At 63.2% G+C, this 56,010-nt stretch carries 57 protein-coding genes and 1 tRNA gene (1 of these 58 only partly in view); 35 read left to right on the top strand and 23 right to left on the bottom strand.

Translation table 11 applies throughout. From position 1 onward, the window contains the following. The 8 genes from lhgO to PQ627_RS16950 all read right to left on the bottom strand — a co-directional run. A protein-coding gene (gene lhgO / locus PQ627_RS16985) for an L-2-hydroxyglutarate oxidase (protein WP_274262638.1) crosses the window boundary here: on the bottom strand, positions 1-142 show its 5' end (the start). The gene continues 1,058 nt to the left of window position 1, outside the view; the window shows 142 of its 1,200 coding nt (coding positions 1-142); it begins with the start codon at positions 140-142; the stop codon falls past the left edge of the window. 124 nt (positions 143-266) lie between these two features. After that, positions 267-758 carry a DUF805 domain-containing protein gene (locus PQ627_RS16980; RefSeq protein WP_274262637.1) on the bottom strand — a complete coding sequence of 164 codons (492 nt, stop codon included), beginning with the start codon at positions 756-758 and terminating at the stop codon, positions 267-269. Positions 759-1,002: 244 nt separating this feature from the next. After that, on the bottom strand, positions 1,003-2,553 hold the full coding sequence (menE, locus tag PQ627_RS16975; RefSeq protein WP_274262636.1) for an o-succinylbenzoate--CoA ligase: 1,551 nt from the start codon (positions 2,551-2,553) through the stop codon (positions 1,003-1,005). A 10-nt stretch (positions 2,554-2,563) separates the two neighbouring features. Further along, entirely contained in the window at positions 2,564-3,889 is a 1,326-nt protein-coding gene (locus PQ627_RS16970; RefSeq protein ID WP_274262635.1) for an MFS transporter, read from the bottom strand. A gap of 73 nt (positions 3,890-3,962) precedes the next feature. Next, positions 3,963-4,418 (bottom strand): MaoC family dehydratase, encoded by a 456-nt coding sequence (locus tag PQ627_RS16965; protein ID WP_039239911.1) that lies wholly within the window; start codon positions 4,416-4,418, stop codon positions 3,963-3,965. 36 nt (positions 4,419-4,454) lie between these two features. Then, positions 4,455-5,684, bottom strand: coding sequence for an acyl-CoA dehydrogenase family protein (locus PQ627_RS16960; RefSeq protein WP_274262634.1), 1,230 nt, complete (start codon positions 5,682-5,684; stop codon positions 4,455-4,457). A 1-nt stretch (position 5,685) separates the two neighbouring features. Beyond that, on the bottom strand, positions 5,686-6,576 hold the full coding sequence (locus PQ627_RS16955) for an amidohydrolase family protein (protein ID WP_274262633.1): 891 nt from the start codon (positions 6,574-6,576) through the stop codon (positions 5,686-5,688). 2 nt (positions 6,577-6,578) lie between these two features. Then, positions 6,579-7,517 (bottom strand): SDR family NAD(P)-dependent oxidoreductase, encoded by a 939-nt coding sequence (locus PQ627_RS16950; protein ID WP_274262632.1) that lies wholly within the window; start codon positions 7,515-7,517, stop codon positions 6,579-6,581. Between the two features lie 139 nt (positions 7,518-7,656). Here PQ627_RS16950 and PQ627_RS16945 point away from each other — a divergent pair, with 139 nt between their 5' ends. From PQ627_RS16945 to PQ627_RS16925, 5 genes are all read left to right on the top strand, one after another. Beyond that, a complete protein-coding gene (locus PQ627_RS16945) occupies positions 7,657-8,115 on the top strand; it encodes a MarR family winged helix-turn-helix transcriptional regulator (protein ID WP_274262631.1) in 459 nt (152 codons plus the stop codon). A 94-nt stretch (positions 8,116-8,209) separates the two neighbouring features. Then, a complete protein-coding gene (locus PQ627_RS16940) occupies positions 8,210-8,512 on the top strand; it encodes a helix-turn-helix domain-containing protein (RefSeq protein WP_144662787.1) in 303 nt (100 codons plus the stop codon). A gap of 466 nt (positions 8,513-8,978) precedes the next feature. Beyond that, entirely contained in the window at positions 8,979-9,485 is a 507-nt protein-coding gene (locus tag PQ627_RS16935; RefSeq protein ID WP_274262630.1) for a type II toxin-antitoxin system HipA family toxin, read from the top strand. Positions 9,486-9,587: 102 nt separating this feature from the next. Then, a complete protein-coding gene (locus tag PQ627_RS16930) occupies positions 9,588-9,818 on the top strand; it encodes a hypothetical protein (protein ID WP_274262629.1) in 231 nt (76 codons plus the stop codon). A 30-nt stretch (positions 9,819-9,848) separates the two neighbouring features. After that, positions 9,849-10,580 (top strand): DUF72 domain-containing protein, encoded by a 732-nt coding sequence (locus PQ627_RS16925; protein ID WP_274262628.1) that lies wholly within the window; start codon positions 9,849-9,851, stop codon positions 10,578-10,580. Positions 10,581-10,591: 11 nt separating this feature from the next. Here PQ627_RS16925 and PQ627_RS16920 read toward each other — a convergent pair whose 3' ends face one another. Beyond that, complete coding sequence (locus PQ627_RS16920) at positions 10,592-11,053, bottom strand: GatB/YqeY domain-containing protein (RefSeq protein ID WP_274262627.1); 462 nt, start codon at positions 11,051-11,053, stop codon at positions 10,592-10,594. A gap of 141 nt (positions 11,054-11,194) precedes the next feature. On the opposite strand from PQ627_RS16920, the gene PQ627_RS16915 reads away from it, so the two are divergent. Next, positions 11,195-11,479 (top strand): DUF3040 domain-containing protein, encoded by a 285-nt coding sequence (locus PQ627_RS16915; RefSeq protein WP_144662801.1) that lies wholly within the window; start codon positions 11,195-11,197, stop codon positions 11,477-11,479. Here PQ627_RS16915 and PQ627_RS16910 read toward each other — a convergent pair. Beyond that, the gene (locus PQ627_RS16910) at positions 11,465-12,760 is read right to left on the bottom strand and encodes an NAD(P)/FAD-dependent oxidoreductase (RefSeq protein ID WP_274262626.1); all 1,296 of its coding nucleotides are present in this window, start codon (positions 12,758-12,760) and stop codon (positions 11,465-11,467) included. The two genes, PQ627_RS16915 and PQ627_RS16910, sit on opposite strands and share 15 nt — an antisense overlap. A gap of 135 nt (positions 12,761-12,895) precedes the next feature. On the opposite strand from PQ627_RS16910, the gene PQ627_RS16905 reads away from it, so the two are divergent. The 3 genes from PQ627_RS16905 to PQ627_RS16895 are packed head-to-tail and all read left to right on the top strand — an operon-like array spanning position 12,896 to position 15,083. After that, complete coding sequence (locus tag PQ627_RS16905) at positions 12,896-13,672, top strand: histidine phosphatase family protein (RefSeq protein ID WP_274262625.1); 777 nt, start codon at positions 12,896-12,898, stop codon at positions 13,670-13,672. Further along, a complete protein-coding gene (locus PQ627_RS16900; protein WP_274262624.1) occupies positions 13,650-14,561 on the top strand; it encodes an NAD(P)H-hydrate dehydratase in 912 nt (303 codons plus the stop codon). The genes PQ627_RS16905 and PQ627_RS16900 overlap by 23 nt, the downstream gene beginning before the upstream one ends. A 21-nt stretch (positions 14,562-14,582) precedes the next feature. Further along, positions 14,583-15,083, top strand: coding sequence for a hypothetical protein (locus PQ627_RS16895; protein WP_274262623.1), 501 nt, complete (start codon positions 14,583-14,585; stop codon positions 15,081-15,083). Here PQ627_RS16895 and PQ627_RS16890 read toward each other — a convergent pair. Next, a complete protein-coding gene (locus tag PQ627_RS16890) occupies positions 15,080-16,759 on the bottom strand; it encodes a RecQ family ATP-dependent DNA helicase (RefSeq protein WP_274262622.1) in 1,680 nt (559 codons plus the stop codon). The genes PQ627_RS16895 and PQ627_RS16890 overlap by 4 nt on opposite strands. Before the next feature lie 270 nt (positions 16,760-17,029). Between PQ627_RS16890 and PQ627_RS16885 the strand changes: the two genes are divergently transcribed. After that, entirely contained in the window at positions 17,030-17,638 is a 609-nt protein-coding gene (locus PQ627_RS16885) for a TasA family protein (RefSeq protein WP_274262621.1), read from the top strand. Positions 17,639-17,843: 205 nt separating this feature from the next. Continuing rightward, positions 17,844-18,311, top strand: a complete 468-nt coding sequence (locus PQ627_RS16880; protein ID WP_274262620.1) for a hypothetical protein — start codon at positions 17,844-17,846, stop codon at positions 18,309-18,311. A 17-nt stretch (positions 18,312-18,328) separates the two neighbouring features. Here the strand turns inward: PQ627_RS16880 and PQ627_RS16875 are convergent, their stop codons facing one another. After that, positions 18,329-19,888 (bottom strand): glycoside hydrolase family 32 protein, encoded by a 1,560-nt coding sequence (locus tag PQ627_RS16875; protein WP_274262619.1) that lies wholly within the window; start codon positions 19,886-19,888, stop codon positions 18,329-18,331. Between the two features lie 328 nt (positions 19,889-20,216). Here PQ627_RS16875 and PQ627_RS16870 point away from each other — a divergent pair, with 328 nt between their 5' ends. The 7 genes from PQ627_RS16870 (at position 20,217) to PQ627_RS16840 (ending at position 27,689) form a co-directional block, all read left to right on the top strand. Further along, on the top strand, positions 20,217-21,653 hold the full coding sequence (locus PQ627_RS16870) for a GH32 C-terminal domain-containing protein (RefSeq protein ID WP_274262618.1): 1,437 nt from the start codon (positions 20,217-20,219) through the stop codon (positions 21,651-21,653). A 45-nt stretch (positions 21,654-21,698) separates the two neighbouring features. Continuing rightward, the gene (locus tag PQ627_RS16865) at positions 21,699-23,036 is read left to right on the top strand and encodes an ABC transporter substrate-binding protein (protein WP_144662819.1); all 1,338 of its coding nucleotides are present in this window, start codon (positions 21,699-21,701) and stop codon (positions 23,034-23,036) included. A gap of 48 nt (positions 23,037-23,084) precedes the next feature. Then, positions 23,085-23,966 carry a carbohydrate ABC transporter permease gene (locus PQ627_RS16860; RefSeq protein ID WP_144662821.1) on the top strand — a complete coding sequence of 294 codons (882 nt, stop codon included), beginning with the start codon at positions 23,085-23,087 and terminating at the stop codon, positions 23,964-23,966. Then, entirely contained in the window at positions 23,963-24,871 is a 909-nt protein-coding gene (locus PQ627_RS16855) for a carbohydrate ABC transporter permease (RefSeq protein ID WP_274262617.1), read from the top strand. The genes PQ627_RS16860 and PQ627_RS16855 overlap by 4 nt, the downstream gene beginning before the upstream one ends. Positions 24,872-24,909: 38 nt before the next feature. Continuing rightward, on the top strand, positions 24,910-25,983 hold the full coding sequence (locus PQ627_RS16850) for a LacI family DNA-binding transcriptional regulator (protein ID WP_274262616.1): 1,074 nt from the start codon (positions 24,910-24,912) through the stop codon (positions 25,981-25,983). Positions 25,984-26,087: 104 nt separating this feature from the next. Next, complete coding sequence (locus tag PQ627_RS16845; RefSeq protein ID WP_274262615.1) at positions 26,088-26,981, top strand: glucose 1-dehydrogenase; 894 nt, start codon at positions 26,088-26,090, stop codon at positions 26,979-26,981. Between the two features lie 303 nt (positions 26,982-27,284). Beyond that, the gene (locus PQ627_RS16840; RefSeq protein ID WP_274262614.1) at positions 27,285-27,689 is read left to right on the top strand and encodes a response regulator transcription factor; all 405 of its coding nucleotides are present in this window, start codon (positions 27,285-27,287) and stop codon (positions 27,687-27,689) included. A gap of 5 nt (positions 27,690-27,694) precedes the next feature. Here PQ627_RS16840 and PQ627_RS16835 read toward each other — a convergent pair whose 3' ends face one another. Further along, the gene (locus tag PQ627_RS16835; RefSeq protein ID WP_274262613.1) at positions 27,695-28,153 is read right to left on the bottom strand and encodes a Clp protease N-terminal domain-containing protein; all 459 of its coding nucleotides are present in this window, start codon (positions 28,151-28,153) and stop codon (positions 27,695-27,697) included. Between the two features lie 25 nt (positions 28,154-28,178). Beyond that, entirely contained in the window at positions 28,179-28,382 is a 204-nt protein-coding gene (locus tag PQ627_RS16830) for a helix-turn-helix domain-containing protein (RefSeq protein ID WP_274262612.1), read from the bottom strand. A gap of 106 nt (positions 28,383-28,488) precedes the next feature. Between PQ627_RS16830 and PQ627_RS16825 the strand changes: the two genes are divergently transcribed. The 4 genes from PQ627_RS16825 (at position 28,489) to PQ627_RS16810 (ending at position 30,676) form a co-directional block, all read left to right on the top strand. Continuing rightward, positions 28,489-29,205, top strand: coding sequence for a hypothetical protein (locus PQ627_RS16825; RefSeq protein ID WP_274262611.1), 717 nt, complete (start codon positions 28,489-28,491; stop codon positions 29,203-29,205). A 4-nt stretch (positions 29,206-29,209) separates the two neighbouring features. Next, complete coding sequence (locus tag PQ627_RS16820; protein WP_274262610.1) at positions 29,210-29,704, top strand: DUF2306 domain-containing protein; 495 nt, start codon at positions 29,210-29,212, stop codon at positions 29,702-29,704. 80 nt (positions 29,705-29,784) lie between these two features. Further along, entirely contained in the window at positions 29,785-30,246 is a 462-nt protein-coding gene (locus PQ627_RS16815) for a helix-turn-helix domain-containing protein (protein WP_144662832.1), read from the top strand. A gap of 7 nt (positions 30,247-30,253) precedes the next feature. Beyond that, on the top strand, positions 30,254-30,676 hold the full coding sequence (locus tag PQ627_RS16810; RefSeq protein WP_274262609.1) for a PIN domain-containing protein: 423 nt from the start codon (positions 30,254-30,256) through the stop codon (positions 30,674-30,676). A 96-nt stretch (positions 30,677-30,772) separates the two neighbouring features. On the opposite strand, the gene PQ627_RS16805 is transcribed toward PQ627_RS16810, so the two are convergent. Next, positions 30,773-30,849 (bottom strand) — tRNA-Thr (locus tag PQ627_RS16805). A 162-nt stretch (positions 30,850-31,011) separates the two neighbouring features. Beyond that, positions 31,012-31,890 carry a DsbA family protein gene (locus PQ627_RS16800; protein WP_274262608.1) on the bottom strand — a complete coding sequence of 293 codons (879 nt, stop codon included), beginning with the start codon at positions 31,888-31,890 and terminating at the stop codon, positions 31,012-31,014. A gap of 176 nt (positions 31,891-32,066) precedes the next feature. Between PQ627_RS16800 and PQ627_RS16795 the strand changes: the two genes are divergently transcribed. The 5 genes from PQ627_RS16795 (at position 32,067) to PQ627_RS16775 (ending at position 38,738) form a co-directional block, all read left to right on the top strand. Then, positions 32,067-33,566 (top strand): alpha,alpha-trehalose-phosphate synthase (UDP-forming), encoded by a 1,500-nt coding sequence (locus PQ627_RS16795; protein ID WP_144662835.1) that lies wholly within the window; start codon positions 32,067-32,069, stop codon positions 33,564-33,566. Next, positions 33,556-34,353 carry a trehalose-phosphatase gene (gene otsB / locus PQ627_RS16790; protein WP_274262607.1) on the top strand — a complete coding sequence of 266 codons (798 nt, stop codon included), beginning with the start codon at positions 33,556-33,558 and terminating at the stop codon, positions 34,351-34,353. The genes PQ627_RS16795 and otsB overlap by 11 nt, the downstream gene beginning before the upstream one ends. 206 nt (positions 34,354-34,559) lie before the next feature. Next, positions 34,560-35,642 (top strand): ABC transporter ATP-binding protein, encoded by a 1,083-nt coding sequence (locus tag PQ627_RS16785; protein ID WP_274262606.1) that lies wholly within the window; start codon positions 34,560-34,562, stop codon positions 35,640-35,642. A gap of 88 nt (positions 35,643-35,730) precedes the next feature. Then, on the top strand, positions 35,731-37,320 hold the full coding sequence (locus PQ627_RS16780) for a beta-N-acetylhexosaminidase (protein WP_274262605.1): 1,590 nt from the start codon (positions 35,731-35,733) through the stop codon (positions 37,318-37,320). Then, a complete protein-coding gene (locus tag PQ627_RS16775) occupies positions 37,317-38,738 on the top strand; it encodes a DUF4032 domain-containing protein (RefSeq protein ID WP_274262604.1) in 1,422 nt (473 codons plus the stop codon). The genes PQ627_RS16780 and PQ627_RS16775 overlap by 4 nt, the downstream gene beginning before the upstream one ends. Here PQ627_RS16775 and PQ627_RS16770 read toward each other — a convergent pair whose 3' ends face one another. Both PQ627_RS16770 and PQ627_RS16765 read right to left on the bottom strand, forming a co-directional pair. Continuing rightward, positions 38,739-39,422, bottom strand: a complete 684-nt coding sequence (locus tag PQ627_RS16770) for a GntR family transcriptional regulator (RefSeq protein WP_260842513.1) — start codon at positions 39,420-39,422, stop codon at positions 38,739-38,741. 52 nt (positions 39,423-39,474) lie between these two features. Further along, the gene (locus PQ627_RS16765) at positions 39,475-40,941 is read right to left on the bottom strand and encodes a chlorohydrolase family protein (RefSeq protein ID WP_274262603.1); all 1,467 of its coding nucleotides are present in this window, start codon (positions 40,939-40,941) and stop codon (positions 39,475-39,477) included. A gap of 161 nt (positions 40,942-41,102) precedes the next feature. Here PQ627_RS16765 and PQ627_RS16760 point away from each other — a divergent pair, with 161 nt between their 5' ends. The 6 genes from PQ627_RS16760 to PQ627_RS16735 all read left to right on the top strand — a co-directional run bounded on the left by PQ627_RS16760 (position 41,103) and on the right by PQ627_RS16735 (position 48,339). Then, complete coding sequence (locus tag PQ627_RS16760; protein ID WP_274262602.1) at positions 41,103-42,149, top strand: ABC transporter permease; 1,047 nt, start codon at positions 41,103-41,105, stop codon at positions 42,147-42,149. A 35-nt stretch (positions 42,150-42,184) separates the two neighbouring features. Then, entirely contained in the window at positions 42,185-43,909 is a 1,725-nt protein-coding gene (locus PQ627_RS16755) for an ABC transporter substrate-binding protein (protein ID WP_274262601.1), read from the top strand. 76 nt (positions 43,910-43,985) lie between these two features. After that, positions 43,986-44,984 carry an ABC transporter permease gene (locus PQ627_RS16750; RefSeq protein ID WP_274262600.1) on the top strand — a complete coding sequence of 333 codons (999 nt, stop codon included), beginning with the start codon at positions 43,986-43,988 and terminating at the stop codon, positions 44,982-44,984. Continuing rightward, on the top strand, positions 44,981-46,027 hold the full coding sequence (locus tag PQ627_RS16745) for an ABC transporter ATP-binding protein (RefSeq protein WP_274262599.1): 1,047 nt from the start codon (positions 44,981-44,983) through the stop codon (positions 46,025-46,027). The genes PQ627_RS16750 and PQ627_RS16745 overlap by 4 nt, the downstream gene beginning before the upstream one ends. Positions 46,028-46,034: 7 nt before the next feature. Further along, positions 46,035-47,057: an ABC transporter ATP-binding protein gene (locus tag PQ627_RS16740; RefSeq protein ID WP_274262598.1), complete on the top strand. Its 1,023-nt coding sequence runs from the start codon at positions 46,035-46,037 to the stop codon at positions 47,055-47,057. Between the two features lie 37 nt (positions 47,058-47,094). Continuing rightward, positions 47,095-48,339 carry an amidohydrolase family protein gene (locus PQ627_RS16735; RefSeq protein WP_274262597.1) on the top strand — a complete coding sequence of 415 codons (1,245 nt, stop codon included), beginning with the start codon at positions 47,095-47,097 and terminating at the stop codon, positions 48,337-48,339. 84 nt (positions 48,340-48,423) lie between these two features. On the opposite strand, the gene PQ627_RS16730 is transcribed toward PQ627_RS16735, so the two are convergent. The 3 genes from PQ627_RS16730 to PQ627_RS16720 all read right to left on the bottom strand — a co-directional run bounded on the left by PQ627_RS16730 (position 48,424) and on the right by PQ627_RS16720 (position 51,856). Continuing rightward, on the bottom strand, positions 48,424-48,909 hold the full coding sequence (locus PQ627_RS16730) for a pyridoxamine 5'-phosphate oxidase family protein (RefSeq protein ID WP_274262596.1): 486 nt from the start codon (positions 48,907-48,909) through the stop codon (positions 48,424-48,426). Next, positions 48,875-50,221, bottom strand: coding sequence for an MFS transporter (locus tag PQ627_RS16725; protein WP_274262595.1), 1,347 nt, complete (start codon positions 50,219-50,221; stop codon positions 48,875-48,877). The genes PQ627_RS16730 and PQ627_RS16725 overlap by 35 nt, the downstream gene beginning before the upstream one ends. Positions 50,222-50,395: 174 nt before the next feature. Then, the gene (locus tag PQ627_RS16720; RefSeq protein ID WP_274262594.1) at positions 50,396-51,856 is read right to left on the bottom strand and encodes an FAD-binding oxidoreductase; all 1,461 of its coding nucleotides are present in this window, start codon (positions 51,854-51,856) and stop codon (positions 50,396-50,398) included. Between the two features lie 234 nt (positions 51,857-52,090). On the opposite strand from PQ627_RS16720, the gene PQ627_RS16715 reads away from it, so the two are divergent. Both PQ627_RS16715 and PQ627_RS16710 read left to right on the top strand, forming a co-directional pair. Beyond that, on the top strand, positions 52,091-53,818 hold the full coding sequence (locus PQ627_RS16715) for a glycoside hydrolase family 13 protein (protein ID WP_274262593.1): 1,728 nt from the start codon (positions 52,091-52,093) through the stop codon (positions 53,816-53,818). Between the two features lie 19 nt (positions 53,819-53,837). Further along, positions 53,838-54,860: a LacI family DNA-binding transcriptional regulator gene (locus tag PQ627_RS16710; protein WP_274262592.1), complete on the top strand. Its 1,023-nt coding sequence runs from the start codon at positions 53,838-53,840 to the stop codon at positions 54,858-54,860. A gap of 27 nt (positions 54,861-54,887) precedes the next feature. Here PQ627_RS16710 and PQ627_RS16705 read toward each other — a convergent pair whose 3' ends face one another. Both PQ627_RS16705 and PQ627_RS16700 read right to left on the bottom strand, forming a co-directional pair. Continuing rightward, on the bottom strand, positions 54,888-55,409 hold the full coding sequence (locus PQ627_RS16705; RefSeq protein WP_274262591.1) for a GNAT family N-acetyltransferase: 522 nt from the start codon (positions 55,407-55,409) through the stop codon (positions 54,888-54,890). After that, on the bottom strand, positions 55,402-55,893 hold the full coding sequence (locus PQ627_RS16700) for an SRPBCC domain-containing protein (RefSeq protein ID WP_274262590.1): 492 nt from the start codon (positions 55,891-55,893) through the stop codon (positions 55,402-55,404). Before PQ627_RS16700 ends, PQ627_RS16705 begins: the two co-directional genes overlap by 8 nt. Positions 55,894-56,010 lie beyond the last annotated feature (117 nt).

The following is a 56,010-nucleotide window of genomic DNA, read 5'->3' as shown; positions in this document are numbered from 1 at the left end:
GGCCGGTTTGGTGTGCGGCCAGACGGTCCTCTTTTTCGAAGATGGTGACCTGCGCGCCGTCGAGCTTGTTGGCAAGTTCCCGCGCAACCGCGACACCGATGATTCCGCCACCCACCACGGCGCATCGTTTGATCGTTCCCATGACTGGCGCTCCTCATCGTTGGGGTCGGTCCGCGTCAGTGACAGCATTTCACGACCAGGGCTGGCCGGGCACGCAAAAGGGGCGGCACAGTGTGTGCCGCCCCTTTTATTTACAGTTTGACGCGCTAGGCCGTCGGCTGGTCAAAGCGCTGGCCGGCCGGGTTGGACGGCAGGAGTGCGAAGACCAGTATGGCGAGGCCGCCCACGAACGGGATGAGTCCCAGCAGGGCAAGCCAGCCGCTGAAGTTGCCGTCGTGCAGACGACGTACCAGCAGCGCGATGGACGGAATCAGGACAGCCAGGTAGAAAACACCCAGCAGGATGAAGCCGACCGTGGCGCCCGGGCCGGGAACTGCAGTTCCATTGGCGGAAACGGTCGCACCTGCACTGCCCAAAATGCCGGTCAGGATCTGCAGGACGAGGCCGACGATACCCAGTGCCAGGGCGACCCACCAGTATTCACTGCGGCTGGCGCGCCCTGTGAAAGTGGCGTATTTCTTGAAGAAACGCTGGACAGCCGCGCCAATCGGGGCGCCATAGTAGGGAGCCCACAGCGGCGGTTCGCCCGCCTGGGTGCCGTAAGGCTGGGTCTGTTGCGGTTGTTGCGGGTAGCTCATTGGTATATCCCCCGGTTTCGTTGTGACAATACGTACTCAGAGACGAGTCGTGCCCAATCGTAATGCCCCGGAAGCTGTTTAGGCAGTTCGATGGACAAAGTTAACCCGGATTTAGCCCATTGACGGATTGTTTCGCACGTGACGCCGCCCACAAACCAACCAAATGTGAGCGAGGGTTGGCGCCAAACGGGTGGGATGTGAGCGAGCGTTCGGCCCAAGCAGGTGGGATGTGAGCGAGGGTGGGTTACCGGGCGTATTGCTTGCGGAGGTCGGTCTTACGGATCTTCCCGCTGGCGGTCCGGGGCATCTCCTCGACGAACACAACGGACTTGGGAATCTTGTACCGGGCAAGTTTCCCTTCCAGATGCGAGCGCAGCTGCTCCTCCGTCAAGGAAGTCCCTTCACGCAGCGTGACGACGGCACGGGGCACTTCTCCCCATTTCTCGTCGCTCACCCCGATGACGGCCACACTCCCCACGGCCTGCAGCTCTGCAATGGCAGCTTCGACCTCTGCGGGATAAATGTTCTCACCCCCGGAGATGATCATGTCCTTGAGCCGGTCGGAGACGAACAGAAAGCCTTGCTCATCCAGCGAGCCCATGTCACCTGACCGGAACCAGGTCGAGTCGGCATAGCTTTCCGCTGTGGCCTCAGGCCGGTTCCAGTATTCCTTGATGACGTTGGGGCCGGAGATCTGGATTTCGCCTACTTGGCCGGCCCCCACGACCCCGCCGAAGGGGTCGACGATCCGCACATCCGTGAAGAAGTGGGCCAATCCCGCCGAGCCGGCCTTCTCCTTGGAGGCGGAGACTGGCAGCATGGTGGCGCCGGGAGCCGTTTCGGTCATGCCATAACACGCCGTAAATCCAATCCCGCGTTCTTCATAGGCGTCCAGTACCCGCTGCGGAACCGCGGACCCGCCGCAGGTGAGCTTGTCCAGGGAGCTGAGGTCCGCCGTCGACCATTCCGGATGATCGCAGAGCATCTGGAAGGTGGTGGGGACGCCGCTGAGGGTGGTGACTTTGTTCCGGCCCACGAGCTCCAGGACGCGTGCGGGGTCGAACTTGGACTCGAGGATCACCGTGGCACCTTTGAGCAGCATCGGCAGGAGCCCCATGTCCAGGGATGCCACGTGGAAGAGCGGCGAAATCATGAGCGCTACGTCATTGCGGCCCAGGTCCATGTCCACCACGGTGTTGATGCAGTTCCATGTGATGTTGCCGTGGGTCAGCAGCGCACCCTTCGGCTTGCCTGTGGTCCCAGAGGTGTAGAGGATCATGGCGCCGTCGTCCAGGGTCACCGCTTCATCCAGCGATGCAGCGTCGGCGCCTTCAATCACCTCCCCGTACTGTTCGACGCCGGATGGCAGCGTGGCATCGCCACTTTCAGGGCCGTCGTCGGACGCCACCACAAGACGGTGGGTTACCACTGTGTCCGCCACTGATGCCGAAGCCACCACATTCAGGGCTTCAGCGTTGACCAGGACACGTGCGCCGCAATCCTGGAGCTGAAACTGCAGCTCCGGGGCAGCCAGGCGGGTATTGAGCGGAACGAAAATCGCCCCAAGCAGCCCGCAGGCAAAGAAGGTTTCCACGAAAGACGGGTGGTTTTCGCCGAGGTAGGCCACGCGGTCGCCCTTGGCCACTCCCCTGTCCCGGAGAGCGTTGGCCAGGCGATCGGTCCGGTTGGCGAGTTCGAGGTAACTCAGTTTCCGCTCGCCATGGATGAGCGCTGTCTGGTTTCCGGACTTGTTGCGGCGGCGGTGCAACCAGGATCCAACTCCGTTGTTGTCCATGTGGATACTCCTAACTGACCGTGGAAAGGTCGTTGTTCTTAGACTCCCGCGTCAGCAGGATGAAGACAATTGACACCAGCGACATACCGGCCAGGAAGATCACCACGGGGACGATGCTCTGGCCTGCATCCTTGTACAGGCCCGCAACGATGCCCGGGGTGAAGCCTGCGCCGATCAACGTCGCCAGCTGGTAGCCCACAGCCGCACCGGTGTAACGGTTGGTAGTGCCGAACTGCTCGGAGACAAACGCCGCAAGTGGACCATAGAGCGAGGAATGCAGGATGAGTGCAACGGTGAAGGCCAGGAAGATCAAGGCGATACTGCCTGAGCTGAGCATTCCGAACATGGGGAACAGGTACAGGATGAACAGGGCCAGACCAGTGACCATGACCGGGCGGCGGCCGAAACGATCGGACAAGCGCCCGCCCAACAGGACAAAGAGGATGGAGATGGCCGAAGCACCGGCGAAGGCATAGAGCACGCCCTGCTGGGGAGCGCCTTTGGACACTGCATAGGTGACCGAGAACGTGGGAAGCACCACTTGGAGGCCAAATCCGGCGGCTCCGGCAAACATGATCATGATCAGTGCTTTGGGCCGCTTCAGCACTTCCACGAGCGGGACCTTGCGCTTGGTTCCCAACGCGCTTTCCTTGGCCACAGCCTCGGCAAAGATCGGGCTTTCGGAAACCCGCAGCCTCACGAACATGCCAACGATCAGCAGGACAAAGGAAAGCAGGAACGGCACCCGCCACCCCCAGGCCAGGAAGGCGTCCTGCGGAAGGGCCGAGAAGATACCCATCACCACGGTGCCCAGGACAGCGCCCGTCGGCGCACCCGCGTTCACAAACGACGCCGCGAAGCCGCGCCGCTTCGGATCGGAGTGTTCCAGGGCCATCAGCGCAGCGCCGCCCCATTCACCGCCGACGGCGATGCCCTGGAAAACCCGCAGGATCACCAGAAGCACCGCTCCCCACGGACCGATCACGCTGGATCCCGGGATCAGGCCGATCAAGGTGGAGGCGATGCCCATCATGGCCATGGAGACGATCAACATGCCCTTGCGGCCAATCCGGTCACCGAAATGGCCGAAGATAATGCCACCCAGTGGCCGTGCGACGTAGCCCGCGGCGAACGTTGCATAAGCCGCTACTACCCCCACCCACTCGTCCGTTCCGGCGAAGAACACCTTGGGGAAGGCAACTGCTGCCGCCGTCGCGTACAACAGGAAGTCGTAGAACTCGATGGTGCTGCCCAGATAGCTGGACATGATGACCGTACGCGCTTCTTTACGCTTGGCGGCCGTGCTCGACGGTGCGAGTGCAGTGTGTCCTGACATGGCTGTTCCTTGGAAGAGGAGGGACTGTGTTGTGGAGGGTTACTTACAGAAGCCGCTTACTCACAGATCCGGCTTACTTGTAGAAGCGGGCCAGGAATTCGGCGACGACGGCGGGACGCTCCTGCCCTTCGATTTCGATGGTGGCGTTGACCTTGATCTGGGCACCGCCCTTGACCTCGGTGACCTCGGCGATGCTTCCCTGCATGCGGACCTTTGAACCCACCTTGACCGGGGAAGTGAAGCGGACTTTATCGAGTCCGTAGTTGACCTTGGTGGTGACGCCGTCGACGTCGAACAATTCACCCCAGAACGGGATGATCAAGGACAGCGTGAGAAAACCGTGCGCGATCGGGGCGCCGAAGGGGCCGTCCTTGGCACGTTCGGGATCAACGTGGATCCACTGCTGATCGTCCGTGGCATCGGCGAACAGGTTGATTTGCTGTTGGGTGATTTCCCGGTAGTCGGTGGTGCCCAGGTCCTTGCCGGACATGGTGAGCAGGGTGTCGAAATCGACGACGAGATTGGGCATCTTTGCCTCCTGGTTGTTGTGTTGTATGAGCGTGGTTCAGTGGGTGAAAGCACTTTCGCCCGTGAGGGCGCGTCCGACGATCAGCGCATTGATTTCGTGGGTGCCTTCGTAGGAATAGACGGCTTCGGCGTCGGCATGGAAACGCGCGACGTCGGCAGCGAGCGTGATGCCGTTGCCGCCCACGACTTCGCGGGCCAAGGCGACGGTTTCGCGCATCATGAGACTTGTCTGCATTTTTGCCAGCGCGGAATCCTGGTCCCGGTAGCTGCCCTGGGATTGTTGCTCGTTCAGCCTGACCACCAGGGACAGGGAGGCGGTGAGATTACCGAGCATCCGGGCCAGTTTCTCCTGCACCAGTTGAAAGGAACCGAGCGTTCGGCCAAATTGTTGGCGTTCCTTCACATAGGCCAAAGCCGCTTCGAAAGCCCCGGCCTGGATGCCCGTGGCGATCCAGGCGACATCCGAGCGCATGGCGCGCAGCATGGCTGCAACGTCCTTGAATGAGTCCACGTTGTGCAGGCGCATCGACTCGGGAACCCGGACACCGGCCAGAGTGATGTGGGCGTTCTGCATCATCCGCAGCGAGGCCTTGCCGTGGATCTTCTCCACGGTCACTCCGGGCGCATTCCGGTCCACGAGGAAGCCTTTGACCTGGCCATCGGCGACGTCCCGGGCGAAAACACACAGCACATCCGCCGTGGAGGCGCCGCCAATCCACCGTTTCGCGCCCTCCAGGATCCACGTTCCGCTGCCGGGGCCAGTGCCGCCGTCGGGATTCCCCTCAAACCTTGCGGTCGTGGCCAATCCGCCGGCGATGTCGGAGCCGTGCTCAGGTTCGGTCAGCGAGAACACGCCCTTGAGCGAAAAGTCGATTACGCCGGGCATCCATTCGCGCTGCTGTTCCTCCGAGGCGCCCACCCGGATTGCCGTCCGGAACAGGCCTGCCTGCGCGGTGTACCACGTGGCAAGGGAAGCATCGGTGCGGGCGAGCTCGAAGATCCGGAAACCGTGATAAATCCCGCGGGCGGGAGCGTCAAACGGTTCCATCAGGTCCAGGTCGATCAATGGTTGCGCCAGTTGCTCCGGGAATTCCCCGCGCTCCCAGTAATCGGCCAGGAGCGGCTTGGCTTCGGTGTTTAGGAAATCCCGCAGCCTGGCCAGCACTGCGCGCTCGTCAGGGCCCAGGAGCGCTTCGGCGTCGTACCAATCCGCCACCGGGTAAAGCCGGGCACCCAAGCCGGCTTCCGTCGTCGTGCTTGTTGTCATCTCAGCCACCCAAACCCAGCAGGCGGACGGCGTTGTCCTTGAGGATCTTCGGCCGGACCTCGTCCTTCAAGGGCAGGTCCGCGAACGCTCCCAACCATTTCTGCGGCGTGATCAGGGGAAAGTCCGTGCCGAACAGAACCTTGTCCTGCAGCACGTTGTTGGACAGGCGGACCAGCGACTCCGGGAAGTACTTGGGCGACCAACCGGAGAGGTCGATGAAGACGTTGGATTTGTGGGTTGCGATCGAGTTCGCCTCGTCCTGCCACGGCACCGAGGGGTGGGCCATGATGATCTGCAGGCCGGGAAAGTCGGCGGCGACAGCATCCAGCAACAGCGGATTGGAGTAGGCGAGCTTGATGCCGTAGCCGCCCGGGAGCCCTGCACCCATACCGTTTTGGCCGGTGTGGAAAACGCACGGCAAACCGAGCTCCTGGAGCGTCTCCCACAGCGGGTAGAACTGCTCGTTGGAGGGATCGAACCCTTGCAGTGAGGGATGGAATTTGAACCCCCGGGCGCCGAGTTCAACCGCCTGCTGCTTCGCGCCGGCGATCGCGTCCTCGCCTGTTCGCGGGTCGACGCTGCCGAAGGGAATCAGGACATCGTTGTTCCTCGCCGCACCGTGGATCAGTTCCGGGATGCTGTTCGGTTCGTGCTTCAGCTGGGTGCGCGCGTCCACGGTGAAGACGACGGCGGCCATGTTCAGTTCGCGGTAGACCTCGGCGATCCTGTCCAGCGACGGTGTCCTGTCCTCGGACTTGAAGTACTTGGCAGAGGCCTCCGTCAGCGCTTCCGGAAGCGAGCCGTGGCCGCAGCTGTCCACTTCAAGATGGACGTGCATGTCGATCGCGTCCAGCTTTGCGACATCGAGACCGGGTTCATAGCGGGTAGTCATGGTCAGCGGGCCTGTGCCGGTTCGGGCTGGAGTTCCTCGGGCAGCGGCAGGAATTCCTCGCCGTAGCTCTGCAGAGTTTCCTTGCTGAACAGTTCACCAGCGCTCTCCTGCAGGGCCTCGTAGCTCCAGCCGCCCTCGCGGTATTCGGTGGTTGCCGGCGTCGGATGCGTCCACACCTGAAGCCGGTCACCTCCGGCGCCGATCGCCTGGCCGGTGATATCGGACGCTGAGTCAGAGGCGAGGAAGGCAATCAGCCCGGCGACGTCGTCGGCCGTTCCAAAACCGAGGTCGTGGCGGAAGAAGCGCGGCATGGCGTCGCCTCGTTCGTCGGCCTCAACGGCCTTCTGGAAGTACGGGACGGTTTTGGTCATGGCGGTGGCGGCCACGGGGATGACGGAGTTGACGGTCACGCCGGCGCGCTTCATTTCCAGTGCCCAGGTGCGGACCATGCCGACGATTCCGGCTTTTGCCGCGGCGTAATTGCTCTGACCGAAGTTCCCGCGCTGGCCGGTCGGCGAGCCGATGGTGATGATCCGGCCCGGGATGTTGTTTTCCTTGAAGTAGGAGAAGGCCTCACGGACGCAGGTGAACGTGCCCTTCAAATGGACGTTGATGACCAGGTCAAAGTCCTCGTCGGTCATCTTCAGCAGGCTCTTGTCGCGGAGGATGCCCGCGTTTGTCACCAGGATGTCCAAGCGGCCGAACGCCTCAACAGCGCCTGCTACCAGCGCCTTCGCAGCGTCCGTTGAACCTACGGGGACCACCACCGCAGTGGCTTTGCCGCCCTCGGCCTCGATCTGGGCGACCGCTTCCGCCGCTGTTTCAGCGTTCACGTCGTTAATAACGACGGCGGCACCCTGGCGGGCGAGCTCCCTCGCGTAGGCGAGTCCAAGGCCCTGACCACTTCCCGTGACGATTGCAACCTTGCCGTTCAAGCTCATGGCGTGCTCCTTCGCATGCAGTAACCGGCCGAAGCCGGTGGGGCCGATCCCACTGCGGCGTGAGATCCTTGTCATGATCAATGAGAATACGGATCATTGAGAAAGTCAACGATTGTTTTTCATTACTATTGGAGTTGTCATGGGCCTGCAAAGCACCGAAGTGGAAACCCCGCGCCTGGCCGAGGCCAAAATCGGCAGCGATGTGGGGCTGCTGCTCGCCAAGCTGCACGCCACCGGGTCCCTCCTGAACAACAAGGCACTGGCGGACTACGGGCTCCGCGAGAGGTCCTTCTCGGTGTTGACTTTGGCCTGCAGTGGACTGGAGCCAACCCAACGCGAGCTTGCCGATTTCCTCAGCCTCGACCCCAGCCAAGTGGTCAGCCTGGTGGATGATCTTGAGCACCGCGGCTTGGTGAAAAGGGCTCAGGGCAAGCAGGACCGGCGCGCGAAGATCATCGTCTCTACCTCCGAGGGCCGGCGGATCCATAACAAGGCGCGGGCTGCGCTTGAGGTGTGCGAGCAAACACAGCTCGCTGCGCTGAACGAGGAAGAGAACACTCAACTGAGGGCGCTGTTGAAGAAGGCGCTGTGGGGGTAGGTTGGAATGGTGCTGTGCGATTTTAATGCTCATAATTAAGCGCATTAAGTTCTTTAGTGGTCGACTTCTTGACCATTAGGAGATATCTTGGCCCATGACCACCAAGCGCACCTCAAACAGGACGCGACGCACGGCAGGCACGATCGGCGGGCAGCTGTTGACGTGGCGCAAATTGCTCGGCCTCACGGCTGAGCAGGTGGCGGACCGGGCAGGCATTAGCCGAAACACCCTCCGCAAAATCGAGCACGGAGACTTGGGCGTGGGCCTTGAGGCTTTCCTGGATGTCGCCCGCGTGCTGGGTCTCAGCGAGCAGTTGAATACCGCATTCGATCCGTATGAAACAGACTTTGGCCGAGCCCGGGCTGATCAGGAACTCCCGGAGCGGGTGCGTCGGTGACAGAACCCGTCAACGTCGACATCCAAACACCTCAAGGCAGTGTGCATGTTGGCCGTGCCTTTATAGCCGCGCGACGGGGCGTCACAACCACCAGCTTCAATTACGACGCGGACTTCCTCGGCCGACCGGATTCCTACGCCATTGATCCAGCACTGCCGATTGCGCGGGGCACCCCACTCAGTCAGGGGACTTCCGGGGGCATTCGCGGATGCATCCCCTGACCTTTGGGGCCGACACATAGTGACCAAAAGACTCCAGGCCGAATCGCGTCAGCTTGGCAAGAGCCCCCGCACCTTAACTGACAGGGACTTTCTGCTGGGTGTGTCGGACCTGACGCGGCAAGGCGCCCTGCAATTTCGGATTGGGTACGAACCACATCTGAGTGAGCGAACGGACGTGCCCAAACTCGTTCAACTGCCGGAACTCCGGCAAGCCGCTGATGAGGTCGAGGTGGATCCCGACAATCTTGGCCGATCGCAACGGCGGGCAACGGATCGGCTATGTCTCCGCCATGACCATGTTGTCGGAGCAGGACGGCGCCCATGGCGATTATCTGGATCTTTTGGATGTCATCGATGAGAATTCGGAGAATCCAGATGCTGACCGTGAACAGCTTTTTCGAAGGATCGCATTCAACATCGTCGTGAACAACACTGATGACCATCTGCGCAATCACGGTTTTCTCCGGGGCCGCAACGGGTGGCGCCTCGCGCCGGCCTTCGATGTCAATCCAAATCCGGACGTCAATGGCGAACACGCCACATCCATCGATGGCGCAACCCGGCGCGAGGATGCCATGCGGGCACTGCTAGGCGTCTCTGAATACTTTGTCGATGTGGATAAGCGGGAGGAGATCTTGGACGCCATCCACCGTTCCGTGGCCAAATGGCAGGACGCCGCAGATGCCTGCCGCATCCCTACGGTCGAGATCGACTTGTTCACGCCACTGTTCGGCAGGCTTCCAAGGACCTGACCGAACTCCCGCGCCGTTCATGGACAGTTGCACAGCCACTCCCGAAGTCGGTATGCGATTGTCCATTTCGGCGCTCGTCGGGTTGTGTCAGGATCAGGGATCATGAGCTTCCCTCTCTTCCACGATCCCTTGCAGGGCAACGTCACTGTTGACGTCCAGCCCGTGCGTGATCCGCAGATCCACCGCCCCTCCCGCGCCGCCACGCAGGCGCCACGGTCGTCAACCCACGGGACAAGGACGCCCCGCAGCGCACGTCAGCGGGAAGTAGCAAAGGTTGCCGATGACCTCCGCGCGCTGATGGCGAGGACTACCCTCAACGGAACGCCGCGTTAAGAAGCTGCCCAGAAGGGGTACATCCTCACCATGGGCATCCACATCGGCACATCGGGCTGGAGCTACGACCACTGGGAGAACGTGCTCTATCCCCCGGGCCTTCCCGCTGCCAAGCGCCTGTCCCACTACACAGCACGATTTAACACAGTCGAGCTGAATGCCAGTTTCTACCGTTGGCCCCGCGACGCCACCTTCGCGGGTTGGAGGGAACGGCTGCCGGCGGGATTCGCCATGTCCGTCAAAGCGCCACGCGGACTGACGCACGCCAAGAAGCTGTACAGCCCCGAGGTATGGGTGGAACGCATCGAGCGATGCTGGCACGAACTCGGTGACAAAAGGGCCGTCCTGCTGGCGCAGTTGCCGCCTGATTTTGCCCGCGATGATGCCCGGCTCGACTACTTCCTGGCCGCGCTGCCGCACTGGATCCGCGTCGCCGTCGAGTTCCGCCACGACAGCTGGGACCACCCCGATGTGTACGCGCTCCTGGAACGCCACCAGGCCGCCTACTGCATCATGAGCGGCGCCAACCTGCCATGCATCCTCCGCGCCACCGCCCCGTTCGTCTACATCCGCATGCACGGGCCGGACCACCAGCACCTCTACGGCGGCTCCTACTCAGAGGACGATTTGAGGTGGTGGGCCGACAGGATCCGCGAGTGGAGCGGCTCCGGCAAGGACGTTTACGTCTACTTCAATAACGACGGCGGTGGTAACGCCGTGCGCAACGCTGACACTCTGGGGTGGCTGCTTGGGGTTAATTGACCCGGCGGCAGCTATGCCAAGCGGGCGCGCACGATCTCGCTGACGGTCTTGCCATCAAAGCGTCCCGCAACCTTTGCGGTGACAGGCTTCATGACAGCACCGATGGACCGCATGGAGAGTTCCTGGCCTTCAGCTTTCAAGGCACTAATGGCCTCGTCCACGATCGCCTCTACCTCTTCACGCGTCAGCGCTTTGGGAAGGTACGCCTCGATGATCTCGGCCTCTGCGACTTCGGCCGCCGCACGGTCAGCCTCCCCCGCCTCGGTGTAGATCCTTGCCGTATCCCGCCGCTTCGCGGCCTCCTTCTGCAGCAGCGAGGTGACCTGGGCGTCGTCGAGCTCTACCGGCGTCTTGCCTGACTTTTCGCGGGTGGTGATTTCACCCAGGACGTTGCGAACCGTAGTCAGGGCGACTTTGTTGCCTGCCTTCATGTGGTCGACGACGTCGGCCTTTAAGCGTTGTTTGAGTGTCATGGCTCTCCTCGATCGGGTTTCCTCCTGCCATCTTTCCAGCAGATGCCCTCGGGTGCTCAATATCCCGGATTTGATGCTTGCGGTCTGAATAATAAGCATGCTTAGCTTATTGGAACACTGAGCTTGGAGGAGGAACCCACTATGCCCCTTTCGGAACGCGAGCGCCGGGTTCTGCAACAGCTCGAGCGGGAGCTTTTCATCCAGGATCCCGATTTGGCCCGGCAACTGGAATCCGGTGTCCCCGTGCACGGTCCGGTCCAGCCCCGCGTCCGTGACGTCATGGCAGCCGCTTTAGGAGTCCTCCTGGTCCTGCTGGCAATCCCGTTGCACGTGGTCCCGCTTGCCCTCGTCGGCGGCTTCCTTGTGGTCTACGCCGTGGTGTCCCACAAGAAATACAAGAGCCAGTCCCCATCAAGATTCCTTTGATGGCAGCGCCCCGGGTGGAGCCTCCGAGGGAGGTTCAACCTCCAACGGGCTGCTGACAACCACCTGGGCAGGGCTGTGCAGGAGATAGCCGTTAAGCCACGAGAACAGTGCCCGGATCTTTTGCTGCAGCCCGGACAACAGCGCCAGGTGGACCAAGAGCCACGACAAGAACGCGAAGACACCTTGCAACTGGATGCGCTTCCGGCCAAGTTCAGCCACGGCAGCGCCGCGACCCACCATTGCCATGTACCCCTTGTCCAGGTAGCGGAATGGCTCGCGGCTGCCCCCGCTGAGGTCCGCGAGGATGTTCTTTGCCGCCCACTTTCCGGCCTGCTGCGCGACCGAACCCAGCTGCGGAAGTTTGGCCCCGGTCGAGTCCGTGATGTTGGCGGCATCCCCGATGACATATACACCTTCTGCATCTGGCGCAGTCAGGTCCGGGTTGACGTCGATCCGTCCGCCCCTACCCTGGGCAAGCCCTGAGCCAGCAATGATGTCACCGGCCTTCAGGCCCCCGGCCCACACCACAATCTGCCCCGGAACGGAGCTTCCGTTAGCCAACGTCACGCCGTCGCGCCGGACCTCCGTAACACCGACGCCCATGTGAAGTTGAACGCCCACCTTCTTCAAATGCTCGGTGGCGTACTTCTGGGACTTGGACGAGAACATGTTCAGCACGCTGGGAACCATGTCCACCAGGTGTACCCGGCAACGGGAAGCAAGCTCGGGTGAAAAGTACTTCTGAACGACGTACTTGACGTTTTCAGCCATGGCTCCGGCGGTTTCAACACCGGTCGGACCGCCGCCAACCACCACCACGTCCACGGATGTGTCGGGGTTTCCGTCGGCCTCATCCAACAAGCGGGTGAGCCCAGCCCCAAGCCTGGTGGCGTCCGTGACGGAATACAGGGGGAACGCCAGCTCTTCCGCGCCCGGGGTATTGAAGAAGTTAGGGACAGCCCCCACGGCCAGGACCAATACTTCGGCCTTCAGGGTCTGGCCATCGGCCGTCGTGACGGTCCGTTGTGCTGCGTCCACGGATTCCACTGTGGCGGTGAGGACCTTGACCGTTTTAAGGCGACGGAACACCGAGCGCAGTGGCCGTGCAATGGCCGACACCCCTATCTGGGAGGTAGCAACCTGATAGAGGAGGGGCTGGAACTGGTGGTAGTTGTTCGAGTCGATGAGCAAGACCTGTACACCCTTGCGGCCGAGTTCCTTGGCTGCCGCAACGCCCGCGAAACCGCCACCGACCACAATGACCTGGTATGTGTCCTTCATGCGAGCAACATACTTCACTGTCGGTCCAGGCAACAGAGGCTCCCGAACCGCCGTCGTGCGTTTATTCTCTGGACCGGTGGGTACGCAGTGGGTAGTGTTCTGCAATTCGGCAACGCACGCGAAAGGGGTGGCTTTGTGAACGAGGACGGTCTGACGGACGCCGTGCAGGAGGCCGGTGCCGTGGAATTGTTGCTGGTCCGGCATGGTGAGAGCGAAGGAAACGTGGCCGCCACCGAGGCCCGGTTGGCGGGAGCGGAGATCATCGACGTGCCCGCGAGGGACCCGGACGTAAATCTCTCGGGCACGGGCCAGGACCAAGCCAAGGCTTTGGGGACCGCGCTGGCCCGCATCGCCGAGGACCTGCGACCGGACGCTGTGGTGTCCTCCCCGTACGCACGCGCCAGGCAGACGGCGGAAATCGCCGTCGAAACTGCAGGGTGGCCCGTGAAGGTACTCACCGACGAGCGCCTCCGTGACAGGGAATTGGGCATTCTGGACAGGCTGACGAGCCTCGGCGTGAAGAACCGCTACCCCGATGAATTCGAGCGCCGTGCGTGGCTGGGCAAGCTGTACTACCGGCCGCCGGGAGGTGAGTCCTGGGCGGATGTGGCCCTGCGTCTTCGCTCGGTCCTGGACGAACTCAACACCTTGGGAACGGGCCAACGGGTGATGCTGGTCTGTCACGATGCTGTGATCCTCCTGGTCCGCTACGTGCTGGAGGGCATGTCGGAAGACGAAATCCTGGACCTCGCCGCCACCAGATCAGTGCTCAACGCCTCCATCACGCGATACGTGCGCTCCACCGGGGCCGGGCCTTGGGAACTGGAGAGTTTCAACGTTGCCGACCACCTGACAGAGCAAGGTGTTACTGTCACCGAACACGCCGGGGATGCCAGTGTCCACCCGCAGTGAACCCACCCTGGTCACTCCATCGCTTCTGCGTGACTGGCCGCTCCCGGCCCCCGGCGACGATAAGTATTCACGTGGAGCGGTCCTTGTCATCGGCGGAGCACGGGCGACCCCTGGAGCGGCCATTCTTGCCGGGACTGCGGCGCTGCGTGCGGGGGCCGGCAAAATCACGTTAGCCGTTGCCGAATCCGCAGCAGTCCAGGTAGGCGTTGCGCTGCCGGAGTGCGGTTCGATCGGGCTGCCGGAAACGGCTGGCGGTTCGCTGACGGGCGAGGGGCTGGACGTGATCTCCACCTATCTGGAACGGGCCGACACGCTGCTGGTCGGCCCTGGCTTGGACGACCTCGATCTCGCCGAGACTTTGCTTCGGACCCTGTTGGAACGGGAGGAAGCCGACGGCGACTCGAACGCCGACCGGGGTCCCGCCGTCGTTCTTGACGCCTATGCCCTCGGAGCGCTTGCGAAGGTGGAGAACCGGCTCGAACCATGGCGCGGCCGCCTGATCCTCACCCCGAACCCTACCGAGGCCGGGGTGCTGCTTGGCAAGGATGTCGAGGATCTGGAGGCTGCCCTGATGGACATTGCCCGGCGCTTTGACGCCGTGGTCAGCTGCCAGGGGTTCATCGCCGGTCCGGGAGGTACGGAGCCTGAACTTTGGAAGATCACCACCGGTTACGGCGGCCTGGGGACTTCCGGCAGCGGCGATGTCCTGGCCGGCGCGGTTGCCGGGCTGAGGGCCCGCGGAACGAGCAATGCCCCAGCCGCCTGTTGGGGTACCCATCTGCATGCGGCCGCCGCGGATCGCCTGGCAAGCAAGCTGGGGCCGCTCGGATTCCTGGCCCGCGAGCTGGCCGACGAACTGCCGGCGCTGATGTTGGAACTGAACACCTGAGCCCTCGGCTAGGCTCCCAGCATGGGGACAATTGAAAGCAGCACTCAAAGATCGCGTGTCATCGCTAGTCTTGTGGGGCTCGCTGCAATAGCGGCGTTCGCCCTGACGGGAGCCCTGCAGATCCTCGTGTGGAACCCGCTCGCGACCGTTCCCGGTGCCAGCCTGGAAGAAATCCACGCGGGGCTTGCCCAAGCCAACGAGTCTCTCTCCGCACCGGGAGTGGTGTTGTGGGCACTCATCGGAGCAGGGCTCGGTGCTGCGGTGGTGGCGGGGACTGCGACACGGCGCATTCCAAGAATGCGAACTGTGGTCCTTCTCGACCTCCTCATCCTGGGGCTCGGCGCGCCGTCGTACTTTTGGGCAGCCTTCCCTGCAGGAATGGCCCTGGCAGATGCCTTCTTGATCTCCGGCGGCGACCATGCACCGTGGGGTGGGCTGCTGTATCTGGTCAGCGCGGCGGCGCTTGCGGCCGCACTGACCGTGGCCGTTATGACGAGACGGCCACGAGCCGCCTGCGCCTAGGCGGGCTTCAGCAGTTCATGCTCGACGACGGCGGTACTGGACAGGGTTTTGTAGCCCTCCTGCTCGAACAGGACAGTTATCACGTCGTCCTCGTGCCGCATCACCAAACCGGGACCCCACTCCTTGTGGATCACGGTGGATTGCAGGGGGAACAGTTGCTCCGCACCGGAATCTGCCGGGCTGCCCACAGCCGGCTCGTCATGCTTCCGGGCGTCATGGTTCCGGGCGTCAGCGCAGGCATCGCAGTTGCCGCATGGCTCCGGCAGGTCTTCACCGAAATAGCCCAGCAGGAACTGGCGACGGCAACCGTCCGTCTCCGCGTAGGCCCGCATCATGGTGAGCCGGGACTGGTCAACACGTTGCCGCGCTTCGGCCAGTTCCACCGCGCGCTTGACCAAGGCGGCGGGCTTCGCTTTGGAAGCGAGCCGGGTTCCGCGCTTGCCGCTCTTTACTGCACCGGCTTCTTCCAGCTGGTTCACCAACCCGGTAACGCGCCGCGCCGGGAAACCTGTCAGCTCCGCTATCGCGGACTTGGGAGCCGGCCCTCCAGCGTTTTTAACAACCTTCAGCACAGCTCTCAGGGCCTCGGGATCCGGTGAGTGGGTGCCGAAGAACTTGCGCAAACCCAGGTCCTCGGCCCGGTAATGAAGGATCGCCGCGGCGGCTTCACCATCACGGCCGGCCCGACCGATTTCCTGATAGTACGAGTCCAGGGACTCCGGGATGTCCGCGTGCACCACGAATCTCACGTTGGCCTTGTCGATGCCCATGCCGAAAGCCGTAGTGGCCACCACGACATCCAGTTGATCCTCCAGGAACCTCTCGTGGATGTCCTCGCGGTCGGCATCCGCGCGGCCCGCGTGATAGGCCTCCGCCCGCAGACCCTGCTCCGTCAGCTTGGCCGCGTAGCTCTGAGTGTCTTTCCGCGTGGCAGCGTAGAGCAGGCCCAGCCCTTCCGAGCCGGCAAGCTCCACCACGTGTTCCACCACGGCTTTGCGCTTGGCTTTGTCCTCCTGGTGGCGCACCACCTCAAGGCTGATGTTGGGACGGTCGAAACCCCGGACCAGGATCAAGGGATCCCGCATGCCGAGCCGATCCACAATCTCGTCACGAACCGGTGGCGACGCCGTCGCAGTCAGGGCGATCACCGGCGGATTTCCCAAGCGTTCCCGAACGTTGCCCAGTTCAAGGTAGTCCGGGCGGAAGTCATGACCCCAGGCTGAAACGCAGTGGGCCTCATCCACCACGAACATCGTGATATCCAGCTTGGCGATACGCTCGACGGTTTCCTGCTTGGCCAACTGCTCCGGGGCGAGGAAGAGGAACACCGCCTGGCCAGACTCGGCCGCCTGCCACGCAGCCTCAACTTCCGCGTCGGTGCGCGAAGAGTTAATGGCGACGGCGACCCCGTCGCCAAGGTCCTCGGCGAGCCCCTCCAGTTGGTCCTCCTGCAGGGCGATGAGGGGCGAAACCACGACGGCGGGGCGTTTCGTTTGTTGGTGCAGGTACAGGGCCGCGACCTGGTAGGTAGCGGATTTTCCGTACCCTGTAGGCATGACTGCCAGAACGTCCCGGCCCTCGGCCAGGGCGCTCATGCCGGCGAGTTGGCCGTCGCGCAACTCCGGAAGGGAAAAGGAGGACGCCGCGAGGGCAGTCAGGTCAAAGTCAGCTGACATAGAAGATATGGCTCCGCTTGGTGGTTCCTGCGGCCACCTGCATCAGCCGAGATCTCCAGCCTAGCGTGAGCCGGAGGGAAGCGTCTTTTCGCCGGATGGGACCTGTGGATAACCGCTGCGGGTTTCTTGAGGGTTTCCTGAGGAAGTGTTGCGGGTTTGCAGGATTTGTTCTTGATCCAGGCCCGGCACAGTAATTCCTGTCAGCCACACAGGCTGGAACAACAGGCCGGCCGGTCTCACGGTGGCCACAGGAAAGGAACACTGATCCCCATGGCCATCAGCCTCAAAACCACCACCGGCAAGATCCTCGCCTCCGTCGCACTGGTCGGCACCGCAGCCGCCGTCGCCGGCATGGGAACCTACGGCGCGTTCACCTCCTCGACCTCCGCCTCCCAAGCCGTCACCGCAGGCACCGTCACCATCGCCCTGGGCGCCCCCGGCCCCGCCAACACCCTCAACGTCCCCATCGCAGGACTCCTGCCCGGGGACAAAGTCGAAAAGCTCGTCACCCTGGCCAACACCGGCAACTCCGACCTGAACAACGTCACCCTCACCACCACCGCCGGCGCCACCGGGTCCCTGCTCACCACCGACACCACCAACGGCCTGCAACTGACCATCGAAAACTGCTCCGTTGCCTGGACCGGTGCGGCCGCCCCCTACACCTGCGGCGGCACCAAAACCACCGTCCTGGCCTCGGCCCCGGTCATCACAGCGAACAAGGTCCTCAACAACCTCACCTCCCTGACCTCAGCCAAGACCGACAACCTCAAAGTCACCACCGCGTTCCCCACCACCGCGGACAACACCTTCCAAGGCGCCACCTCCACCATCGCGTTCGCCTTCACCGGCACCCAACGCACCGAAACCACCAAATAACCACTGAGCCCCCGAACCCCGGAAACCGGCCCGCTTGCCCTTCGGGCCGGTTCCCGGCCATTCTGTGCCGTTCCTGTGCCGGGCGCCACACGGTTCCTGGACTCTTGAGCGGACCTTGAGGCTACGAAGGATTCTTTCCTGAGGTCCGCTTGGGAGACTTGGAATAACGCAATCCACACCATAGAAACGAAAGTGACGACACATCATGCACGTCAAGCCCATCCTCTGGCGGGTACCGGCCACTCTTGTGGCCCTCCTGCTCGTGCTGATGGGCTTTTCCCTGTCACCAGCCCACGCTAAGTTCAACGACACCGAAAGCGCCGGCATGCCAGTGGCCGCTGCCAAGATCCAGGCACCGGCCGCCAACACTGTTTCGGTGACCAAGAGCTGTGACTCTTTCTTGTGGTTCGGCCAAGCCAAGATCAGCGTCGGCAGCTACACGGCCATTACGTACGCCAACTACTACGAGCTCAAGGTCATTGATCCTGATGGCGTCGTGCAGTTCACCGGTGACCTGAGCAAGTCGGCCGGCAGGTCCTACAGTTCCGGAGTCCAGAATGCTGCGAACCTCAGTGGAACATGGACCTACCAGATCCGTGGCTACTACAAGGTTCCCAACTCCACCAACAGCTGGGCTGGCCTGCCCCTTACCGGTACGCTGAACTGCCCCTGAGTGCCGCTGCCAACGCCTTAGATCGGGTTGCCGAACTCCCGGATGGTTATCCCCGTAAAGTTCGCTGGACCGCCGTCGGAATAGAGGGAGATACCCGTATCGCTGTCCGTAAAGTGGACCTGCTGCGAAAGTACTGTGTGCCCCGCATTGACGAACACTTCCACGCTCTGCATGTCCACGAAGATCCGCAGGTGCACTGAACGGGCACTGGCGTCGATCGGCGCGGCAGCCCGCGTGAAAGGAACCAAGGAGTACCCGTTCAGGTCCGAGGGGCTCCGATCGACGTACACCTCGTTGCCGTACTTACCGATGTTGGTATGCCGCGATCCATCTGCGGAGCGCCCTACGGATACTCCCACGTTCGCTGCGGTATCCCAGGCAATGTCCAGTTCGAGCTCGTAGGCGCGGCCGGTCCATGGCAGGACGTAGCTGCCGTTGACGGCCCTATTGGGAAGGGTGGTTGTTGCGGTGACGTATCCACTGAGAGCGCTGACCGGCGTGCTCAGCAGGGAGTACCAGCCGCCGCCCTGTTTCTCCAGGCGAAGCTCGCGCGTGATGGAGTTCTGGCCGTTGTAGCCATCAGAGACATCAGTGGGGACGTCGCGGGCGGCATACTTCCAGTTGTTCATCCATGCCGTCGCCAGCCGCTTGGTGTCCGGGGCATCCACCGACGGCCAGGTCACCGCGGCGTACCAGTCCCAGCCCCAGTCGAGCCACTGCGGGGTGAGGTTGTCCGCCACGAACGACGTGCCGTTCCACGTTCCCATCCAGTACGCGTAGGTCATGGGCAGCCCAATGCTGTATGCGTCCATGCTCGCGGCGAAAACCCAGTGGCGGGTGCCATCTCCCGCCGTCATTTCGAACAGGTCGGGACACTCGATACCTCCAAGCGCGTGGTTGGGGTAATCAAAGTTGGACTTCCACTGCCAGTTCTTGAGGTTCGGCGAGGTATAGAACGCGGCGTACCTTGCGCGTCCGATCACGCACACCCATTCACCGCGTACCGCATCCCAATGAATCTTCGGGTCACGGAACCATTCGGCGTTATCGATCTCGGCCTGGGTAGTTGCCGTCCGGCCGTCTGTGTTGACGATCACCGGGTCCGCGAGCGCGGTGAAGGTGTAGCCGCCGTCCGTGGACCAGTACAGGTACTGCTCCTGGTACTTGCGGATGCCGTCCGTCGGCTTGGTAGCCAGTACGACGACGGCCCCGGCACCAAAGCCGGCGGTGTTGGCGCTGTCCACCACCCCTGATCCGGACCATACGGGGAAGTTCGGTTGGAGCGGAAGGACGGCACCGTGGTGGGCGAACGACACCCCGTCGGTTGTGGTCGCGTGGTCCCAACCGCCTTGGCCGTTGTTGATGCTGGAGTGCAGGTAGTAGAGCTGGTAGGCCCCGTTCGTGTACACCGGTCGCTGCGGGTCACAAAGCCATCCCGATGGCGGGGTCATGTGATAGACCGCCCGCTGGGACCCGGAGGCCCTGGCTGGATCGGCGGCCGCTCCCCCCATCAGGAGCGCCAGGGCACCGGCTCCAGTTCCTTGCAGGATGGTTCGTCGTGAAAATTCGGGCGTCATGAAGTGGTTTCCTCTCAAACATTCATTGGTTGAGAACGCGATGGCGGAGCGGACACAACTGCGCATCCGGGCACGCCAAAGTGCGCCATCAAAGGGGCTGGATTACTTCGTCCGGAAGGCTTTCCCGGTGTGTCCGCTCGGCGTCGAGGGGACACGGGTGTGCCGTCGGTAGCAAGGACGTTAGCGGCTTGGGGTTTCGCTGGTCAAGCGTTTTAGCGAAGAAATTTCCTGGCGAAAATTAACTTTGCTAAAACGCTTGATCAGGTAGTGTGACCTGCGCTACCTTCATGGTGATCAAACGCTTTAGCAGAAATGGACATCAGCGCAGATGAAACGCCCAGTCTTCTTCCAACCCGCCAACGGCTGGGTCGGAGACCTTATCCCCTTCGAGAAAGACGGGGAGTTCTGGCTCTTCTACCTCCACGAAGTACGCTCGGACCCCAAACCCGGCACCTCCTGGAACCTCATCACCACCAAGGACCTCACGCAGTTCGAGGATCACGGAGTCGCCCTCCCCCACGGAACCACCGCCGAACTGGACTTCAACGCCTACACGGGCAGCGTCGTCGTCGATGAATCCGGTGTCCACCACCTGTTCTACACCGGCCAGAACCCCCGCAACCTGGGCGCCGATGGCCTCCCCCTCCAACTGGTCATGCACGCCACCAGCACCGACGGCATGCAGAGCTGGACCAAGCACCCGGAACTGACATTCGGCGCTCCGGAAGGCTATGAGTCCGGAGACTGGCGGGATCCGTTCGTCTTCCGCGACGAGAGCAAAGGCCAGTGGCGGATGCTGCTCGCAGCCCGGCACTCGACCGGTCCGGAACGGCGCCGCGGCGTGATCGCCCAGTGCCTTTCCACGGACCTGATGACCTGGGAGCACGCCGAGCCCTTCTGGGATCCGCGCCGCTACATCACCCACGAATGCCCTGACGTCTTCCAGTGGGGCGACTGGTGGTACATGGTGTACTCCGAGTTCTCCGAGTCCTTCACCACCAGGTACAGGATGGCGAAGAGCCCCGATGGCCCGTGGACCGTACCAAACCTGGACAGCATCGATGGCCGCGCCTTCTATGCCTCCAAGACAGCTGAACGCGACGGTCGGCGCTTCTTTTTCGGCTGGATCGCCAGCAAAGAAGGAAACAGGGACCATGGGCCCTGGGAATGGGCCGGAACTATGTCAATCCTGGAAGCCCGTCAAAATCCGGACGGCACCCTCGGCTTCTCCTTCGCCGACGAGCTGGTGGAGAGCTTCTGGGAAGACGTGCCGGTGTCCCTGACCTCGGAATTGCCAGCGCGCTTGGACGTGCCGGACAGCTACGCCGCCCTGGTCTCGCAGGAAGAGCTGCCTTCGCAGTTCTACGCGAAAGCGGTGCTGGACATCGCAGCCGACACCACCGAATGCGGGCTGCTCCTGCGGTCAAGCCACGACGGCGACCAGTCCTACATCCTGCGCCTGGAGCCCAAGCGCAACCGCCTCGTCTTCGACCGGTGGCCGCGCACCATCACCGGCGACGCACAGTGGCACGTCTCCGGAGACGTCCCGTTCGACATCGAACTGGAGCGCCCCTGCAACCTGGCCCCCGGCGAGCACAGCCTCGAGGTGATTGTCGACGGCGACACGTGCGTCGCCGTCGTCGACCGCCAGGTTGCGCTCAGCGCAAGAATCTACGACCTGACGACTGGACGGATCGGCGTCTTCGCCGGCGAAGGTTCAGCCACCGTCACCGAACTTGAAATCCGTCAACGCACCGAAAACTAAGCACCCCAACCCCAACCTCTGTTCCAATCAAGGGAGATTGCCGCAATGAAAAAACTACTCCGCGCTGCCGCCGTCGCAGCCGCCGCTGCCCTGGCATTGACTGCCTGCGGCGGAGGAGGAAGCACCGCCAACCCTGCCAACGTCGCTCCGACCGGCGAGATCAAACCACGCGAAATTTCGTGGCTGCTCTCCAGGCCGGCCGATGGGGCAGTCATCAACATCATGAAGAAGCTCGCCGACGACTATGCCAAGGACCACCCGGGCTTCTCGCTGAACCTCATCACCACACCGGACCGTCCCTCCTACATACAAAAACTGGAAACACTGGCCGCGGCCAACAAGCTTCCTGAGCTCTTCGACACCGACGCCACACCGTTCGCCCAGCAGTTGGCCAAGCAAGGCAAGATGGTGGACGCCGACAAGCTGCTGAAGTCCCTGAACCTCTACGACAACTACCGTCCGGGTGCCCTGGACTACCAACGCTTCGACGACGGCTCCCTCTACATGATCCCGTTCCAGTTCGAGCTGGAATTCATCTGGTACAACAAAGCCCTCCTGGAGAAGGCCGGAGTTTCCGTTCCAAAGTCGCTCGACGATATCCCGGCCATGTGCACGTCGCTGAGGAATGCGGGGATTACGCCCATCGCCATCGACGGACAGGACCAGTGGCCGCTGGAACGCTACGTTGCCTACCAACCCTTCCGTGAGGCCGGCCCCGACTTCGTCCAGAAATTGAAGAAGGGTGAAGCATCATTCTCGGATGCTCCCGGCCAGAAGACGGTTCAGTGGATGGCTGCCCTCGGCAAGGCCAACTGCTTCCAGGATGGCTTCTCCTCGCAGGGATACTCGGACGCGCAGAACCAGTTCACGTCCGGCCAGGCAGCCATGTACAACATCGGAACGTGGGAACTGCCAAGCCTTGCCACCGACAAGCTGAACCCGGCTGTCCGGGACAACATCGACTTCTTCACCCTCCCCACCACGGCGGGATCGGTGACGTCGGCCAATGAGTTCGTCTCGCCGTCGGGCATCGGCATGGCCGTGAACTCCAAGACGTACGATCCGCTGGTGAGCGACTTCCTGAAGTTCGCACTGGAGAAGTACCCCACCGAGTATGCGGCCACCGGCGCGCTGTCACCCACCACCAACGTGCAGACCACCATCCCTGCCAACGCCACGCCGCTCTACAAGAAGGCCTTGGAGACCGCCAACGACCTCGGGGACAAGCAGGCCATGCCATGGGATACGCAGTTGGACCCCACCACCAACGGCAGGCTCCAACAAGAGCTGGTGCTGCTGGTCCAGGGCAACATCACGCCCGAACAGTTCACCACCACGATGAACGACGCCATCAAGCAGAACGCGCCCAAGTTCTTCAAGTAAACGTAGCAGCGGGGGGCCGCGAGGCCCCCCGCCCCGAAAGGCCCTGCCATGCTTCCCAACCGGTCAAGGACGTCCGTCCTGGTCTTCCTGCTCCCGCCACTGCTGCTCTACTGCGCAGCCGTGCTCTTCCCCATCCTGCAGTCGTTGTTCCTCAGCTTCTTCTCCTGGAACGGCATCAGCGACATGGAATTCGTGGGACTCCAGAACTACATCCGCATGCTCACGGCGGACGATATCTTCTGGCGCTCCTTCTTCAACGCCCTGCTCTACCTGGCCATCTGCCTGGTCCTGCAGCTGGGCGGCGCCCTTGTGGTCGCCAGCCTCTTGACCTCGTTGCGCCGCGGCCGGGAGCTCATCAAAACCCTCTATCTGCTGCCCGCGGTGATCTCTACGGTGGCGATTGCTTTCCTCTTCGTTCGGATCTACTCGATCGACCCCGTGGGCCTGCTCAACCAGCTGCTGAACTGGATTGGGCTTGGGTCCCTTGAACGCGCCTGGCTTTCAGATGTCAACACAGTGCTGGCCGCTGTTTCCGCCCCCGAGGGATGGCGGTTCACCGGGCTCTACATGCTCATCATCTACGCCGCACTCATCGCAGTCCCCAAGGAACTGGAAGAAGCCGCCGTCCTGGACGGCGCGTCGAAGTGGACCCTCTTCACCAAGATCCGCTTCCCCTACATCCGTCCCGTCTGGATCACCACCACCATCATGGCCACCACCTACGGCCTGCGCGGATTCGACATCCCCTACCTCATGACCAACGGCGGCCCCGGACAATCCTCCGAGCTGCTCACCACCTACATGTACAAGACGGCATTCACCAGCACGGACTTCGGGTACGCAAGCACCATCTCCGTGTTCATCGTGATCGAGTGCCTCGTCGCCGTCGGCCTCATTCTTTTCATGCTCAAGCGGAAGGCAGACTCATGATCGCCCAGACAGCCCCGGCCACCCACACTCCGGCGGTCCCGCCGTCGTCGCGGCCCGTGGCAAAGCGGCGACGCCGCAAGCCGAGCCTGTACCGGACGCTGTCCCGGGTCCTGATCTTGCTCATCGTGATTGTCCAGGTGTACCCGTTGGCCTGGCTCTTCCTCACCAGTCTTCGTACCGAACACGACTTCGCCACCGGAGACCCCTTTGCCCTGCCAAGTTCGCTGACGTGGGAGAACTACGCACGGGCCTTTGAAACCGGCGACCTTGGCCGGAACATCCTGAACAGCTTCATTGTGACCATGGGCGCCAACCTTCTGATCGTCCTGTTCGGCATGATGGCTGCTTACGCCCTCCAGGTCCTTGGCTTCCGTTTCAGCAGGTTTGTGCGCGGTTTGTTCATGGTGGGCATCATCGTTCCCGTCCAGATCGCCCTGGTCCCGCTGTTTATCGACTACTCCACCGTGAACCTCCTGGACACCTACCAGTCCATGATCATTCCGTTGGCCGGGTTTGCCCTGCCCATGTCCATCTATCTGTTCTCGTCCTTCTTTGAGTACATCCCCCGCGAAACCTACGAGGCCGCCTCCCTGGACGGTGCCGGGCCTTACCGGATCTTCGGACTGATTACCCTGCCACTGTCCCTGAACACCGTGGTCACCGTGGTCCTGGTCAACAGCATCTTCATCTGGAACGACTTCATTTTCGCCAACACGTTTGTCCTCTCTGAAGAACTCAAGACCATCCCCCTGGGCCTGCAGAACTACATCGGGGCCATGGGCAAGGTGGACTGGACGGCCACGTTCGCTGCAGTCTGCGTCACCATCACGCCGTTGCTGCTGGTTTTCCTGGTGCTGAACAAGGCCATGATCCAAGGCCTCGAGAGTGGGGCGACGAAGGGATGACCCTCACGGCAGGTGGATATACTCCTGATGGAGGACAGATGATTTCGCAGGAGAAAAATTCAGGCAGCGCGGCCGATGTTCCACTCACCACCGACCGCGTCCATCCGGTCACCCTCCGCGAAGTTGCTGAGGCAGCCGGTGTTTCAACGGCCACAGTCTCCTTGGTAATCAACAAAAAGAAGAATGCCCGCATCGCGGATGAGACACGGCGGCGCGTCCAGGAGGCCATCCGGCGCCTGGGGTACCGGCCCAATGCCATGGCCAAGAACCTGGTCAGCGGAACCTCCAAATTCATCGGGCTCGTGGCGGACGGTGTCGCTACCACCCCGTTCGCCGGCCAGATCATCCACGGCGCGCAGGACGAAGCGTGGAAACACGGCTATGCCCTGTTGATCGCCAACACCGAGGGCAACGTGGACCTCGAAAAGGACGCCATTGCCATGATGCTGGAATACAAGGTCCGGGGCATCCTGTACTCCACTTGGTTCCATCGCGCCACGGAGGTTCCGGAAACGCTGCGGGAGTCGGACTTTGTGCTGGTCAACTGCTTTTCGCCCGATTCATTGACTTCACGCGCGGTAGTGCCGGATGAAGCACAGGGCGGAAAGTCGGCAACTGAAATCCTGCTCCGCGGCGGGCATCGTCGGATCGCCTTCATCAACACCACCACTCCTGCGCCGGCCAAGGATGGACGGCTTCAGGGCTACATGGATGCTCTGGCGGCTGAAGGAATTGCGTTTGATCCCGGGCTGGTGCTGGAGGCCTACCCGGACCAGGAAGGCGGCTACGGCGCTACGGAGGAGCTGCTCAAGCTCAATGTTTCCGCCGTTTACTGCTACAACGACCGCATGGCCATGGGCCTTTACGATGGGCTGCGGGAGCACGGGCTCGCCATCCCCGACGAAATTGCCGTGGTGGGCTTCGATAACCAGGAGGTCATCGCCGCCCACCTTCGGCCTCCGCTGTCCACGGTGTCCCTCCCCCACTACGAACTCGGCGCGGCGGGGGTTCGCCTTTTGCTGGGACTGGACCAGGCAAGCGGTGATGGTCCGGTGAAAATCGAGTGCCCAGCCGTTGAGCGGGCCTCGGTGGCGGTGCACTCGGCTGCTTGATAACGGGCCCGCCGGGTTTGGCAGAGACGCCTTCACCTGTCTAGGCTGGAAATCATAAGCTTACTTAGCTTTGTGTTCCACGCCTAAGCAACCGGAGGACCACCATGACTGACCAGTACACCTTCCGCAACCCGGTCACTGCCTACGAGCAGATCTCCCCGCCCAAGCAACACCAGCCCGAACCGGGCCTCGACGCCGAACTCACGCCCAAAGCGGACCTCGGAGAGGAAAGCTACCGCGGCACCGGGCGGCTCGAGGGCCGCAAGGCTATCGTCACGGGCGCGGACTCAGGAATCGGCGCAGCCACCGCCATCGCCTTCGCACGCGAGGGGGCCGACGTCGTGCTTTCCTACCTTCCGGAAGAAGAAGAGGACGCAGCGCGGATCGCGGGACTTATCGAGGCCGCAGGCCGCAAGGCCGTGAAGGTCCCGGGCGACCTCAAGGACTCCGCAACCTGCCAGGACGTGGTGGACACCGCCGTCGCAGTTCTGGGCGGCATCGACATCCTGGTCAACAACGCCGGCAAGCAGGTGGCGCAGGAAAACCTCGCCGACATCACCGACGAGCAGTTCGACCACACGCAGAAGACCAACGTGTACGCGATGTTCTGGTTGACCAAGGCAGCGCTCCCCCACATGCCTGCCGGCTCCACGATCATCAACACGACGTCCATCCAGGCATACAACCCGTCGCCCACGCTGGTGGACTACGCCACCACCAAGGCAAGCATCAACAACTTCACCAAGGGACTCGCGCAGCAGCTCGCCCCCAAGGGCATCCGCGTCAACGCCGTGGCACCGGGCCCCATCTGGACCCCACTGCAGGTCAGCAGCGGCCAGCCCAAGGAGGAACTGCCCGAGTTCGGCCAGTCCACTCCCCTTGGCCGCGCCGGGCAACCGGCAGAACTGGCACCGGCCTATGTCTTCCTGGCGTCGCCGGAGTCCAGTTACGTCGTGGGAGAGACGCTGAACGTCAACGGCGGCAGCCCCACGCCGTAGCGCGACACAGCAGAAGTACGACGGCGACGCCTCCACGCGCGGGGGCGTCGCCGTCGTCGTAACGCCCTCGCGTCAGGGCCGGACAGCACTTGGGGGAAGTGCGTCCGGCCCTGCGCCGCGGATCCCTTGGGCAGCACCGGCCGACGAGGGGGGTCATGGGCCGTTGCAAGGATCCGCTGGATTCAGTAAAGGCGCGCCGGCGGGCAAAGACACGAGTAATTGGTACTCGCTTTTTGACACTATTGACGTTCGGGCTACTTGCTTGCCCCGGAAGCCCTACACTAGGGCTGGAAGGGGGTGCATATGGCTTCACGGGGCATCTGCGTGGTCATCGAAGATGACCACGACATCCGCGACCTCATCGGCCTGATTCTGAGCGCCGAAGGCTTCGAGGTCCACTCGTTCGAAACGGGAACCGAAGGCGTGATGGCTGCCGAGCGGCTGAATCCCACACTGGTGACCCTGGACTTGGGACTTCCCGACATGGACGGACGGGAAGCGGCAAAGCTGATCGCCGCCGTTTCCCCGGCGCCCATCCTGATGATCACGGCGTTCGCTGAGCGGGAGGATGAACTCCACGGCATCGCCTCTGGCGCTGCGGCTTACCTGATCAAGCCATTCCGGCCCCGGCAACTCCGGGAAGCCGCACTGGACCTGAGTCCCCACGAGCTGGCACCCACCCCACTGGCCCCCACCCCGCTGGCGTAGTTCGGCTATTGAGCCATCAGTCGGTCGCGAACGGCCGCGCGATCCACCCTGAGTTCTTGAAGCAGGGCGGTCACGGGGTCGTGCTCCCCCCTATCCAGTAGTGAAACCACAAGGCTCGACGCCGTGATCTTCCTGGATTTCTGGTCCACCGCGGATTTCAGCATCGCGGCCATGACTTCCTTGGCGCCGGAACTGAAGGGCGGCTTCCTTCCACGGGTCGGCATCTCTGCCCGGGTCAGGTCTTTGCTGTCGAATCCGATGGCCTTCAACGCAGCGGCGTCCAATCGCGCCGCCGCCCTCCGGGCATCCTCGAGCGAGACTCCCAGAGCCTCGGACGGACCACGTTCGTGGAGGGCGCCAAGCAGCAGATGCTCCGTTCCCATCCTCTTGTCGCCCAGACTGCGCGCTTCCTCCATGGCATAGCCGACGATCCGGCGGGTGTCGTGCGTAAATTGCTCAAACATGGTTCAACTCATTCCCTGTAATTGCTCATTCCCTGTACTTGGCATGCACCGATTGCCGGGACACGCCTAAAGCGTCACCGATCTGCTCCCATGTCCAGCCTTGCTCGCGGGCGGCCCGGACGTGGACTGCCTCGACCTGTTCGGCCAGGCGATGAAGTGCACCCACGGCCCGCAGACCGATGGCGGGGCTGGTGGAGTGGATCTGCTGGGACAGTTCATCGGCTTCCATATCCGTCAGGCTAGACTGACAGGATGCCGCTGTCAATACAGACTGACAGGCTGCTTTGGCTGTCATGGCTTGTCGTCGCAGCTAGACTCATCCTCAGAAGGACGGATTGGGGGATCCATACGACGCGAAATCGTCGTTCCGCTGGTCGGTCGAAACCAGCGAGCAAAGGACAACTGTGGCCTTCTTCCAGGATTTCCCCCTCCCAACGCAGCCACAACGGGGCCGCCAAGTCCGGTACGTTCCACCGCCCTGGTCCGGCGCACCCCGCTACGAGCTCCCCGCATTGGTCCAGGTGGGCCAGTTCCTGCACTACAGCCCGAGTCGCGTGATCGCCGTCAAGGGCGTCGAGGTCTTCTCGACCGGATGCAACATCGACCTGACCTGGATCATCCGCCGGTCCGCCGAGACCGACGAAGAGTGGGAAGCGCTCAACGGGGTGTTCTTCCAGCACGGATTCCGGCCGAAAGCCGGCCAGAACCTGCTGGATGTGCTGTTTCTGTTCGGCGTCGAACTCCCTGACGGCTCCCGCGCCTTCACCGGGGCTCACGGAGGCAACCGGTACATGGACCCGTCCCAGCAACCCACGGCTCCCGTCCTGACCTTCAACGGCGGTGGTGGCAGCGGCGGGGATGACGAACTGGCAGGCTCGGGGTCGCTCTGGCTGTGGCCCCTGCCCGATGCCGGCGACCTCCGGCTGGTCACGCAATGGCCAGCCCTTGGCATCGATGAAAGCTCCCTGATTCTCGACGGCGGACAACTGCGGACCGCGGCCGCGGGGGCCCAGGCGTTCTGGACCGACGATTCCGCGGGATCCCAGGGCTGAACCCATGGCATCACCGTGGACCGTGCTTATTGCCGTGCATGCCATCGCCGCAGGTTACGCGCTGATCTTTGGCGCAGTTAACCTGCTTCGCCGCAACAAGGGCACATCAGCCCACAAGGTCCTGGGTCGAATCTGGGCAGTGAGCATGTACGTAGTGGTGCTCAGCTCCTTCGGGATCCGGACCATCGACGGCGGATTCAACTGGCTGCATGCCCTCTCCGCGCTAACGTTCTGCACCCTCACCCTGGGTTTGTGGGCGGTGCGCAAAGGCAACATAGCGTCCCACCAGCGATTCATGACGGGCAGCTATTTCGGGCTCGTCGGTGCGTTCATCGGCGTCGTCGCCGTACCCGAAAGGCGCTTGCCGCAGATGGCCGTCCACGACATCGCTGGACTCGCCCTCTGGGTTGCCGCGCTGGCGCTCACTGCTGGACTGACCGTTGCAGGTCTGGCGCAGCTGCGCGGGAAGGACTTACCGGCCGAAAGTTTGACGAGGTAATACCGCCCTCCCGGCAGGCTGAAAGCAGATTCCGACACAAAACGATGGCGTGTTCGAATTTTTCGATTATCCTCAAAGGTATGACTGCACTCTTGCCGGACCACACAGTCCTACCTCCCGCGAACGAAGACGTGTTGCCTGCTGTCGCAGAAGCACTACACCGCAATGACCACGCTGCCCTGGTGACGGGCGATGGTTCCACGCTGGAACTGCCGGCAGAGGTATACGAGGCATTGCGCGACGTCGTGACGGCAATGGCCGGCGGTCAGGCCATCACTATCGCACCACACAACACCGTGCTGACGACCCAGGAAGCGGCGGATCTGCTCAATATGTCCCGCCCCACTCTGGTGCGGCTACTCGAAGCGGGAGAGATCCCATTCACGCAGCCCGGCCGCCACCGCCGCGTCTATCTCGCGGACGTGCTGGCTTATCAGCAGCGGCTTCGAGAAACGCGACGGGAAACCCTGGATACCATGACCAGAGATGCCGCGGAAGATAATTCCTACGCCAAGCTGAACACCTTCATCGAAACCCGCTGAAGCGTCCATGGCTTTCAGAGTACTTATTGACGCGTGCGTCCTGCTGCCCTATCAGCTCTGCGATCTGCTCCTTCGCCTTGGCGAAACGGACATTTACCAGCCGGTATGGTCCGACCAGATCCTGGAAGAAGTTGAACGCAACCTGGTCACATCCTTGGGCCGGACGGAGCAGCAGGCCGCCCGTCGTGTAGGGCAGATGCGAAAAGTCTTCCCGCACGCAGAGCTCGACCTCTACCCGCAACAAACAACCCGATGTCTGCAACAGCAGCGAGCCGCCTACAGGAACCCGAGCTTCACCCGGTCCGAGTTCTATAACAGTCTCAGCCAGACAGCACCACAGTTTGCTGATGCCGCTCAGGAATCAGAAGGAGCGGGTGTTTATCTGGAGTTTGTTGCGGGCACCGCGCACGGAACGGTCCCGGGTGGGTGATCACTGGTGCGAGGGGCACGGTCGGCCACCTCAGGGGTCAGCTTGAGGTCCCGGACAAGTGGTACGCCCGCAGGCGCGTCGTGGTTCCGGGTTCGTTGGAGCCCCCTGTCGGATTCGAACCGACGACCCCCGCTTTACAAGAGCGGTGCTCTGGCCAACTGAGCTAAGGAGGCGCGCTCCGGTATCCCGGAGCCACGCTAAAGAGCGCTAGATAAGGGTAGCCCAGACCATTCCCTTCAACGAAATCTGCCTGAACCAACACCCGGCTGAACCACAGCGGCCGGCCACCCCGTAACGCAAGGTGACCGGCCGCCGTCGTAATTCAACTAAGAGGCTTAGCCCTTTGCGGTGATGGCCGTCTGGATCTCGGCGTTGAGGTCGGTGCTGCCGTCCCACTGCTTGCCGTCGACGAAGACGGTCGGGGTGCCCGTGATGCCGATTGCCGCGGCCTCCTGGGTGGCAAACTTCACCCACGGACGGTACTGCTTGCTGTCCACGCATGAGTCGATGTTGGCAGCTCCAACCTCCGTGGCCATGGCCTTGAGGTCCTTGTCGGAGATGCCCGCACTGCCTTCGGCCGGCTGGCGCTCGAAGAGCAGGTTGAAGAAGTCCGCGTACTTCTCAGGGGAGGTGTTCGCTACGCAAGCTGCTGCATTGGCCGCGCGGGACGAGTAGTTGGTGGTGGACTGCTGGTCCAGGAACCCGAGGGCGCGGTATTCGAGGGAGATTTTGCCGTCGTTGCGGAGCTGGGTGAGCGCATCACCGTAGGTGGTCTCGAAGCGCTTGCAGATCGGGCAGATGAAGTCGATGTAGGCAACCACCTTGACCGGCTTTCCGGCCTCGGCCTCACCACCGGGCACGGTTACCGTAGCGGGCTTGGTGGCCGGAGCGGAGGGGACGTCAGCCAGGTTGACGGAGCTGGGCTCTGACTTCTGGATCTCGCTGCCTGCCAGCAGCGTGATGCCGCCGTGGACGTTGCCGTTGGCCGGCGTCGGGCCTTGATCGGCGATCGGGGCGTTGTTCTGGATATTGCCGACAACCACGGCTGCGATGATCGCAACAATGACGACGATGGCAACCACGATGCCCCAGCCGACCAGAAGCTTGTTGCGCTTGTCCTTCTTCAACTGTTCTTCGCGGATTGCCCGCGCTTTCTCCCGTGCCTGGGCGGTGCGTTCGGCCTTTGACAGGCGGGATTCGTTTGCGGGGCTCATCAGTTCCTCGGGTTACTCGACGTCGTAGTGAATAGCTAGGGCAACGGGGACAGTTTACGGGAGCCAACTTGGAGCTCCACCGCATACCCTCCCGTCCGGTTGTTGAACGATCAACCGCCGGGGAAGATTCCGCTAGTAGGCTGGGAGTTGAGTCACAGCAACCCCAGGGAGCATTAATGCAGGAACCGGCAAGCGAAAAACTCACAACCGAGCAGGGCACCCGGTCGTCTCCGACCAAGAAGCCCACGGCGAGCAAGTTCGAGTTCATGGTGGTCTCCAACAGACTGCCGGTGGACCGTTGCAATGACGACGGAGACGACGGCGGAGGCGGCTGGCGCCGTTCGCCCGGCGGTTTGGTCACGGCTTTGGCGCCAATGATGACGAAGTCCGACGGCGCGTGGGTGGGTTGGCATGGCGCCCCGGATGAGACCGTGCGCCCGTTCAGCCATGAAGGCATGGACCTGGTCCCGGTACAGCTGAGCAGCCATGAAGTTGAGCTGTATTACGAAGGCTTCTCCAACGCCACCATCTGGCCGCTGTACCACGACGTGATCGCTCCGCCGGAGTTCCACCGTACGTGGTGGGATTCCTACCGGGCCGTGAACAAGAAGTTCGCCGACGCCGTCATCCGCCACGCTGCCGACGGCGCCACGGTCTGGGTCCAGGACTACCAGCTCCAGCTGGTTCCCCGCCTCCTCCGTGAAGCCCGGCCGGACCTCAAGATCGGCTTCTTCAACCACATCCCGTTCCCTCCCCCGGAGATCTTCGCGCAGCTCCCGTGGCGCCGTGACATCATCGACGGCTTGCTCGGCGCCGACCTCCTGGGATTCCAGCGGCCCAGCGATGCCGGCAACTTCATGCGCTCGGCACGCCGGTTCCTGGGTGCCAGCGTCAAGCAGCAGCAGGTCCACGTGAAGGGCCCGGACGGCGAAGTCACGCATATCGCCAGGGCGCAGGCTTTCCCGATCTCCATCGACGTGGACCAGATCCGGGAGCTGGCAGGCCGCCCGGACATCATTGAGCGCGCCAAGCAGATCCGCAAGGACCTCGGCGATCCCAAAACCATCCTTTTGGGCGTGGACCGCCTGGACTACACCAAGGGAATCGGCCACCGGCTGAAGGCTTTCGAGGAACTCCTGGCGGACGGCCAGATCAAGGTCGAAGACGCCACCCTCATCCAGGTCGCAAGCCCCAGCCGTGAGCGCGTGGAGCAGTACCGGCTCCTCCGCGAGGAAATCGAAGGCACCGTGGGTCACATCAACGGCACCTACGACACCATCCAAAACACGGCAGTCCGCTACCTGCACCACAGCTACCCGGTGGAGGAAATGGTGGCGCTCTACCTCGCCGCAGACGTAATGCTGGTGACGGCATTGCGCGACGGCATGAACCTGGTGGCCAAGGAATACGTCACGGCACGCTCGGATGACGACGGTGCGCTTGTCCTCAGCGAGTTCGCCGGTGCCGCCGACCAGCTCAAGCAGGCGTTCCTGATCAACCCGCACGATATCGACGGCCTCAAATCCGCGATCCTGCGGGCCGTGAACCTGCCGCCGAAGGAAGCACGCCGGCGCATGAAGCTGATGCGCAAGCAAATCCTGGACCACGACGTCGACTACTGGTCGGCTGCTTTCCTGGCTGCCCTCGAAGAGAAGGTGGTTCGGGATGACAGCTGAGCATCTGACCTTGTCCCCGGAGTTGCTGGACGCGGTGCGGCGCATCTCCTCCACTGAGCACCTGCTGGTGGCATTGGACTTCGACGGAACACTGTCACCGATCGTTGACCGGGCCGAGGACGCACGGCCGTTACCACGGTCGGCGGCGGCCTTGGAGAGCCTCGCCGAACTGCCACGCACGACGACGGCACTCATCTCGGGACGCGCCCTGGACAGTTTGCGGCTGGTCGCTTCTCCCCCGAAAAGCACGCTGCTGATCGGCAGTCACGGGGCCGAGGTGTGGCTGGGCGAAGGATCCCTCGGACTGGAACTCGATGATGACCAGCGGCAGAAGCTGGCCGCCGTCCGTGAGGTCCTTGCCGAGATCGTGAATATCGCCCCCGGCACTGTGCTCGAAGACAAGCCCGCCGGGGTGGTCCTCCACACCCGGATGGCTGACGACGACGTTGCCGAGGACGCCGTCGAAGCTGCCACCAGGGTCCTCAGCGAGCACCCGGGCGTCTATCTGAAGACGGGCAAACGCGTGCTGGAAACCTCCGTGGTCCATGCTTCCAAAGGGGAGGCTGTGGAGTTCCTCCGCCAGGCGACTGGCGCCACGGCCATCCTGTTCGCCGGTGACGACGTCACGGACGAAGACGCCTTGGGCCGTCTCATGGGGGACGATGTCGGCATCAAGGTAGGCCTCGATTTCACCCAGGCGCAGTACCGGGTGGAAGCTCCGGTCCATGTTGCGGAGTTGCTGGAAGCGTTACTCAAGGAGCGTCGCCGCGTGACGGCTGAATCCTAGAACATGATCAAGTCAACGTGTGATGTTCGTAACATTTAGGCGGTTACTCAAAAAGTCTGACATACTCTTGCTTGTGACGTGACGCACAGTAACCGTGCGGCGTTATGGATCCTCCCCGGCCCCTGGCCCGGGAGTTCAACTGAAGAAAATGAACCATTCACAACGGATCGTCCGGCACGTACCTGCCGGTGAAGGGATTGATAACTGTGGCTACAGTTACTTTTGATAACGCTACGCGTCTGTACCCGGGCACAGATAAGCCCGCCGTCGATAAGCTCAACATCGACATCGCCGATGGCGAATTCCTGGTCCTCGTTGGACCCTCCGGTTGCGGTAAGTCCACCTCCCTGCGCATGCTCGCAGGTCTTGAGGACGTGAACGCCGGCCGCATCCTGATCGGTGACCGCGACGTCACGGACGTTCCCCCGAAGGACCGCGACATTGCAATGGTCTTCCAGAACTACGCTCTGTACCCGCACATGACCGTTGCGGACAACATGGGCTTCGCACTGAAGATCGCCGGCGTCTCCAAGGAAGAGCGCGCAGAGCGTGTCCGCGAAGCCGCCAAGCTCCTTGACCTCGAGCAGTACCTGGACCGCAAGCCGAAGGCACTCTCCGGTGGTCAGCGCCAGCGTGTTGCCATGGGCCGCGCAATCGTCCGTAACCCGCAGGTCTTCCTCATGGATGAGCCGCTGTCCAACCTTGACGCCAAGCTCCGTGTCCAGACCCGTACGCAGATCGCATCCTTGACCCGCCGCCTCGGCGTCACCACGGTTTACGTGACGCACGACCAGGTCGAGGCCATGACCATGGGTGACCGCGTAGCAGTCCTCAAGGACGGCCTGCTCCAGCAGGTTGACACCCCGCGCAACCTCTACGACCGCCCGCAGAACGTTTTCGTCGCAGGCTTCATCGGCTCCCCGGCCATGAACCTGCTGGAACTGCCGGTTGTCGACGGCGGCGTCCAGTTCGGTGGAACGGTTTACCCCGTGCCGCGCGACGTCCTCGAAGAGGCACACGGCCAGACCGTTACCGTCGGTTCCCGCCCCGAGGACCTCGAGACCGCTCCGCATGGCGAAGGCCTCCAGGTTGAGGTCGACGTCGTCGAAGAGCTCGGCGCCGACGCTTACGTCTACGGCCACACCATCCTTGATGGCAAGAGCCACGACATCGTTGCACGCGTAGACGGCCGTCGCCCTCCGATGAAGGGTGAGTCCATCTTCGTCCGTCCGCAGTCCGGCCACGTGCACCTGTTCGACACCAAGACGGGCCTGCGCCTGGGCGACTGATCGCGTCTGTACGTTCCGCAGTGTGATGGCGGCCCGACCCTTCCGGTCGGGCCGTTATCACGTTAACCTTCTTCCCGGAAAGAACGGCATGAACACCACAGACAACCTGATTCCCCGCCCCTCCCACGTTGCGCCCCAGGACGGCCCGGCCTTCACTCTCGCAGCCGGCGCAAGGATCGTAGCCAGCGGCTCCGCCACGCAGGCCGCCGAACAGCTGGCCACCTTGCTCCGCTCCGGCACGGGCCACGAACTGCCCATCGTCGAAGCTTCCCGCCCCGGGGACATAACCCTGGAGTTGGATGAATCGCCCGACGGCGGCCCCGAGGCCTATGCGCTGACCGTCGCCGATGACGGTGTCCGGCTTACAGCCTCCACCCCTGCGGGCCTCTTTCATGGAGTACAGACGCTGCGGCAGCTGTTCCCTGCCGCCATCGAGGAAAGCGCCGGAGACGGCGACGCCGGCACCTGGGTGGTTCCCGCCGTCGAAATTTTGGACGCCCCGCGCTTTGGGTACCGCGGGCTCATGCTGGACGTAGCCCGGAACTTCCTAACAGTGGAGGAGGTGAAGGAGCAGATCGATGTCATGACCCAGTTCAAGTTCAATGCCCTCCACCTGCACTTGACCGATGACCAGGGCTGGCGGATCGAGATCCACCAGCCGGCGGAGAGCCCTTCCGGCCTGGACTACCGGCAGCTGACGGCGATCGGCGGACAGGGTGCCGTCGAGGTGCCAACGGCGCACCCGCCCCGCGGCAACTCCGGCTTCTACACACAAGAAGATTTCAAGGACCTCCAGGCCTACGCCGCCTCCAAGAACGTGGTAGTGATACCCGAGATCGACCTTCCAGGCCACGTCAACGCGGCCCTCGCGGCCATCCCCCAGCTCAACCCGGACGGCCAGGCCAAGCCCATGAGCACCACTTCGGAGGTGGGATGGTCAACGTTGAGTGCGGACCTGCCGGTGACCTACGAATTCGTCCGTGAAGTCCTTGGCCAGCTTGCCGCGATCACGACCGGCCCTTATGTGCACATAGGCGGCGACGAAGCCCACGTCACCGGGCACGATGACTACATCACCATGGTCCAGGAGTTCGTTCGGATCGGCGCCGAAACCGGCAAGGCGGTGGTCGGCTGGAACGAGTACGCCGCCGTCGACCTTCCAGAGGGTTCGGTGATCCAGTACTGGTTCGGCGATCTGGACGCCACCGTCCGGAAAGCCTCCGCTGCCGCACCCACTGTGATCATGTCCCCCGCGGCCAACACGTACCTGGACCAGAAGTACTCGCCGGAAAGCCCCATCGGCCTCGAATGGGTTGAGGGCGGGCCCTTCACCTGGGCCGAGTACTACAACTGGGATCCAGCCCAGGGCGGCCTGCACGACGAACAAATCCTGGGTATAGAAGGACCACTCTGGACCGAAACTGTGCGGAACAACCAACAGGCACAGTGGCTCCTGTACCCCCGGGCCATTTCCCTTGCGGAAGTTGGCTGGTCCGAACAGGAGGTCCGCAACGCCGGCGACTTCCGACGTCGGCTGGGCGCCTTCGGTGAGCGCCTCGCCAAGCAGGGGGTCGTCTTCCAGGAGGCCCCCGACGTCGAATGGTCGGCGAAGCCGGCAGATCCCTTCCCGGCGCCAGGTGCGCCGGTATCCCCCGAATACGGAACAATTGAGGCATGAGCGAGCAAAACGAAGCCCAGTGGCACGACGAACCCACCGACTACGGGCAGATCGGCAAGCTCCCCCGGACCGAGGCCGCAAGTGCACAGGATTCTGCACCTCCGGCCAGTGTCATTGGTTCGCTGAACATTACGGCCGCAGCCGCCGACCCTGAGCTCCTGGACCTGCCGTGGCACATCGCCCTGGAAGATTGGCCAGCTGAGTATCTGGCGGCGCTCCCCCGCGGTATCTCCCGGCACATTGTCCGTTTCGCCCACTTGGGCGGCTCGGTGATCGCCATCAAGGAAACGTCCGAGCACGTGGCGCGCCACGAGTACCACATGCTGCGCAAACTCGCCCGTCTGGACGTCCCGTGCGTGGAGCCCGTGGCCGTCATCACCGGCCGCACCACAGCCGACGGCAAGCCGCTCAACCCCGTGCTCGTGACCCGGCACTTGAAGTTCTCCATGCCGTACCGCGCCTTGTTTTCGCAGATGCTCCGCAAGGACACTCTGACCCGTCTGATCGACGCTCAGGCGCTGCTGCTGGTCCGGCTGCACCTGATTGGCTTCTATTGGGGCGACGTTTCCCTGTCCAACACGCTGTTCCGCCGTGATGCGGGCGCGTTTGCGGCGTATCTGGTGGATGCGGAAACAGGCGAGCTCTACCCGGACCTGTCCATGGGCCAGCGGGAATATGATCTCGAGATCGCCCGCGTGAACATCGCCGGTGAGCTGATGGACCTCCTCGATGGCGGGCTCATCGAGGAGAAGGTGGATCCAGTGGCCACCAGTGAGCTGATCATGGGCAGCTACCGCCGGCTCTGGACGGAGCTCACTGAGAAGGAATCGTTCGAACTGGGCGAGCGCTGGCGTGTGGGTGCCCGCATCCGTCGCCTCAACGAGCTCGGCTTCGACGTCGAGGAATACGCCATCAAGACCACGGCGGACGGCTCCACCATCCAGCTTCAGCCAAAAGTCGTCGACGCCGGCCATCACCAGCGGCGGTTGCTGCGCCTTACCGGCTTGGATGCCCAGGAGAACCAGGCACGCAGGCTCCTGAACGACATGGACCAGTTCCGGGCTGACAACAACCCGGACCTGGACGAGGAAATCAGTGCCCACATCTGGGTCAGCCAGATCTTCGAACCCATCGTGCGTTCCATCCCCCGGCACCTCGCTGGAAAGCTGGAGCCCGCTGAGGTGGTGCACGAAGTCCTGGAGCACCGCTGGTACATGAGCCAGAAGCAGGACCGCTACGTGCCCCTGGCTGAAACTGTGCAGTCGTACCTGGACACCGTGCTGCAGCACCGCCGCGACGAGGCAGCCATCATGCTGAACCCGGACACGGAGCTGCTCAAGATCCTTGAGGTCGAGGTAGAGGAATCCGGCCGGTACGACGACGAGGAAGAAGACGCCTACCCCGACGCCGACGACTAGTCAGGGTTCCAGGGTTTCCGCGAGCCCGGCGAGGACAGGTTCGCGGCCCAGTTCAATGTGCGAGTACGCCAGGGAGTAGGCCAGGTCGGGCTTGCCTTTGAGGATCGCGTTGCACAGCTCGGTGTGTTCGTCGCGCTGGAGTTCGTGGCTGCGGTTGTGGGTGAGGCCGAAGATCCAGCGCATGCGCCCGAACAACGGCTTCACCGACTCGATCAGGAGGCTGTTCCCGGAGAGGCGCACGATTTCGGCGTGCAGCTCGGCGCTGATCAAGGCGACGTCGTCAGTGCGGTCGTCGTCGATGGCCGCACGGGAGGCCTCCATGAGTTCCTCGAGCCGACCACCGTCGCCACCTTCGGCCACGCGGGTTGCCGCCATGCGGGCTGCGAACGTCTCCAGGCAGAGCCGGACGTCGAAGAGTTCGTTGACATCGGTGAGCGTCAGCTGGCGCACCACGGCACCGCGCCGCGGGAAGGTGGCCACGAAGCCGTCCTGCTCCAGCCGTTGGATGGCCTCCCGGACCGGGATGCGGGAGACGTTGTAGATCTCGGAAAGTTCACGTTCGCGCAAGCGGGCACCTTGGGCGTATTTGCCCGTAACGATGCCTTCGAGCACCAGTTGGTACACGTTCTCCGCGCGGGCCTCGTCATCGCGGCCATTCCCGGTTTCCGGCGTCGCCTCAGCCACTGTGGAACTTCCCTTCAATCCTGCGTACGCTCCCCTCACCGGTCGGCGCCGGTCAGCGTTCCAACCGAGCATACACGGGAGGAAACAGCTCGTCGGCGGACCGGTTCCGGGTGTCACGGTCGCTGTAGGCCCGGCGCATCGTGTCGAAAAGTTCCTGCCCCCTGGCCCGCCAGAATTCCAGGTCCACACCGTCGATGGCACCGTCGGCCATGATGGTCCTTCCGGCTACTACTGACAGCACGGCCTGGCGGGCTGTTCCATTGAGAAGGAGGGTTCGCAGCGGGTCCTCGTGGACGCCGTCGCGAATGTCGCTTAGGGAGAACGCCACCAGGTCTGCCTGGGCACCCGGTTCGAGCCGGCCAAGGTCAGGGCGCCTTAGCGCCTGCGCACCGCCCAGGGTTGCGGCGTCGAAGTACCCGGCGACGTCACCGGCGTCGTTGGTTCCGGCGAGGATTTTGGCGAGCTGAACTCCGGCATCGATGCCGCGAATGAGATCGGGCGGGAAGGAGTCCGTACCCAGGGAGATGTTGATTCCCGCTTCCTTGTAGGCGTTGAAGGAATCCAGTGTGCTGCCGTAGCGCATGGAGGTCAGGGGGCAGTGGATGATGCTGGCGCCGCTGTCGGCCAGCCGGGCGAGGTCTCCACGGTCTTCGCCGTGGACCGAGGGATTTCTGTCAGTGTAGGTGGCATGCGGTATCAGGAGGCGCTCGTTGAGCAGGCCAACCTGATCCAGGAGTTCCAGGGGCGTCATGCCGTGCCAGTCCATGATGAGCTGACGTTCAACCAGGCCTTGGAGTGAGTGAAGGCGCACCAGGACATCCCGTTCGGTGGAGGCAACTGCAGTCTCCTTGAGCAGCTGGAAGTCCAAGGTCTCTATCCTGCAAGGAAGCAGTACTCCACTGACCAGGGGATCGTTGAGTTCGTTGGTGTAGTCAATGAAGCGCAAGGCACCGGCCAGGCCTTCACGGCCGCGGTCGTCGTCGAACATCACTGAGCGTTCACCGTCGGACAGCACCACGTTCACGCCAGAGCGATAGGCGGGGCCGAGGTATCCGCGCAGCCCCAGGCGCCGGCTGGTCTCCGCCATGCCCACCAGTTCCTCGACGGGCTCGGCCCATTCGGAGTGCACTTCGGAGGCAATGGGCATGTAGGTGGTGATGCCGTGCAGGACCAGCTGTATCAAGGCGTATTCGCGGATCTGCTGGCGTTCTTCGGCGGTAAAGACGTTGTCGCGGCGGTTCCGGAAGTAGTCCTCCGACCACTGATGGCCTTTGGCCTGCTCCGGACCGGCCCAGCTGTCCAGGATGAGGTGGTCGATGTCCGTGAGGGCATCGAGGTCGATCAATCCCGGCATCAGCAGGGCATCGCCCAGGTTACGATCCTCATCCACCGGCCCGGCATAGTCATGGCCCACGTAGTCGATGGTGTGGCCGCTGTAGACCACACAGGCGTTTTCCAACAGGACATGGCGCCCGTTGTGATGGCCCAGTACATAGCGGGCGGTGACTTTGACGGGCACGGTGCCTCCTGGTTCCCGTCCCGGGAAGGACGGCTCGTCTTACTCTCTGGTATTCCAAACAGTACATTATTTGTGATTTACATCGCATGAATCCTGCTCTAGTCTATTTTGGTATACAAGAACTCCGGAGCCCGCTCCAGATCACGAAACGAGCAGAACCGTTGACCCAAATACAGTCCGTCGAACCCAACACCGGTAGCCCGCCGCTTCCACCAGCAACGACGCTGGCGACGACGCCGGCGGGCACTGCCGCCACCGCCGAAGCACGATCCCTGCTCGCCACCGCGTGGATGAGGATCAGGCGCAGCAAGATCGCCCTCACCAGCTTGTGCGTCGTCGTGGCGATCATGCTGTTCGCGGTCCTGGCCCCCGTGCTCAGCGCAATGTCCGGGAACGATCCCTTCACCTCAAACACCAGCCCGGAGGTACTCGACGATTTCCAGACTCCCGGGCTGCCCCTCCCCGGTTACATGTACCCCTCGGCCCAGCACTGGTTGGGCGTGGAGCCCGGCCTGGGCCGGGACCTCTTCGCCAGGCTCGCGTACGGCGGCCAGGTTTCCCTGACAATCGCTTTGCTGTCCACTGCGGTCTCCGTGGTCCTTGGAACGGTCCTCGGCGCCGCCGCCGGCTACTTTGGCGGCAAGACCGACGCCATCATCAGTCGGATCATGGACCTCTTCCTGGCCTTCCCGCACCTTCTGTTGGTGCTCTCCCTCACGCCCATCCTGCAGTCACGCCTCCGGGACACCCCGCTGGGCGAAGGCAGCTTCCTCCCCATGGCTTCGCTGGTGATCATTCTGGGCTTCTTTGGCTGGGCCTACCTCGCCAGGATCGTCCGCGGCCAGGTGTTGAGCCTCCGCGAGCGCGAGTTCGTCGAAGCCGCGCGGTCCTTCGGTGCGTCGCATCTGAGCGTCCTGTTCAAACAGATCATCCCCAACGTCATGGGTGTCGTCCTGGTCTACGCCACCATGCTGATCCCCACCAACATCTCCGCTGAAGCAGCCCTGTCCTTCCTGGGCGTCGGCGTCAAGGACCCCACACCGTCGTGGGGCCAGATGCTCAACGCCGCCCAATCCGGCAACTGGTACCTCAGCGACCCATGGTTCCTTGCCGTCCCGGGCGTCATGCTCATCGTCACCGTTCTGGCGTTCAACCTCCTCGGCGATGCCGTCCGGGATGCACTCGATCCCAAGGCCTCACGCCACTAACAAACCTCCGTTTCACTCACATCCCTAGGAGCATTATGAAAACCCCCACGAGAGCACTGGCGCTTTCCGTGCTGATTGCCGTGGCCGCTACCGGCTGCGCGGCAGGCCAAAACCAGCCTGGCAGTTCCAAGCCTGCCGAATCCGTCACCGAGCTGGCGCCCGTTGTGGTCAAGTCCGGCTTCACCGGCAAGGGCGGCAACATCAACGTCCTGATGTCCTCGGACTTCCAGACCTTGGATCCCGGAAACAGCAACTACGTTCAGACCGCCAACGTCGGACAGCTCTTCTACCGGACACTCACCATGGCCAAGGAAACGGCGGGGCAACCGCCGACGGTGGTGCCGGACCTCGCTACGGACACCGGCAAGGCTTCCGACGACGGCCTGAGCTGGACCTTCACCCTCAAGGAAGGCGTGAAGTTCGAGGACGGCACGCCCATTACTTCGGCCGACATCAAGTACGGCGTGGAGCGCACCTTCGCGCAGGATGTTTTCACCCAGGCGCCGCAGGAGTTGAATGCAGCGCTCGACGCCGGCGGGTACAAGGGGCCTTACAAGGATCCTTCCGCTGTGCTCAAGGCGGTTGAAACACCGGACGAGCGCACCGTGGTCTTCCACCTGAAGAAGCCGTTCGCCGAATTCCCGGCGCTGGCTTCCCGGTCCAACACCGCGCCGGTCCCCAAGGCCAAGGACACCAAGCTGGACTACACCAACCACCCGGTATCGTCCGGTCCGTACATGGTGGAGTCCTACAACCGGGGCAAGTCGTTGAAGCTGGTCCGCAACCCGCACTGGGACCCGTCCACGGACCCCAACCGTTCGGCGCTTCCGGACACGTTCAGCTTCTCCCTCTCCACGTCCCAGGCCACCATCAGCCAGCGGCTGCTGGCGGACTCGGATCCAAACGCCATCACGCTTGATTCCAACGGCGCCCTGCAGACCTCGGACTCCGCGAAACTCGCTGACGCCAAGGTCAAGGACCGTGTGGCATCCGGGCTGCTTGGCTGCAACGATGTCCTGAGCCTGAACACGGAAAAGATCAAGGACCCGGATGTCCGTAAGGCAATCGCCCTGGCCCTGGACCGCCAATCCATTCTGGTGCAGTACGGCGGACGACGCTTTGGCGAACTGACCCAGAGCCCGCTGAACGACAAGATGCGCGGCTACGTGGAGACGCCGCTGGAACTTGACCCGGCCGGCAAGCCCAAACTCGAAGAGGCCAAGAAGCTGCTTGAAGGAAAGGAATACCCCAAAACCCTTACGTACGGCTACGCCAACAACCGCGACGCCTTCAAGAACACCGGCACCGTGGTCCAGCAGAACCTGAAGGCCCTGGGAATCGACGTTGAGCTCGTGCCGATTCCCGCCCCGAACTACTACTCGGTCCTTGCCAGCGAGCAGCTCCCGGACATGGGCCGCTCCGGTTGGTGTGGAGGGGCCGATCCCGCTTCCGTCCGTACCTCCGCGGATCCGTTGCTGGGACCGAACAATGACGGCACCAGTTATGGCTTCTCCAACACGTCCCGCTACTTCGATCCCGAAGTTTCCAAGACGATGTTCGAGCTGCGCAACACGGACGGCTCCTCCGAGGAACTGGGCAAGAAGTGGTCGGAAGCCTTTGGTACAGCGTTGAAGACCTACCCGATTGTGCCGCTCATCCGCACCCACACCAACAGCGTGGTGGGCTCCAATGTCCGCAACGCCCAGGTGGGCTACTTCTTCGGTGGCATCGACCTCTCGATCGTCGGCGTCGAGCACTAACTGCGCTTTCGAACCATTAGTCCAGAAGGAGAAGCGGGCCGCCTGCAGTAGCGGGCGGCCCGCAACCACCACCATGATGACGTTCATTCTTCGCCGGGCCGGATCTTTGGTCCTGCTCCTTTTCGCAGTAAGTTTCATCACCTTCACCTTGTTCCAGCTGGGACCGTCCGACCCCGCAGCGGCTGCCTGCGGCCAGGAGTGCACACCCGAGCGCGTCTCCGAGGCCCGTGTTGCCTTGGGCATGGACCAACCGTTTTTCATCCAGTACTTCGACTACATCCGGGGGCTCTTCTCCTCGAGGATGATCGGAGCCCCGGGGGCACAGACCCTCTGCGAATGGCCTTGCCTGGGCAAGTCCTTCCAAACCAACGAGAACGTCGCTGACATCATCGGCCGATCACTGCCCTACACCTTCTCCATGGCCATCGGCGCGTTGGTGCTCTGGACCATCACGGGCGTGGGGCTCGGCCTCCTCGCTGCGTTGCGCAAGGGAACCCCGGTGGACAAGTTCATTGTCGGGGCCGCCTCTGTGGGCGTCTCGCTGCCTATCCCCGTCACAGGCCTCTTCCTGCTGCTCTTGTTCGTCAACCAACTCCATCTGCTGCCCTTCACCACCAACGAGATCAACAGCCCGTTCGGTCCACAGGGTCCGGGAGCCTGGGTGGCCAACTACCTGCTACCCTGGATCGCCTTGGCAGTGCTCTTCAGCGCCTCCTACATCCGGGTGACGCGCACCAACATGATTGAGACGTTCGGTGAGGACTTCATCCGCACAGCACGCGCGAAAGGCCTCGCACCCCGGACCGTCACGTTCAAGCACGGCGTCCGGGCCGGCATCACCCCGGTAGTGACGATGCTGGGCATGGACATTGGCCTCTTGCTCGGCGGCGCTGTCCTCACGGAGCAGATCTTCTCCGTCCCTGGCCTGGGTTTCACGGCAGTGCACGCCGCCATCTCCGGCGACCTCCCTGTCACCATGGCCATCACCATGCTGGCCGCGTTCTTCGTCATCGTCGCCAACGTTGCCGTGGACCTCGCCTATGCCGCCATCGATCCCAGAGTGAGGCTCCAATGACCCAGCTCCACACAGCAACAACAACGGCGAGCGCCACAGCTACCGCGTCTTTCCTTGAGGTCCGCGACCTGACCGTGAAGTTCCCTACGGACGACGGCGTTGTCTCCGCAGTGAACGGCATGGACTTCACGCTGGATCGCGGCCAGACCCTTGGCATCGTGGGTGAATCGGGCTCCGGAAAGTCCGTAACCAGCCAGGCGCTGATGGGCCTGTTGAAAGGCACCTCGGCAAAGGTCAGCGGCCAGGCAATGTTCCAGGGCAAGGACCTTGTTGCCCTCCCCGAGTCGGCCATGCGCCAACTCCGCGGCCGCAACATCGGCATGATCTTCCAGGATCCCCTCTCGGCCCTCCACCCCTTCTACACGGTGGGGCACCAGATCGCGGAGGCGTACCTGGTCCATAACAAGGCGAGCAAGAAGCAGGCCCGGGCTGCCGCCGTCGACATGCTGGGACGGGTGGGAATTCCCAGCCCGGAGCAGCGCTTCGACGAATACCCGCACCATTTCTCGGGGGGCATGCGGCAGCGCGCCATGATCGCGATGGCGTTGATTTGCGAGCCCGAACTCCTGATCGCGGATGAGCCCACCACAGCCTTGGATGTAACGGTCCAGGCCCAGATCCTGGATCTCATGTCAGAGCTCCAGGAGGAGACCAACTCGGCGCTCATCCTCATCACGCACGACCTCGGCGTCGTGGCCGAGGTCTGCGACAACGTTCTGGTCATGTACGGCGGCCAGTGCGTCGAGTCCGGGACGGTGGACGAAGTCTTCTACGACACCCAGCACCCGTACACCTTGGGCCTGCTCAACTCAATGCCGACGCTCACCGGCGACGCAAGCCAGCTGACCCCCATCCCCGGCCAGCCGCCGTCGCTCCTTGACCTGCCCAAGGGCTGCATTTTCAGCGCACGGTGCCAATACGCCGATCTCGCCGGCGACGGCATCTGCGCCAGCCAACGGCCCGGACTCCGCGTCGAAGATGGGCACGGCAAGCGCTGCCACCTGAGCGGCCCGCAGATCATCACCATCCGGAATTCCCGTTAGGACTGCCATGGAACAGCAAGCAATTCTCCAGGTAGAGAACCTGCAGAAACATTTTCCGCTGAAGGGCGGCCTCCTTCCGGGCGCCGCCAAACGTTCGGTCAAAGCGGTCGACGGCGTATCGTTCAGTCTCGCTCGAGGCCAGACTTTGGGGCTGGTCGGTGAGTCCGGATGCGGCAAGTCCACCACCGGACGCATGGTGGCCCGGCTACTGGATCCGACCGGCGGACGAATCCTGGTGGACGGCGAGGACATCAGCCAGCTGCGCGGCCGGGACCTGTACAACTTCCGGCGCAAGGTCCAGATGATCTTCCAGGACCCTTTCGCGTCCCTGAACCCGCGACAATCCGTGGGGACCGCCATCGCGGCTCCCATGGTGGCGCAGAAGATCAACCCACCCGGTGGACTGAAGAACAGGGTCAAGGAACTCCTGGACCAGGTGGGACTGAAGCCGGAGCACTACAACCGCTTCCCCCATGAATTTTCCGGCGGGCAGCGGCAGCGGGTGGGCATCGCCCGGGCCATATCACTGAACCCGTCGGTGATCGTGTGCGACGAACCTGTGTCCGCCTTGGACGTTTCAGTCCAGGCGCAGGTAGTGAACCTGCTCCAGCAAATCCAGCGGGACACCGGGGTTTCCTACATCTTCATCGCCCACGATCTCTCTGTGGTCCGGCACATCTCCCACGAAGTTGCCGTCATGTATCTGGGCAAGATCGTGGAACAAGGGCCCCGGGATGCTTTGTTCAGCAACCCCTTGCATCCGTATACCAAGGCCCTCCTTTCCGCTGTCCCGCTGCCCGATCCGCGTGCTGCCCGTGAACAGGTGAAAGTGCGGCTCCGGGGAGATCTTCCGTCGCCCGCCAATCCGCCCAGCGGCTGCGTCTTCCGGACCCGTTGCCCGCTGATCGGCACACTCCCGGAGGAGCAACGCAGGCGCTGCATCGACTCGATTCCGGCGCCCGCCACACCGGCCGCGCCGGCCTGCCACCACGTGGACAGTGCCGCAAAAGTCTTGACCGCCGCGCAATAACCGGCAGTCAATGGATTCACTACCGAAGGAGCAAGCATTGAAAACCCTGATCCGCGCCGTCCGCCCCTGGGGGCAGGCCCTCAGCGACGTCACCCTCGCCGCAGGCGAAGCGGGCGACTCCGAATCGGGCGGCAAGATCACCGCCGTCGAACCGCATGACCCGTCACGCGCCATTCCAGGCGACGTGACCGTCGTGGAAGGCCGCGGGCGCTTGCTGCTGCCATCCTTCTCCGACGTGCACGTCCATCTGGATTCCACCCGGATCGGCTTGCCGTTCCGTGAACACACCGGCGGGCCGGGTGTGTGGACCATGATGATGAACGACCGGCAGAACTGGCGCAACGCCGAGGTGCCCTTGCAGGACCGTGTGAACGACACCCTAGGCCGGATGATCGCGCGGGGCACCACCCGGGTCCGTTCTTACGCCCAGGTCGACGTGGACTGCCGTCTGGAGCGTTTCGACGCCGTTGCTGCCGCCAAGGAGAAGTTCGCGGCGCAGGCGTCCGTGGAGATCATTGCCTTCCCGCAGGCTGGCCTGTTGCTGGAGGAGGGCACCGTGGAACTCATGGAAGAAGCCCTCAAAGCCGGGGCCAATGTGATGGGCGGAATTGATCCTTGCAGTCTGGACCGGGATCCGGCCAGGCATCTGGACATCGTGTTCGGCCTGGCGGAGAAATACCAGGTTCCCATCGATATCCACCTCCACGAACCGGGCGAGCTGGGTGTCTTCAGCACCGATCTGGTACTGGAGCGGACCCGTGCTTTGGGTATGCAGGGCAAGGTGACCATGTCCCACGCCTACCAACTGGGCAGCGTCAATGAGGCCACTACCCGGAGGTTGATTGATGCCTTCGCGGAGCTTGACGTCTCCCTGGCTTCGGTTGCTCCCGCTGCCGCCGGTCAGCTGCCCATACCTCTGCTGACCGAGGCCGGGGTCCGCCTTGGCCTGGGCGAGGACGGTCAGCGCGACTACTGGTCCCCCTACGGCAATACCGACATGCTGGACCGGACCTGGCAGCTGGCCTTCACGCACGGTTTCCGGAAGGACGAGCTGATTGAGCACTGCCTGGCGATCGCCACCATCGGTGGTGCCAGCATTCTGGACCCCGGCGCGACCAGGCTGAAGGACACCGCCCACCGGCCCGGCGTCGAGGTCGGCGATCCCGCGGAGCTGCTCCTGGTGGACGGCGAAACCGTGGCCTCCACGGTGATGGACCGGGGCAAGGACCGCACGGTCATTCATGCCGGTCGCGTTGTGGCGGACCAGCTGGACCTCGCTTAGCTGTTGCCGAACCCGCTCTTGCACGGAGCTCTGGCCGTCGTACGGTGAGGACTCCGCGTAAGGGCGGGTTCTTTGCTGCCCGGCCTACTCGCTCCGCGCCGTGGGTGCTCCATCCATCGGGGTCCACCACGTATCCGGCGGCGTCACCGTGAACCGGCGTCCGGTCACGGAAGAGGGAATGATCCTGATGAACTGGTCCTTCTGGCCCGCCTCCCAAGGGAAAAGCAGGAGGCCGATGGTATCCAGCACTTCCTGCGTCAGGCTCACAGCGGTGGCTTGTCCCTTGACGACTACGCTCCAGGCCACTTCGGTTTCAGGATTCACGCCGTCGGCCTCGATGGCGACAGGGGTATCGCTGAGTGCCGCGTGCAGCTTGGTGCCTTCTCCTGTCCGGAACACCATGGTGCCGTGGTCCACCTTGTAGTTCACGGGAAAAATGTCCGGGTGGTGGTCCACCACCACGGCCAGCCGGCCCACAGAAACGCCGCGGAGCAGCTCCCAGCATTCGTTGGTTTCAAGGATTTCCGTGGCCGGGCTACTTGGCTGGTTCGTCGATGATGAGTTGCTCATACCGCGAGGATACGCCGCTGGATTGCCCTCTGACAGTCCCGGGACCGACGCTCACCAATGGCCCGCGGATGGCGAAGAAGCCGGCGACGGCGAGCACCACCGCTTCCGCGGCCAGCACGCAGAAGGTTACCTCCCAGCCTCCGGTGATCTCGTGCAGCAGCCCCGCCAGCAACGGACCCAACGAGGCCAGCGCGAAGCCAAACCCTTGGCTCATGGCGGACAGTTTCCCGGCCGACTCCGGTCCGGCCGATCGAATCACCATCAACGCCATGCCGAGTCCGAACCCGGCACTTTGCACAACCCCCAGGATCCCCACTGCCAGGAACTGGAGCTCCGCAGGCGCCGCCAGAACACCGAGCAGTGCCGCAGCCACCGAGAGTCCCAGCCCCGGCGCCAGGATCCGAAGGATCGCAGGCCGGCTGGCCAGGACGGGAGCCAGGAGGCTGGCCGGGAGTCCGGCGAGGCTGAACCAGGCAAGGAGCGCAGCGGCATCGGCAGGGCCAAGCCCGCGGGACACCAGGTAGACAGCCAGCCAGGATGTGATGGCGAAGTACAGCATGGCCTGGAGGCCAAAGAAGGCCGTCACGGCCCATGCGGTGCGTTGCCTTCTGAGCGGAGTGCTAACGTCTGACGGCGCTCCTGGCGCGCCGTCCGCCTTGGCGCCGACCGCGGTGGCACCGACCGCCGTGGTGACGGAGGCGGGCGAGGCGACTGCCGCCGTCGGACGCCCTCCAGAGCGGTGGATCAGGAACGCACCGATGAGGGCCGGTACCGCCCATACCGCCAGTGCCGAGGGAAGATTACCGCCGAAGGCCAGTTCCAGGGGTTGGACCAGGCCCGCACCGAGCGCCGCGCCGAGACCGAATCCCATGGTGCACAGACCCGTCCACCAGCCAGTCCCCCTGTTGGCCTTGACGATCTGGGGCACCAGCACACTGGCGGTCATGATGGACATACCAGCCAGGAAGGTCCCGGGCAGCAGGAGTGCAGGTACGGTCGAGCGGACAATCAATGCTGCCGCCAATACCATCAGCGCGACGGCGACGGCCCGGCCGGTCCCGAGGCGTCGGGCCAACCACGGTCCGATCGGCCCGGACACGCCGAAAGCAAACACAGGCAGGGTGCCCAGCAGGGGCAGCAGAGCCGGATCCAGGCCGAACACCCCGGGTACCTGCGCCATGACGCCTGCGACGGTGGTGATGGCGGGACGGAGATTGACGGACACCAGCACCAAGGCGAGCAACACCAAAGCCGTAGAGACATGGGAGCGACGTCCCGAAGGTTGGGGCACCGCCCGGCGCTGTTCTGACACGTCGATCTCCTCATAGCCTCTTTGGTATACCAAATAAGACTATGGGTTGATCGCTTGGATGTAAATCCGCGTCCACAAGCGGCATGACGTCAGCCAGCGTTACGTGGTGACAGGCTTGGGATACCAATTAGTGCGTTGCGGGAACCCCGCCACACGCCCGCCCCTTCGGACTCGCTAGATGGCCTTCCCCGGATTCAGGATTCCCTGAGGATCAAACAGCTCTTTGATCCTGCGCTGCAGCTCCCGCACCGGTTCAGGCTGCTCCAGCCCGAGCCACCGCAGCTTGTACTGCCCTACCCCATGCTCACCGGTGATGGTGCCACCCATCTCCAGGCCCACACGGATCGATTCGTCCAGGGCAGCATTGAGTCGCACCAAGGCATCGGCGTCTGTTGCGGGATCCACCCGGTCCATCCAGAACGTTGGGTGCAGGTTACCGTCGCCGGCGTGGGCCACCACTTTGAGGTTGACCTCGAAGCGCTTGGCCATTGCCTCGAGCGAGGCTACGAAGTCCACCAGGCGCGACCGCGGCACGGCGATGTCCTCGCCCACCCTGAACTCATCGTCCACCTCCACGCCGCGGCTGTTGCGGCGCAGTTCCACCAGCATTTCGGCCTCGGCGCTGGCTTCCGTGGTCACTGTGGCGCCGCCTGCGGCGAGAACCTGCCGGACGACGTCGGCCTCTGCAGCCGCACCGAAACCGTCGGCTTGGATCAGGAGCAACGACTTGCCACGCTTTTGCAGATCCCCTCCGTGGAGTTCATCAAGCTGGACCAGTGTTCCGTTGTCGAGCAATTCCATGATGGCTGGCTGCACGCGCGCCTTCCCCACCGCCAGGACGCCCGCGGCGGCACTCCGGAAGTCCTGATAGAACGCGGCGATGGTGTGGACCTCCCGCGGCAGGTACTTCAGCCGGACGGTCACCCCCACCACGATGCCGAGGGTTCCTTCCGAGCCCACCAGCAGCGCCGTGAGGTCGTAGCCGGCCACGCCCTTGAAGGTCTGGTGGCCGGTATGCATGAGCGACCCATCCGCCATGACGACGTCGAGCGCCAACACCGAGTCGCGTGTCACCCCGTATTTGGCGCAGCGGAGCCCTCCGGCGTTGGTGGCGACGTTGCCGCCAATGGTGGACATTTTGTAACTTGCCGGGTCGGGCGCATACATCAGGCCGTATTCGGCGGCGGCGGCGTTCAGGTCGGCGTTGATGACGCCGGGTTCGACGACGGCGGTCTCGTCATCGGGGTTGAGGTCCAGAATGCGGTTCATCCGCTCCAGGCTCAGGACGATGCAGCCTTCGGTGGCGTGGGCCCCTCCGGACACACCGGTTCCGGCCCCGCGGGCGACGATCGGCACCTGGTGCGCGGCACAGCTTCGAACCACGTGCTGCACGTCCGTCACCGATTCGGCCCACACAACGGCGAGCGGCAGGTGCCGCTCCACCATTGGCCCTTGATCGACCGAGTAGACCGTCAGGGTTTCTTCGTCCCGGGCTACCTGCCTGGCCTCGAGGCCGCTGGCGAGCCCGTCCAGGAAGGCCCCACGTTCAGTGCGCGCCCCGGCGTTTGCCTCACCCATGGTGCGGCTTCTGATGCTTTCTGCTGATGTTCCGGCGATGGCCGTTTCGTCCGACAAGACATTCCCTCCACATGAGCAACGCGGACACGCCAAACCGGCAGTCTTCGCAGTCGTCAGGCCAGTCTAGCCAGAGCATCGCGGATGCTTTCAGGGCCGCATCTGCAAACGTTTCCACCAGTCCGACTGTCACGCTGCACGCAATGCGGTGTGCATAGCTAAAGGCTTGTAATAACAGCAGCCTTAGCACTGGAAGCGTTTACAATTTTGGTGATCCTCTTCTACGATGACTCCATGTCCGTTGATTCCTTGCTCCAGGATTCCGCCGTCGAGCCCCCTGCAGCGTTTACGCAAATCACCCCCATCCACGATGCCTCCACGGCCCACGGTTGGTGGCGTTCCGCAGTGATTTACCAGATCTATCCGCGGTCCTTCCGGGATCTCAGTGGCGATGGCATCGGCGACCTCGCGGGCATCACCGCCGAGCTCGCGCAGCTGGCAGGCCTGGGAGTCGACGCCGTCTGGTTGTCGCCGTTCTACCGCTCGCCTCAGCGTGACGCCGGGTACGACGTCAGCGACTACTGCGACGTCGATCCCCTGTTCGGAACGCTGACAGACTTTGATGCCCTGATTGCCGAAGCCAACAGGCTCAATCTCCGGGTGATTGCCGACATCGTCCCCAACCACTGCTCGGACCAGCACGTCGATTTCCAGGCCGCTTTGGCAGCGGGACCGCACAGCCCCGAGCGGGAGGTCTTCATTTTCCGGGACGGACTTGGACCGGACGGCAACGAACCACCCAACAACTGGCAGTCGCACTTCGGCGGACCGGCCTGGACCCGGGTCATCGAGCCTGACGGCCAGGCAGGACAGTGGTACCTCCACCTCTTCGATTCCTCGCAGCCGGACTTCAACTGGGACAACCCTGCGGTCCGCGCCGAGTTCGAACGCGTCCTCCGCTTCTGGTTGGACCGTGGAATTTCCGGCTTCCGGGTGGACGTAGCCCATGCACTGGTGAAGGCTCCCGGCCTGCCGAACTGGGGCGGACGGGCCGACGGCAACAGTTCAGAAGGCTTCCCGGGGCAGGACGCTCCCATGTTTGGCCAGCCAGCCCTGCACGACATCTACCGTCGCTGGCGTTCCATCCTGGAGGAGTACGGCCCGGACCGCATCCTGTGCGCCGAGGCCAACGTGGATCCGCTCCCCCGCCTGGCCCAATGGGTCCGCCCTGACGAAATGCACCAGGCTTTCAACTTCCCCTACCTGCACGCCGGCCTGGACCTCAACCGCCTGCGCCACATCATCACCGACTCGCTGATCTCCCTGGACGCAGTGGGCGCCCCGAGCACCTGGGTCCTGTCCAACCACGACGTCGTCCGCCACGTCTCGCGCTTCGGCTACGACGGCCCGGGCCCCCGTGATGGCGACGGCATCGGCCCGGACGACGTCCAACCCAACGAAGAACTCGGACGACGGCGGGCTGCCGCGGCGACCGCGTTCATGCTCGGCCTGCCAGGCGGGGCCTACCTCTACCAAGGCGAGGAGCTTGGCCTTCCCGACTCCACGAGCATCCCGGCAAGCATGCGCCAGGACCCCACGTTCGCCCGCACCGGTGGGGCCAGGATCGGGCGCGACGGCTGCCGCGTTCCGCTGCCTTGGCGTTCTGCTGAACCCCACGCGGGATTTGGGCACGGCCTGGATCCCTGGCTGCCACAACCCGAGTCTTGGCCCACGTTGGCGAGGGACCAGCAGGAGTCCGATCCGGCGTCGCACCTTAACCTGTACCGCGCGCTGCTTGCCGAACGGGCGCGGCTTGGGCTGGGCGCAGGGTCGCTCGCCTGGGTGGAGGACTACTGCACGGAATCCACCCTCGCGTACCTGAATGGAAACACCCTGGTTGTCATGAACGTCGGGGCGGAATCCCTTCCGTTGCCAGCGGGCGAGGTCATCCTGCGCAGCTCCGCGGCCGAAGCCACGCATCCACTAGGCTCGGGGGAGACAATCTGGCTTTCAGCCAGCTAATTTCCCACCAAGGAGCAGCATGACCGGCATCAAGGACGTAGCCGAGCACGCAGGGCTTTCCGTCGCCACGGTGTCGCGGGCCTTGAGCGGCAAAGGGCACGTCTCCCCCGCCAGCCGGGAGCGTGCACGCGCCGCGGCTGCCGAGCTCGGTTTTGTGTTGTCCTACCATGCCTCCAGCCTGGCCTCCGGCCGTACGCACAACGTTGGCCTGGTGGTTCCCTCGGTCCACCGCTGGTTCTATTCAGCGGTGGTCGAGGGTGCTTCGGCAGCGCTCCTCGAAGCCGGCTACGACCTCACCCTGTACAACATCGGCGAAAACCCTGCGCGCCGCCACAGCGTCTTCAGCGATTTCCTGCTGCGCAAACGCGTCGACGCTGTGATCGCCGTGTCCCTGGAACTCAGCGAAAGCGAGACCCGGCAACTCCACGCCATGCACCGGCCCATCGTGGGCATTGGCGGTCCACTTCCGGGAGCTTCTACCATCCGAATCAATGACGCTGGCATAGCAATGCAGGCCACCAACCATCTGTTGGGGCTTGGGCACAGCAAGATCGCGCACATCACGGGAAACGAAGCCTACGACCAAGACTTCCAGCTGCCCGGAACCCGCCGCAGCGGCTTCGAAAAGGCAATGAACGACGCCGGCTGCAAGGTCAGGCCCGAATGGATCGTTACGGCTGACTTCACCATCGAAGGTGCGTACGCCGCGGCGCGGCAACTGCTCGGGAGTGCACGTGACCGGCCCACCGCCGTCTTCGCGGCCTCCGATGAAATGGCTATCGGCACCATCCTGGCAGCCCGCGATTTCGGACTACGCATTCCTGAGGACCTCTCCGTCATGGGCATCGACGGACACGACCTTGGAGCCGTCCTGGGCCTGACCACGATCGACCAGGACGCCAAAGGCCAGGGGGCCTTGGCCGTCCAAACCCTCCTTGGAGCGATCAACAACGGCCTGGTACTCGAGCCTGCCGATGCTGAACACCCCACCACGTTGGTGATTCGGAACAGCACAGCCGTGCCGAAAGCTGTTGTCACTTAGGGCGCAGGTAACGCGCCCACGGGGCCGCTATGGCAGCGGGCGCTCCATGAAGAGTTCCAGCTTGGTGGTGTCCTGCGGGTAGGGGCGGCTGGCGCCGTTCATCACGAAACCGTGGCGGCGGTAGAAAGCCTGGGCACGCGGGTTGTCCTGGTGGACACCCAGTTCAAGGGAATGCGCGCTGAGCTCGTTCGCCGCTGCCTCGCTCGCCTGCTGCAGGAGTTCATCGGCCAATCCAAGTCCACGATATTCGGGCGCTACGTACACACTGATAAGCACTGCCTGCAGCGGCCGGCTCGGATCCTGGGGATGCTTCACGGCTACCCGCATGAGGGCACAGAACCTGGAGCCATCCTCACCGTCGTCGGCCACCAGGGTGATGCTCGCGTCACCGGACATGGCGACGGCGCGCTCCTGCCACTGGCTGTCCGTCTGTCGCCGTGCAGCGTCAATGCTCTCGATGTAGGCCATGGGGGTATCCGCGAGCATCTCCAGACGGACCTTTTTCAGGAGTTGCCAGTCCGCTGCGTTGAGCCTGCGAACCCTAGGCAACTGCTCCGCCCATGAACCTTGCGTAACGCTCCAGGACCCGGGGCCAGCCTTCGGCGTACGATGCCCTCGAAGCTGCAGGATCTTCTGCACCCTCCCAGCCGTCATGGATCAGGCGGACTTCCGTGCCGCCCTCCACTGCACTGAAGACCACCCGGATCTCGGTGGACCACAACGGCGTGCCGGCGGGGTACCAGCTGGCATGGAAGGACAACGGCGGCTGCCAGTCATCAATGGTGCCCCACACTGATGTACGGCCGTCCTCGGCCGTCTCCAGGATGAGGTTCTCCTCAAACTCCACGTGGGAGCCCGCGCCATAAACACTCTCCTCTTCCAGCGGCCACCACAGATGGGGATGATCCGTAAATCCCTGGAAGGCATGGGGGACAGTCGTGGGTACGACGACACTGACGATGAGCGGCTCAAGGTCCTCGCCGGTGCGGGACGCCTCGGGCTCTTGTTCAGGGTGGCTGAAGAGGTTTTCCATGACCACCCACTCTACCGGGGCTGGAGGCGCCGGGGGTGGCGGAGGCTGCCCTCATTGCATGGTGTGTGTGGTTGTTAAAGTCGAAAGGCCCCAACCGTCGTGGTTGGGGCCTTTCTG

The sequence above is a fragment of the Paenarthrobacter sp. AB444 genome (assembly GCF_028736865.1).
GTDB lineage: Bacteria > Actinomycetota > Actinomycetes > Actinomycetales > Micrococcaceae > Arthrobacter > Arthrobacter nicotinovorans_B.
The sequence above is the reverse complement of the archived record's forward strand: the minus strand, read 5'-3'. Positions and strand labels throughout refer to the sequence as shown.

Bases quoted from the DNA above. Each gene is read 5' to 3' on its own strand.
- PQ627_RS16840 (WP_274262614.1), top strand. From the start codon at position 27,285: ATGGCTTCACGGGGCATCTGCGTGGTCATCGAAGATGACCACGACATC.
- PQ627_RS16710 (WP_274262592.1), top strand. From the start codon at position 53,838: ATGACCGGCATCAAGGACGTAGCCGAGCACGCAGGGCTTTCCGTCGCC.
- PQ627_RS16960 (WP_274262634.1), bottom strand. From the start codon at position 5,684: ATGACAACAAGCACGACGACGGAAGCCGGCTTGGGTGCCCGGCTTTAC.
- PQ627_RS16900 (WP_274262624.1), top strand. From the start codon at position 13,650: ATGCCAGTGTCCACCCGCAGTGAACCCACCCTGGTCACTCCATCGCTT.
- PQ627_RS16955 (WP_274262633.1), bottom strand. From the start codon at position 6,576: ATGACTACCCGCTATGAACCCGGTCTCGATGTCGCAAAGCTGGACGCG.
- PQ627_RS16870 (WP_274262618.1), top strand. From the start codon at position 20,217: ATGAAACGCCCAGTCTTCTTCCAACCCGCCAACGGCTGGGTCGGAGAC.
- PQ627_RS16890 (WP_274262622.1), bottom strand. From the start codon at position 16,759: ATGTCAGCTGACTTTGACCTGACTGCCCTCGCGGCGTCCTCCTTTTCC.
- PQ627_RS16755 (WP_274262601.1), top strand. From the start codon at position 42,185: ATGAAAACCCCCACGAGAGCACTGGCGCTTTCCGTGCTGATTGCCGTG.
- PQ627_RS16940 (WP_144662787.1), top strand. From the start codon at position 8,210: ATGACCACCAAGCGCACCTCAAACAGGACGCGACGCACGGCAGGCACG.
- PQ627_RS16920 (WP_274262627.1), bottom strand. From the start codon at position 11,053: ATGACACTCAAACAACGCTTAAAGGCCGACGTCGTCGACCACATGAAG.
- PQ627_RS16800 (WP_274262608.1), bottom strand. From the start codon at position 31,890: ATGAGCCCCGCAAACGAATCCCGCCTGTCAAAGGCCGAACGCACCGCC.
- PQ627_RS16730 (WP_274262596.1), bottom strand. From the start codon at position 48,909: ATGAGCAACTCATCATCGACGAACCAGCCAAGTAGCCCGGCCACGGAA.
- PQ627_RS16740 (WP_274262598.1), top strand. From the start codon at position 46,035: ATGGAACAGCAAGCAATTCTCCAGGTAGAGAACCTGCAGAAACATTTT.
- PQ627_RS16795 (WP_144662835.1), top strand. From the start codon at position 32,067: ATGCAGGAACCGGCAAGCGAAAAACTCACAACCGAGCAGGGCACCCGG.
- PQ627_RS16915 (WP_144662801.1), top strand. From the start codon at position 11,195: ATGCCCCTTTCGGAACGCGAGCGCCGGGTTCTGCAACAGCTCGAGCGG.
- PQ627_RS16895 (WP_274262623.1), top strand. From the start codon at position 14,583: ATGGGGACAATTGAAAGCAGCACTCAAAGATCGCGTGTCATCGCTAGT.
- PQ627_RS16925 (WP_274262628.1), top strand. From the start codon at position 9,849: ATGGGCATCCACATCGGCACATCGGGCTGGAGCTACGACCACTGGGAG.
- PQ627_RS16715 (WP_274262593.1), top strand. From the start codon at position 52,091: ATGTCCGTTGATTCCTTGCTCCAGGATTCCGCCGTCGAGCCCCCTGCA.
- PQ627_RS16875 (WP_274262619.1), bottom strand. From the start codon at position 19,888: ATGACGCCCGAATTTTCACGACGAACCATCCTGCAAGGAACTGGAGCC.
- PQ627_RS16910 (WP_274262626.1), bottom strand. From the start codon at position 12,760: ATGAAGGACACATACCAGGTCATTGTGGTCGGTGGCGGTTTCGCGGGC.
- PQ627_RS16970 (WP_274262635.1), bottom strand. From the start codon at position 3,889: ATGTCAGGACACACTGCACTCGCACCGTCGAGCACGGCCGCCAAGCGT.
- PQ627_RS16865 (WP_144662819.1), top strand. From the start codon at position 21,699: ATGAAAAAACTACTCCGCGCTGCCGCCGTCGCAGCCGCCGCTGCCCTG.
- PQ627_RS16880 (WP_274262620.1), top strand. From the start codon at position 17,844: ATGCACGTCAAGCCCATCCTCTGGCGGGTACCGGCCACTCTTGTGGCC.
- PQ627_RS16855 (WP_274262617.1), top strand. From the start codon at position 23,963: ATGATCGCCCAGACAGCCCCGGCCACCCACACTCCGGCGGTCCCGCCG.
- PQ627_RS16835 (WP_274262613.1), bottom strand. From the start codon at position 28,153: ATGTTTGAGCAATTTACGCACGACACCCGCCGGATCGTCGGCTATGCC.
- PQ627_RS16845 (WP_274262615.1), top strand. From the start codon at position 26,088: ATGACTGACCAGTACACCTTCCGCAACCCGGTCACTGCCTACGAGCAG.
- otsB (WP_274262607.1), top strand. From the start codon at position 33,556: ATGACAGCTGAGCATCTGACCTTGTCCCCGGAGTTGCTGGACGCGGTG.
- PQ627_RS16850 (WP_274262616.1), top strand. From the start codon at position 24,910: ATGATTTCGCAGGAGAAAAATTCAGGCAGCGCGGCCGATGTTCCACTC.
- PQ627_RS16950 (WP_274262632.1), bottom strand. From the start codon at position 7,517: ATGAGCTTGAACGGCAAGGTTGCAATCGTCACGGGAAGTGGTCAGGGC.
- PQ627_RS16885 (WP_274262621.1), top strand. From the start codon at position 17,030: ATGGCCATCAGCCTCAAAACCACCACCGGCAAGATCCTCGCCTCCGTC.
- menE (WP_274262636.1), bottom strand. From the start codon at position 2,553: ATGGACAACAACGGAGTTGGATCCTGGTTGCACCGCCGCCGCAACAAG.
- PQ627_RS16830 (WP_274262612.1), bottom strand. From the start codon at position 28,382: ATGGAAGCCGATGAACTGTCCCAGCAGATCCACTCCACCAGCCCCGCC.
- PQ627_RS16965 (WP_039239911.1), bottom strand. From the start codon at position 4,418: ATGCCCAATCTCGTCGTCGATTTCGACACCCTGCTCACCATGTCCGGC.
- PQ627_RS16700 (WP_274262590.1), bottom strand. From the start codon at position 55,893: ATGGAAAACCTCTTCAGCCACCCTGAACAAGAGCCCGAGGCGTCCCGC.
- PQ627_RS16860 (WP_144662821.1), top strand. From the start codon at position 23,085: ATGCTTCCCAACCGGTCAAGGACGTCCGTCCTGGTCTTCCTGCTCCCG.
- PQ627_RS16980 (WP_274262637.1), bottom strand. From the start codon at position 758: ATGAGCTACCCGCAACAACCGCAACAGACCCAGCCTTACGGCACCCAG.
- PQ627_RS16775 (WP_274262604.1), top strand. From the start codon at position 37,317: ATGAGCGAGCAAAACGAAGCCCAGTGGCACGACGAACCCACCGACTAC.
- PQ627_RS16780 (WP_274262605.1), top strand. From the start codon at position 35,731: ATGAACACCACAGACAACCTGATTCCCCGCCCCTCCCACGTTGCGCCC.
- PQ627_RS16810 (WP_274262609.1), top strand. From the start codon at position 30,254: ATGGCTTTCAGAGTACTTATTGACGCGTGCGTCCTGCTGCCCTATCAG.
- PQ627_RS16820 (WP_274262610.1), top strand. From the start codon at position 29,210: ATGGCATCACCGTGGACCGTGCTTATTGCCGTGCATGCCATCGCCGCA.
- PQ627_RS16750 (WP_274262600.1), top strand. From the start codon at position 43,986: ATGACGTTCATTCTTCGCCGGGCCGGATCTTTGGTCCTGCTCCTTTTC.
- PQ627_RS16930 (WP_274262629.1), top strand. From the start codon at position 9,588: ATGAGCTTCCCTCTCTTCCACGATCCCTTGCAGGGCAACGTCACTGTT.
- PQ627_RS16815 (WP_144662832.1), top strand. From the start codon at position 29,785: ATGACTGCACTCTTGCCGGACCACACAGTCCTACCTCCCGCGAACGAA.
- PQ627_RS16945 (WP_274262631.1), top strand. From the start codon at position 7,657: ATGGGCCTGCAAAGCACCGAAGTGGAAACCCCGCGCCTGGCCGAGGCC.
- PQ627_RS16745 (WP_274262599.1), top strand. From the start codon at position 44,981: ATGACCCAGCTCCACACAGCAACAACAACGGCGAGCGCCACAGCTACC.